Genomic DNA, 44,467 nt, shown 5'->3' with positions numbered 1-44,467 from the left:
CCGGCCCCGCCCCTGAGCACTGGCCGACCCCGCCGAGCAGGGCACCTCACCCAGACCTCATCGCGAATCGGGCATCACGGCGCGAACCGCACTCTGATCGGCTTGCTGGCGGGAGAAGGAGGCCAGCAGCCATTGATCGAATGCCCAACTAGCCATAATATGCAACTTCCTGGCGCCTGAGGCACCTGAGGCACCTGTTGTATGGGGGCACGACACAGACTCTTCGACTCTTCGTGCGCAGTGGGGCAAGCTCGGGGAGGGGACAGCCGTGGGGACTAAACCGGATGCATTGCCAGCACCTGGAACTCAGGTGCGCGTCGATGGCGAGATGGTGACTGTCATCTCGGCCGCACCCGCTGGTGGCGGATTCGACCTCGTAGTTCGGCGGAGCGACGGCACGCTGACCGACGTTGCGATGGACTTGGCTGAATTAGAGACGGCAGCTGTGCCGGTCAATGACGCCCAGGGCGACCCGGGGCGGGCCCTCGCTGCGCTGTGGGGCCGGTGGATGCAGTTTGCTGTCCCCCGGATCCGGTCCGCCGTGCTGGCGACCCGACCCCTGCGCCCCTATGCGCACCAGGATGAGGCAGTGTTCAGCCACATGCTGGCGCAGCCGCGGCTGCGGTTCTTGCTCGCCGACGAGCCGGGGACCGGGAAAACGATCATGACCGGGATGTACATTGCGGAAGGAACACGGCAGGGACTGATCCCGGGTCGGTCGGTGATCATCGTTCCGGCGCACCTGGTCGGGAAGTGGCAGCGCGACCTTCGCCGGTACTTCGCCATCGAGGCGGCGGTGGTCACGGCGGATGTCGCGCGCAGCCCCCGCGACTTGGATCCGCGGGTCAGTGTGTGGCTGGCGAGCGTGGACCTGTACACCCACAACACGGACGTCCGGCGCAAGATCTCCGGAGCCAGGGCGTCATGGTCGCTGGCGGTGTTCGACGAGGCCCACCGGCTGACGCCAACCTCCCAGTTTTTGGAGTCGGCCCGCGAAGCAGCCCAGCGCGCCCACCACCTGCTGCTGCTGACTGCCACGCCGCACCGTGGCAAAGAGCACTACTTCCGGGCCCTACTCAATCTGCTGGACCCGACACTGTATCCATGGGATCCGCAACAAAGCGAGTATGACAAGTCGGCTAAGCCCTCGACGCTGTCCTTCCTGCGAAGGATGAAGGAGGAGCTGAAGGACTTCGACGGGACGGACCTCTTCCCGCCCCGTTACGCCGAGACGGTGCCCGTAGAGCTGAATGCCCCCGAAGCCGCTGCATACGCGGCGGTCATGGACTACGTCGACGTCTACTACGGCGCAGATGCGACGCTAGCCCGCTCGATCTACGGCAAGCGGGCCGCATCGTCGCTCGCGTCGGCCGCCGCCACGGTCCGGCGGCGAGCAGAGGCGCTCAAGGGGCCGGCCTCGGGGCGGACCGGCACCATCGTCCCTGAGGAATTCGCCCGGGGCGACGGCTCCGTCAACCTCAACGTGGAGGACGATGATGCCTGGCAGCGAGCCGAGGACGCCGTCGTCCGCGCGCGTAGCCGTGACAAGAGCCGCGAGCTACCCGCCGTCGAGAGCGTCTTGGCGGCGATCGAGAAGGCCGTGACGGCGGGTCCGTCGACGAAGTGGCAGCGGCTGCAGGCCCTCCTCACAACCCACCACATCAGCCCCGGCCAGGGTCAGCTGCTGGTGTTCACCGAATTCGCCGACACGGCCCGCTGGCTAGCCGGAAAGTTCGACTCAGCCGGGTACAGCGTGGAGCTCCTGTACGGGGCGGTAGGCCACCACGAGCGAGACCGGCTTCAACAACGCTTTCTGGCGGGCGCCTTTCAGGTGCTCGTCTCGACGGATGCCGGCGGTGAGGGAATCGATCTCCAGTCCGCCCACGTAATGGTCAATTGGGACATCCCGTGGTCCCTGGTACGCCTCGAACAGCGCATGGGCCGCCTGCACCGCATCGGCCAAACCAAGCCGGTCCACATCTACCATCTGGTGGCGCCTGGCACCCGCGAGGGACGGGTCCAGGAAGTCATGCTTGACAACCTCCAAGCGGCAGGGGAGTCCCTCGACGGGCGAATCTTCGACTTGATGGACGCCGCAGCCGACCGCACCGGTTTCGACTACACCCGTGCACTCGCCGAGGCGCAAGCCGGGCAACATGTCACCGTTCCCCCTACAGCCGAACTCCTGGCAGCGGCCAGGGAACTGGTAAGAGACGAAGACCGCCTTCACACACCGCCCAACACCGAGGCTGCACTTGACCGCTTCCGCAGCGACCGCCTGGAGGCGATCAACCCGGTGATCGTGGACGGATTCGTCGACCAACTCGTCTTCGCTGAGCGCTGGCGGTCGGGCCCAGGGCCCGCCAGGGGTATCCGCCGCCTGAGCGCGACGCGGCTACTCCCGCCAGCACTCGGCGGAACGCACGAGGCACTCGTGGCCGCCGACGGCGCCTCAGTTCGGCAGGCCATCAACGACGGATCCCAGGGTTTGGACGACGTCGTCGTCCTTGGCCCCACCGAGGAGCCATTCGCCGAACTGACTGATTTGGCCCTGCGAATCGGTGAGAGCGAACTGATCCGCGGCACAGTCCTCGCCGACCCCGCCTCGCTGACCAACTACACCCTCCTCGTCTACGACGCCGAGGTCGAAGTGCACGACGGCGTCCGGCGCCAGCGACGCAAGTCCCCGGTGCTGATCCGCTACTCCGGCGCAGGCGCATTCGAGAGCGCCTGGGAGTCCCTCATGCTGCTCACTCCCACCGGAGCGGCCCGCACGGCACCGCTGCTGTCGCCAGCGCTGCGGCACGACGCTGAACGCGAAGCACGCGCTGCACTCGCCCGCGAGGCGGCCCGGGCCCGCACGGAGCGAGAAGCATGGGTCGACAAGGCGCGCTTGCAGCTCGACCAGGTCGAATACCGCTACCTGGACGAGCTCGAAGACCTGCCCACCCCGGAGCGGCGCGAACGGAAGTCCCGCTTCGAGGAGCTCAAGCGCGACCGTCTGGCCCAGCTCGATGACATCAGCAAGGTCGGCCAGAGCGCCCCGCGCTTGGTCGGTTGGGCCCACGTGGTCGGACAGGCCCGCGCCGACCAGCTCGGCTACGACCCCGACAGCGAAGCGATCGCCGTGGCAGCGGTCTTGGCCGAACTCGAACGACTCGGCTTCGACGTGGACGACCGCCAGACCGCCGGGGTCGGGTACGACCTGCTTGCCCGCCATCGCACCACCCGTGAGCAACGACTGGTGGAGGTCAAGGGCCTGCACGCAGGCCTGGCACCGGTATGGCTGGAACAGCACGAGTGGGCCCAGGCACAGCAGCGCGGCGAAGACTACTGGCTCTACGTCGTCGTCGACTGCGCCACCGCTCCATCGGTCGCCGTCCGGGCCCAGGACCCAGCTGGCCGACTCACCGCCGGCCCCCGGCGCATCGAACGGTTCCAGATCAAACTAGCCGACCTACGTCGGCTGATGGGAGAACAACGGTGACCACCGCGCACGTGCCCTCGACGAGCACGCTACCCAGCGCGCAGATCGAAGGCGCCGTTGGAAGTCGCCTGATCGACAGCTGGTTCCCATGCGCCGCGGTCGACGCTGCGGTCGGCACTCCCGCTGGGTCCGGCCTCAGCGAGAAGGCGCTGTTCACTTGGTTCGCATCCCGTCCGATCGCTCAGGCCCGCGCAGCCGTACTGACGGCGCTGCTACCGGACCAGACGGTGCACCACGCTGACGTACAGGAAGCCATCAGGAGCGGCGATGCCAGTGCGCAACAGCGCCTGCGCGCAGCTATCGCCGACCAATACCCGTCCGGTCGCCCAGTGGTCCTCGACATGTTCAGCGGGCGCGGGATCATACCGCTCGAAGCCGCGCGCCTGGGCGTGACTGCTGTTGGCACCGACTTGAGCCCCGTCGCGACACTGGCCGGGCGTCTGCTCGCAGACTATCCGCTGCGCGACTGGTCTGCCGAGCCCGATCTACCATTCACCCAGCCCCCGACCGACGAGGCTCTGTTCGGCCATGCAGAGCCCCGTCTACTCAGGGACGTCCGACTGATCTTGGCCGAAGTCGGCTCCCGGGTCGCCGCAGCCGTGTCCCCGCTGTACCCGCGCAACAGTCGCGGAGCGTTCCCGTGGGCGTACCTATGGGCGGTCACGATTCCCTGCGATCACTGCAGGCGCCGCTTCCCGTTGATAGCTTCCATGGCCCTGCGACATCCGTACTGGCGCACTGAGGACGATGGGCAGTCGCTGGAACTTGTTGTCGAGCAGGACACCTGGCGGACCGAGGTGATCGACGGCCCACCGCTGCGGGAGCCCACTTTCGCGGCAGCGGCTGGAAAGCGAGGGAAGAGTGCTCGCTGTCCTTTCCCAACCTGCGGCCATGTACACACGCTGGAGTCGGTGAAGCGCATCGGGCAAAGCGGGCAGTACCGCGACGCGCTGCTGGCCATCGGAGAGGAGTTCGAGGAGGCCCGCAAGGTCTTCAGGACGCCCACCGCCGAGGAGATCAACGCAGCAGCATCGGTCGACCTGGCGTCTCTACCCCCGTTGGCCGGTCTGACTGCCGCGCCCGATGAGGCAATCCCCCCGGGCAACAACCACACCATCAGGGCCTCTGCGTACGGCTACCGCACCTACGGCGGCCTGATGAACGCACGCCAGACAGCCAAGTTCGTCGCGACAGCTCAAGCCATTCAACAGGTGGCTGCTGACTGCCTCGCAGCGGGCATCAGCACCGAGTATTCCGCGTCACTGGCCGGGTACGCAGCCGCCAACCTGCAACGTCAGCTCCGAGTTGCTACCCGCGGTGCCAAACTGCGGACGCGAGGCAACCCGGACGGAACAGCCCAGAATCGCGCATATGTTGACCATATCTTCGCCGACCAGAGCAAGGTGTCCTTCAACTTCGACTACGTCGAAGCTGGTCCAGGAAACGGCCCAGGAACGTGGTCGAGCATGGGTACAAGCGGCCTTGGCGCTCTTAAGAAGGTGATCGCGGAGTCTCCGGCCGGGCGCCCTGGCAAGTTCCGCCGTGCGTCCGCCATCGCCCTCCCCTACCGGGATGGGTCTGTGGACGCCGTCGTCACCGACCCGCCCTACTACAACATGATCGACTACGCTGACGCCTCCGACCTTTTCTACGTCTGGCTGCGGCGAGCACTTCGCCATCTGATGCCCGATCTCTTCGATCAGCCCAGCCGGGACGGTCTGCAGGAGAAGGCCGACGAGATCATAGTCAAGAACGGCAATGCCCCGGGCGAGCATCGTACTCGCGACTTCTACGAGCGGATGCTCAGCCATGCGTTCAGAGAGGCGCGGCGCGTTCTCCGCCCTGACGGCCACCTGGTTGTGGTTTTCGGACACTCGGACCCAGACGCGTGGCGTCGCCTGCTCGGTGCCCTGCACGATGCCGGCTTTGTAGTTACAAGCTCCTGGCCTTCACGAACCGAAACGGCCGCAACCGGCGTGGCGAGTATCAAGGTCACCGTGACAATTGGATGCCGCGTTGCCGAACAGAACCGTCCAGCCGCCACCGCTGCTCAGGTAGACCGGGAGGCCACTGAGCAGGTCAAGGCCGCCGCACGGGAGTGGGACCGTGACGGCCTTGCCCTCACCGACCAACTCATGGCCGGCTACGGGCCAGCAATGAAGGTCTATGGCCGCTACTCCAAGATCCTCAAGCCCGATGGCACCGTCGCCGAGCTCGACCGCTACCTCACGCTCGCACGCACCGCCGTCCGAGACGCCACCGCCCTCAAGCTGGATGAGCTGCCACTGGAGACCTTCGACGCACCCACCCGCTTCGCAGTCTTCTGGCAGCGCCTGCACGCCCGCTCAGACGTTCCCAAGGGCGAGGCACGCTTCCTCGCGCAGGCCGACAACCTACGTCTGGAGGACCTGCGCGGCGCACTACTGACGGAGAGCAAGAGCGGCTACCGGCTGCGCCTGGACGCGCCCGCCGCTATCGGGGAGCAGTCCTCAACATTCGAAGTGGCCCGCGGCATGGCCGCCGCCTGGGACCGGGGAGCCACCGAAGCAGTTGCCGCAGTCCTAACGCATGGCGGTCGCCAGCCCACAGACGCGCACCTCTGGGCAGTCGTCGGGGAGATCGTCTCGCAGCTCCCACCGAGCGATCATGTCGCCAAGGCCCTCACTGCCGTGCAGCGCAACACAGCCACAATCACCAGCCTGGCACACCGCACCGCCAGCGATCAGGTCGCCAGCGAGCCCCCTGCACAGTTCGCCCTGTCCCTCCCCGCCGAGGAGTCCTGACCATGTCGACCGGTATTGCTTCACACTGGGCAGACTTGCTGTCTCTGCGACCAGAGGTCATCGACTCCGACGGCTCGGTCGGTGAGCTTCAGATGAGCCTGCACAAGGCTGTCTACCAGACCGTCGACGTGCCGTACCGCAAGGTCGACTACTACGGCGACATCACCCAGCCCACTCCGAACCTCGTCGGCTTCTTCAGTCGCATCGCGCGCCGCCTCGGAACCGACGCCCCCTCCGCCGCGCTGTTCCATCTCGATCAGGGCATGGGCGGCGGCAAGAGCCATGCCTTGGTCGGGCTCTACCACATGGCTCAGTCCCCGCAGGAGTTCTTCGCGACGGAACTGGGCCATAGAGTGCGTGCCGAGGCTGAACAGAACGGCACTGAGGTGGACCTGTCCCGCACCCAGACCGTCGTCCTGACTGCCGACTACTTCAGTCCTGGCAAGTCCAGTGAGACCTTCGGACCAGCAACCACCTTGTTCGAACGCTTCCTGTGGTCTCTGACCGGAGGCGACATGGACCGCTACCAACGCTTCGTCGCTGGCGGCCCCAACAAAGGCACCCTGCAGCAGGCTCTCAACGCCGTGGGACGTCCGGTGCTGATCCTTCTCGACGAGCTCATGGACTACGTCCTACAACTCGCCGAGCCCGCGAACATCGACCGCATGCCCAACGAGAAGGCGTTCCTCAACGCCCTCATGGACGTCTGCGACGACGTCCCCCGCGTTGCCTTCGTCGTCGTCATGATCCGCAGTGAGCAGGACGAGCGCGGATACCCCCCGCAGGCCGAGGACTTCCGGGGCTACGTCTCCGAGCGACTCGTGCGGAACGGCCCCGACGGAAGGGTCGCGGTGACTGAGCCCCACGACTTCGCCTCCATCATCCAGCGCCGGCTGTTCGAACCAGCGGACGTTACCGCCGCCGCGGCGGACATCGCGCAGCGCTACGCCGCCACGAGCCTGGACGGATGGCGTGACAAGGTCCTCGACAAGCTCGGACCGGGCCGCGGAGGGGCAGGTTTCGCCGAACGCGTGGCCGCAGGCTATCCCTTCCACCCCGAGCTCATGCGGCTGGTTCGCGAGGAGTGGTCCCAGGTCCAGAATTTCCAGCGCGTCCGCTCTACGGTCGCCATCTTCGCCCGGACCGTGCTGCATTGGGCCACCGCACACAAGGCCGGACGGTGGGCGCCAGCCCTCATCGGCGTCGGCGACGTCCCATTGACCACCGCCCTGGAGCAACTCCTGTCCTCCGGCCTGTTCATGGGAGACGATCGCGCCATCCAAGGCCGCCGCTCCGTCGCCACCACGGACGTCATTAGCAGCGACGGTTCTGCCGGACGCGCCGTTGCCGTCGACCGGCGCCTTCACGCCGCGGGCGTCACCGCTGGTCAGCAGTACGGTGCCGTGCGCATGGCCACCGCATTGTTTTGCTATTCGATGGTCACTCGCCCACGCGCCGGTCGCGGTGCAACCAAGGCCGAGCTTCTCGCCGCCATTTTGGAGCCCACCCCTCCCCCCGGCACGCCTTACACCGAAGCCGAAGAGGTCTTCAACGCCCTCACTGGCGAAGACGGCCTTGGCGCCCTGGAAATCACCCACCCCGCCAACGCCCCCGCGCGCTATTACCTGTCCATCAAGCAGACGCTCCGGATGTACTACACCGCCTCCCACGCCCTGATCGACCCGCAAACCTGCGAACAGCTGGTTTGGGACAAGGCGCAGAAGCTCGCTCACAAGGGTTCCTTCGACGACATTCACTTCATAGACGCACCCAATTCCACCGGCTCCATCGACATCCAACGCACATTCGAGGGTGTGGACTCGGCTGCCACCCGTCTAGTCGTACTCGACCCACGCCGCTGGACTCTGCTCAACGGCAAGGATGCCCTCAGCCGTGCCGAAGTCACGGCACTTCTTGGCCTCGGACAGGATGCGCTCCGGGTGGACAACGCCGCTAGCTGCGTCGTCGCCTGCGTCAATACCCAGCGCCGGGACGTAGCACGGAAACGAGCCAAGGAAGTTCTCGCCTGGAGAAGCGTCCTCAAGCAGATAAGCCCCGACGACATCGACGAGCACCGCGAGGCCAGCGCAAAGACAGCCGAGGCCGAGAACAAGCTCAAAAGAGACATCGAGAAGGCGTACCAGCATCACGCCTATCTCGTGCGCGGCGACCATGGCTTGCAGGTGGAATTCAAGCGCTTTGACGACGACAACAAGTCCTCTCTGCGGGGGGACCATGTATGGACCGCGCTCGTTGAGGCCAGTCGGGCGACCGTCGCCGGCGGATTGGCACCCGACTACCTCGCCACCCTACTCGACGGTTTCGAACGCACCCTCACACCTCGTGAGGTCGTCCAGTCGTTCTACAAAAACCCCTCCTTCCCCCTCGTCCCGGCCACCGACGACATACGCCGAACCATCTTCGACCTGCTTCGCAACGGGTGGGAACTCGCTGACTCCGACGGCGGCACACTCGCCATCACGACTGCGGAGCAGATCTCCATCAACTCCATCAGCCAGAGCCTGCGCCGCGCGGTCGCGGCGGCCAGGACTGTGCCAGCCCAACGCAGGGGAAACTCTCAGCCGAGGGAGACCACACCTTCCTACGAGCGAGTTGCATCAGTCAATCATCCAGACGATGCATCGTTCACCAGCGATGACGATCAGTACAGGGCATCAGCGAGTCCACCCGAGGAGCCAGGCGCCGGCTCGGCGTCGACCGCGTACAAGCGATACACCGTCAACTTGTCCAACCGCAGCATCACAGCCCCCGACGCGCGTGACCAGGCGTGGCAGCTCCTCAAGGAGCTGAGCAAGGTCCTCGACACTGCCGCTGACCACCAGCTCCTCACCCTGACAGTCTCCCTCGTCACTGCGGAGGGAGCTCAGGGAACTCTCCAGCAGAAGGCGGAGCAGGCTGGCGCAGTCTTCGAGATCGAGGACGATGACTTCTGACTCGCGATTCCCGGCATCCTGTGCGTCGAAATACCGGACACCAACGACGAGCAGCCCTCCGGCACCACCGAATTCTCCGCCGGACGGAAGAACTGCGGATGCCATCCAGTCCAGAGACACCGCGGCCCAGGCTGACGTGTCCGTGGTGTGGGGTTGGATGTCGGCATGACTGTTCTCGATCTGGCCCGGCGGCTGCCGGGTATTGCCGAGTTGCGCGAGCACTGCCAGGCCCTGGCGACGCTGGAGGCTGTCATCAGCCCGGACTGGGAGTCCCGCTACTACTCCTTCAACTCCGCCTGGGCACCAGGTCAGCAGTTGGCGTCGATGCGCGACGGCAGCGGGAACGAGTGGTCCATCGTCTTCTCGGCCATGGGCGCATATGTGCGCGGTTTCGACCATGAGTCACCCATGAGTCCCTACGGCAGCGACAACGACGAACCCTGGCCCGGTGTCCTCGACACGGTGCCCGAAGCCTTCCGAGAGTTCGCCGAGGAGCCCGCGTTCTGCGACGAGGACGGAACGCCCGTGGTTACCGCATGTCTGTGGCGCGGGGGCGGCGACGACTGCTGGCAGACCGGCGAGATCGAATTCCCCGAAGACCGGCCCGACCCGGACGGAGCCTAAGCCCTGTTCGAGCTCCTGGCGGACCGCTCACCCGACGCGTACGTACGCTTCGCCGAGGACTACTACGAGATGTCGCTGGACCCCGCCGCAGTGACGGCGGTGCTCAGCCTCCAGCCGCTCACGGCCACGCTCGTCGCAACGCTGAACCCGGACGTGACCGTGGACAGCCTCGCCGCAGATCTCGCCGAGATCGGCTACGCCGCCGATGCTCAAGGTGCGGCCAGCAGCACGGCCTGACCAGGCAAGACACAGCACTGACGCAGTTGCAGTTCCAGTTGCGTTCACCCCCGTTCAGCAACGTCCGAAACTCAGTGGGCAGTGACCGCACCGCAGGCCAGGACACCCACGAACGCAGCCGGACACCCGGACGAACAGTTGGAAAGCGTGTTGGGGGAAACCCCTCAGGGGTTCGAATCCCCTATCCTCCGCCGGCCGAAGGCCCGAACCGCATTGCGGTTCGGGCCTTCGTCGTTTGATGACTACGTCTACCGCCGTCCGCCACTACGTTCCCTCGGTCCAATACTGCTGAAGCCGAGCCACTGCGTCCCCCTTGGTCAGAGCGGCGACCGCCTCATCGGTGAGACCGACCCGATGGATCAACAGGTGCACCAAGTCCGCCGGCAACGCATCCTTCGGCACCTGAGGTGCACCCCGGTCCGGGAGCTTGCCGTGGAGCACGCAGTCCCAGAACTCGACCTCACCGACCACAAGCTGGTCCCGCAGGATGTGACTCCACATGGCCGCGCCGTAAACCGTCCGGTCCACGGGGTGCGAGATCCGAGTCCGCAGAATCCGCCCGTCGTGCAACGTCAGCTCATAGGTGACGTGATGGGTACCGGTGCGCCCACGCGCATCCCGCACCCGCTTCCACTCCTCGACGACGCAAAACCGATCATGGCGCTCACGGTCGGGCTGTGGTCGGCTCATCGCGCCGCACCCACCAACCAGTCGATCAATTGTTGATCGTCACTCAAGGCGATCAACTGCACCAGGCCCCAGTCGTCCCGATGATTAGGGGCCGTCCGCAGCCGGTCCTGCCAATCGTCGGCGTACTCACGCAACGCATCGACCATCTCGCTTATGGCCTCATCGAAAGACGCCCCGTCCGCTGCCACCGGCAATCCGGGAATGAACACCGACCAGCCGCCAGCTTCCGCCACAACTTCGGCCTTCGACGGGGAGACGAGCGCCAGGTAGTGGCGCAGCCGTTCGACATCCACCACCGCAGCCCGCCCGGCGTCGCGTCGCACGGTCGCAACCCGGCCTTCGTCCGCTGCGTCGAGAAGGTCCTTCAAATGCGTACGCGCCTCGGTGTAGCTCTCGTAATGCACCGCAGACATGAGCAGCCTCCTCTGATCCTCAGGACTCAGAGTGCCTCAATTCAGCAAGTACGTCAAGTACGTCAAGTACTTCACGTACTTCACGTACTTCACGTACATACGATGCGCTCGGTGCGGACGAGGCGCGGCAGCAGATCAAGACAGTTGCAGTTCTGGTTGCATTCAGCTGCGTTCGTCACCGCCCGAACCCCACCGAGCTAATACTTCCGGCGCAGGTCAGAACGACCGCAGCCTCATCCAAACAACCACCTGAACATTCGGAAAGCGTGTTGGGGGAAACCCCCAGGGGTTCAAATCCCCTATCCTCCGCCAGCCTGCTGAGCTGCAAAAACAGCGGCAAAACAAAGGCCCCGACCGTAGAGGCGGGCGGATTCTCGAGGCCTTCGTCGTGCGGTGGTTGCAGTTATCCGTTCCGGACGACTGCGGACCTGGGCGAACACGGGCTACCAGTCGGCGACGTCGCCGTACTTTCCGGGGTTCTTCGCCCGGTCGATGGCCTGCGTCTGGGCTTCGGCGAACACCGCTGCGACGGCGTTGACCTGGACGCGGTGGAGGGCACGCCCGTCATCGACCTGGCGCCCTTCTTCCGGGAGATGGGGCCGCGCGGCGAGGTGCGTCAGCCGGACTGGCCGAGCGAGATGCCCACCCACTACTGGGCTGATGCCGGGGAACGCGCGAAGTGATGCACGGCGCGCCAGTCTTTTAGCGCTGAGCCATTCCGACCTGTCCAGCAGGGTTCAAATCTAGGGACGGCTTCCGGGGGATCGTGATCAGTCGGGCGGGTCTCACAGACACCACAATAACTTCGGAACATATTCCGAAGTACCGTCAATGCATGTCCACCCTCACTGTGTCGTTCTCTGACTTGTCGAAGAACTCGAAGCGGGTTGCCGACACCGTCGACCGTGCCCAGCGCGTTCATGTGACACGCCGCGACGGCGATGACCTCTACCTCACCACCGCGCGACACGATCAGCAGCGGGAGGAGACAGCAGACGTCACAGCCCGCCTGTTCTCCGCACTGATCAGCAGCGACGAAGGCACCCGTACCGTCCTCCTGGCTCTGCCTACGGTCTTCCCCTGGGTCCGGCATCTTTCGGCCGATGAGGTACGCGAGTTCATCGTCGACCTCATAAACGCCACCGGCGATGTCGTAGAACTGGACGTCCACTCCAACCTGCACCGGGTCATAGTCGAATGGCGCGCCACCGCCAGGATCCTGGCGGATCCCGAACTGGCCGCGCAACTAACCACACCACTGCCCGACGAGGATCACGGTGAGGTGATCGCACCGCGAGTCCCAAGCGCGGCGACGATGTACCTGCTCCGCCGATCGGCGACGAGTGGCGGATCCGGTTCGCCACGAACGAAGCAGCAAAAGGGTGGGGTGACCTCTGCACTGAAGCGGCCGGCAACTCCCGGCACTGCTTCGAAGCATTGCGCAGCGATCCGCTCTCTATGAATGCCCCTGACTGGCAGCACCGTCTGCGCGGTCGCCTGGCTCAAGCAACAACCGACGCTCGCTAGGACATCCTTCCCTGGCGCAGGATGCAGGTGCCCGGTGCCCTTCGTTCACAACGAAGGGCAGACCAAATTCCGGTCGGGACCTTTGTCATGTCGTGGTTGCGTTTCTGGTTGCATTCACCCGCGTCAGGCACCGTCCGAACACCCACGAGCAAGACGCTCCACCCCAGGTCAGGACACCGCCAACCCCATCCGGATCCCAAAGCGAACAGTTGGAAAGCGTGTTGGGGGAAACCCCTCAGGGAAGACGGCCGCTCGGCTCGGACCGTACGGCCTGACTGTCCACCACCTCGGGCGTGAGCGGCTCATCCACGCGTTTCACATGCTCCATCAGCATTGGACTTTGATCCCGGATCCTGGACACCAAAGACACCTGGATCTTGACGCTCTGGAGTCCCGTACAGATGACTGAGAAGCACTACCCCGCCGAGTCCAAGGCGGGCGCGGTCGCGTTGTACCGGTCGCGGCCGGGAACGACGAGCAAGTCGGTCGCCGAGGCTCTCGGGGTCAACACCGAAACGCCGCGCAACTGAATCCGGGCCGCTGACGGGCGACGGCCCGGTATTTCGCCGGGGAGCCGCGCTTGTGAGGAGCCGTAAATTAACTACTGCTTGATTCAGACCCGTTGGGATGGATGACGTGATAGGGCGGATCCGTGAGAATCCCGGAAGCCGCCCTGGCGGCGTTGGATGTGAAACTGGCCGCGATGCTGCCGCACTTGGACGAGCGGCAGCGTCGTCTGTATCTGGCCTTGGAGGCCGATGCTCTCGGGCATGGCGGGATCACAACGGTGGCCAGGCTGACGAGGTGTCAGAGTCGACTATCACGCGAGGCCGCAACGAACTCGCGCAAGGCGTAACGGTTCTGGGGCGGGTTCGCCGTCCCGGCGGCGGACGCAGGTCAGCCGGCGAACGGGACCCTGACCTCGCTCCGGCGCTTGAGGCATTGATCGAACCGAAGGAGCTTGGCGATCCGGTCTCCCCGCTGCGCTGGACCACCGCCTCACTGCGGGACCTGGCCCGGGAACTGACCGCGGCGGGCCACCACGTCAGTGCCCCGACCGTCGGCAATCTGCTGCGGACGATGGGGTTCAGCCTTCAAGGTATGGCCAAGACCCGTGCCGGGAGCCAAGTCCCGGACCGTAACGCACAATTCCAGCATATCAACACCACTGTTGAGGAGTTCCTGGCGCACGGACTTCCGGTGGTGAGCGTGGACGCGAAGAACAAGGAGCCGATCGGTGCCTTCGCCCGGCCCGGACGGAGCTACCGCCCCAAGGGAACACCGATCACAGCCCCGGACCATGACTTCGTCAAACCCGGCACTCCGATCGCGATCCCGTACGGCGTCTATGACCTGGGGAAGGACAGCGGCTGGGTGAACGTGGGAACCGACCACAACACCGCGGCCTTCGCGGTCGAGTCCATCCGCCGCTGGTGGAAGCACCTGGGCCGACAAGACCATCCCGGCGTCGACCGGCTACTGATAACCGCCGATGCCGGAGGGGCCAACTCAGCCGACTCCCGTTTGTTCAAAGCCTCAAGCGCCGGAGCGAGGTCAGGGTCCCGTTCGCCGGCTGACCTGCGTCCGCCGCCGGGACGGCGAACCCGCCCCAGAACCGGTACGCCTTGCGCGAGTTCGTTGCGGCCTCGCGTGATAGTCGACTCTGACACCTCGTCAGCCTGGCCACCGTTGTGATCCCGCCATGCCCGAGAGCATCGGCCTCCAAGGCCAGATACAGACGACGCTGCCGCTCGTCCAAGTGCGGCAGCATCGCGGCCAGTTTCACATCCAACGCCGCCAGGGCGGCTTCCGGGATTCTCACGGATCCGCCCTATCACGTCATCCATCCCAACGGGTCTGAATCAAGCAGTAGTTAATTTACGGCTCCTGAACCGCTGCCGGTTCGTTGACGACCACCAGTGCCGCTGTGGCGTCAAGATGACTGTGCCCCATCCTCCAGATCGCCCGCCCCACCTTCTGCCACTGGCACAGGACCGTACCCGCGTACGCCGACGGAGTTCGGGCCTGATGTTCGTGAACGTCCTCGCCGCGGCTCGGTTCCGGCCTGAGTGGGAGGTTCTCCGGGCCGGGTCAGGCCAGGCCGGGTCAGGCCAGGCCAGGCCAGGCCAGGCCAGGCCGGGTCAGATGGCGGCGGTGCCGTGCCATTGCATGAGCAGGATGGTGGCGTCGTCGTGGAGGCGGTCGTGGTGGTATTCGCGGATCGCGCGGATCAGTCGCCGCAGGGTCTCGGGGGCAGGAAGGCCGTCGGCCAGGTGGCGGATCACAAAATCCACGAAGCGGTCGAGACCGAAGACCTCGCCTTGCGGATTGCGGGCCTCGGTGACGCCGTCGGTGTAGAGCAGGAGCCAGTCGCCGGGTTCGAGTTGCTCCTCGTACAAGATGACGGGCAGACCCAGGGCGGTGCCCATGGGGTGCGCGGGCGGGCGTTGGAGAGTGGCGACCCATCTGCCGCTGCGGATCAGGACCGGCGGGTGATGGCCGCGGTTGACCCAGGTCAGCCGGCCGGTGAGCAGGTCGAGTTCGGCGAGGATCGCGGTGGCGTAACGGCTGCGGCCGAACTGTTCCAGGATGGCGGCCTCGACGGCCTCGCTCGTCTGCACCAGACCCGCCCCCTGGCGGCGGCTGTTGCGGCAGCCGGCCAGGGCGAGGGCGACGGTGAGGCCGGCGGAGGTGTCATGGCCCATGGCGTCGAAAACGGCCAGGTGCGCGGTGGTGCCGTCGACGGCATACTCGTAAGCGTCGCCGCCCATGTCGTACGCGGGTTCCATAGCCGCGCTGACGGTGGCCTGTTCACTGGTGAAGGAGCCGGGCGGCATCAGGGTCCACTGCATCTCGGCGGCGATGCCCATCGGGCGGGTGCGTACCACGCGCTCGTAGGAGTCGCTGTACGCACGTTTGCTCACCAGGAGCAGACCCACCAGCAGGGCCAGGTCGAGCGCGCGGTCCACGGCGCCGTCGCCGGGGTCGCAGGTCTCCAGGCCCAGGACGCCCAGCCGGTCGGCCCCGTCCGTCAGCGGAAGCCACAGACGCCGCGTCCGCGGTTCCCCGGGGATGCCCGCGTCCGAGCCGGCCGGGGCCTGGACGGGCTCGGCGCATTGGAAGGCCCGGCCAGCCAGCGTGCCGTCCACCCGCAGCTCCGCCTCGGCCGCCTCATCCGCGCTGGGGTCCGGAACCAGACGCAGCAGTTCCTGCTGCACGTCCGCGAGGTAGATCAGCGGCCGCACCAGACCCAGCGGGCGGGCGTGCGCGGCGACCAGTCCGGGAAGATCCTCCAAAACGGCGTGCTGGCTTGCCCGGAGCAGGCCACTTGTCGCGGCCGCACCGTTGGGGAAAGGCTTCACAGGGGCATCCTGTCCTGCTTCGTGACCCGTGCTGCGGCGGTCGATCACAACGATGTCGGTCGGCCCGTGCCGGTCGGGTGGCCTTTGAAAGTAACAGAACCGGCCCGGCTACCGAATTGCCTGCTCCCGGGCGTCCCGCGGGTGACCCGCCCGGTCACCGCCAGCCTCGATGAGGGAACGGGATCCGCCCGTAGCAGACTCATTTCGCTGCTCGGCGCTCCGCGTCGGAGTACTCCCTGTTGATGCGCTGGGCCTCCTCGAGCTGGTCCTCAAGGATCACGATGCGGCACGCGGCCTCGACGGGGGTTCCCTGGTCGACGAGCTCGCGGGCGCGGGCGGCGATGCGCAGTTGGTAGCGGGAGTAGCGGCGGTGGCCGCCGGCGGAGCGCAGCGGGGTGATCAGGCGGGCTTCGCCGATGGCGCGGAGGAAGCCCTGGGTGGTGCCGAGCATCTCGGCGGCACGGCCCATGGTGTAGGCGGGGTAGTCGTCGTCGTCGAGACGACCGTAGGAATCGTCTGCCGTCATTTGCACCTCTGTCGTTGAACGCGTGGAGGGGCCCTGGTGCCGTACCGGCACCAGGGCCCCGAAGGAACTGCTACACCATCTGTCGGCCTTGGTACTGCACCGATGTTTTGTTTCCGCGGGCCCGGCCTGGGGGCTGCCGGGGGTACGGGGATCGCGGTTGCTTGACCGGAGACCACCTCACTATCGATGTCCTGCGGTACCCGGGCTCAAGGCTTCCGCCCGGGCGATCCTGATGGCGCTCAACTCCTCCGTTCTTCCCTCGGAACCATTTACTTGCCACTCGGGTACTGCGTACTGCCGGTACTGCCGGTACTTCCTACCTCTGTGCTGCTGGTACTGCGAACCGTGGACGGCCTTGTCCGGCACCGTCCTCCGGCAGCCAGCCCCGTCGCCCGTCCCGCTTACACCTGGGCTTAGAACCCCGCTGCCGAACCTCCCGGTACGCGCGCCCGCAGTCAGACGCCTTTACCGGGGTACTTCTGAAAACCGCACTGCTGATACCGCGAACCGCTGGTGGCATTCAACACCGCCACCTTCCGGCAGCCAGCTCCGTCGCCCGCTTCTCAAACCGCTTCGGCTCCAGAGCTTCACCGCCGCACCGTGTTGCCTGCCTATCACCTTCGTGTACTGCGTTTTCCTGTACAGCTCCCCGGCAGTTCGTCATCTGCCGGGCCCTTCTTGATCTCGGCTACGAGAGAAACCATAGCCGCACGATCTCCTCATGTCTACTCCGGCGGACATAGATTTCCGCGCGCCGGGAGAGGAGGTAGTCACCCCGGCGAAACCGGGGCAGGGATGCGGTGCCGGGGTCGAACACGAACATCGCAGCGAGCGGTCCGGGTGTTGACGATCCGGAAACGCGGGTGATCCGCTGGACACGATGCGCGTCAACACCGTGGCTGGCGCACGCCATGGTGCCCGGGTCTTCCTGGAAAACCCCTGGCGGCCAAAGATCGCCCCGACGCCGCCGACACAGTCCTCCTGGTCGTCTCCGGACTGGTCACCAACGCCCTGTGCCACGGCGGCGACACCCTCACCCTCTGATCGAGCGGACGGCGGCGGCGAGGCGGCGGGCGGCTTCGGCCAGTTCGGCGGGATCCGCGGCAGCAGCGAAACCCAGGCGCAGGTGAGCGGCTGGCGGTTCGGCCGGGAAGTAGCGGCGGCCGGCGTTGACGGCCACGCCATGTGCCCGGGCGGCGTCGGCAACGGCGGTGTCCGCAAGGGCGGTTGGCAGCCGCAGCCACAGGTGCAGGCCGCCGGCGGGGAAGCCGGTGAGCACCCAGTCGGGAGCCTCGCGGGCCAGAGCGTCGGCCAATGTGGCGCAGCGGTCGCGCAGCGCGGTGGCCAGGGCCCGCAGGTGACGGTCCCAGGCGGGGGTGCTGAGCAGTTCGACGGCGGCTTCCTGCAGCGGGCGGGCGATGAAGAAATCATCGACCAACCGCATTCCCTGCAGGCGCCGCATCACCGGGCCACGGGCGATCACCGCGCCGATCCGCAGGCTGGGCGAGGCGGGCTTGGTCAGCGAGGTGAGGTGGACCACGGTGCCGTCGCGGTCGTCGGCCACCAGCGGGCGCGGCACCGTACGGCCGTGGCCGAGGTGGCGGGCGAAGTCGTCCTCGATCAGGAACGCCCCGGCCGCTCGGGCCACGTCGACGACCTGACGGCGGCGCTCGGGTGTGAGCACGGTGCCGGTGGGGTTGTGGAAGGTCGGCTGGCAGTAGAACAGCCGGGCTCCGGTCATGACGAACGCGTCGGCGAGCAGGTCGGGGCGGACGCCGTCGTCGTCCATCGGGACGGGCACCGGGCGCAGTCCGGCGGCGCGGGCGGCGGCTAGCGCGCCCGGGTAGGTGGGTGACTCCACCAGCACCGGGCTGCCGGGGGCAGCCATGGCCCGGAACAGCATGGACAGCGCCCCCTGCCCGCCGCCCGTGACAAGCACGTCCTCGGGGCCGACCCCGTGCCCGGCCTGGCGGGCGAAGATCGCGCGCAGGGGCGCCAGGCCGGCGGCCGGGGCGCGGTGCCAGGCATCCGGGCGACGGGCCGCACGGGCGAGTGCCGCACCGAGTGCCCTGGTGGGCTGAAGGTTCTCGTGCAGGTATCCGCCGGCCAGCGCGACGGTGCCGGCCGGCGGTTGACCTGAGGGGCCGTCGACCTCCCCCGGGTTGTGGTCGCGGCCCGCCAGGGCGACCGCCTGCCAGGAGGTGTCTGGCGCCTCGTCACCCCGCTGGGGTCCGCGGGTGGCCACGTACGTGCCGCTGCCGGGGCGGGTGACCACCGCGCCCTCGGCGGCCAGTAGGGCGATCGCACGGGAAACGGTAACCGGACCGACCCCGTGACGGGCGATCAGATCCCGACTGCTGGGCAGCCGTTCGCCGGGGGCGAGCCCGGCGATCTCCGCGCGGAGGATGGTCACCAGCGAACCAGTACTGCTACTGTCGGACATGAATATAAAGAATAGCACTACTGAGAATGGCTCAGAATCGCTTCTCGACATCGCAGCCCTGAGGGCCGACACCCCCGGCTGCGACTCGGTGGTCCACTTCAACAACGCCGGCTGCGGCCTGCTGGCCCGCCCGGTGCTCCAGACGATGCTCGACCACCTGAATCTGGAAGCCGCTATCGGCGGTTATGAAGCCGCCGCCGCACGGGCCGCCGAGGTCGCCGACTTCCACGCCGCGACCGCCGAGCTCATCAACACCCGGCCTGGCAACATCGCCTTCGCCGGCAGCGCCACCCACGCCTACACCAAAGCGCTGTCCGCAATCGACTTCCGCCCGGACGACGTGGTCCTCACCACGCGCAACGACTTCATCTCCAACCAGATTGCGTTCCTCGCGCTGCGCAAGCGCCATGGTGTCGAGATCGTGCACGCCCCCGACCACCCGGACGGCAGTGGCGTCGACGTCGAGGCGATGGCCGCGCTGATGCGGGCCCACCGGCCGCGCCTGGTGGCCGCCACCCATGTGCCCACCAACTCCGGCCTGGTCCAACCGGTGGCCGAAATCGGGCGCCACTGCCGCGAGTTGGACCTGCTGTACCTGGTCGACGCCTGCCAGTCGGTCGGCCAGTACGATCTCGACGTTGAACTGATCGGGTGCGACCTGCTCACCGCGACGTGCCGCAAATTCCTGCGCGGGCCGCGCGGTTCGGGCTTCCTGTACGTCTCCGACCGGGTGCTGCGGGCCGGGTACGAGCCGCTGTTCATCGACATGTACGGCGCGCGCTGGACCGAACCCGGCGTCTACCAGGCGGTCGAAACGGCGGCCCGGTTCGAGGAGTGGGAGTTCCCGTACGCGACCGTACTCGGTAGCGCGGCGGCCGTCCGCTACGCGCTGCGGGTCGGGCTGGCACCGATTTCCCAGCGCACCCCCGCACTGGGCGGAAGGCTGCGGGAACAGTTGACTGACGTCCCCGGGGTGCGCGTGCTCGACCGGGGCCCAGCACCGGCAGCACTGGTCACCTTCGCGATCGAGGGCTGGCAGCCGCAGCCGTTCAAGGCGGCGATGGACGCGCGGGGGATCAACTCAGCCCTGAGTTTCCGGGAGTTCGCGCAGTTCGACTTCGCCGACAAGGACATCGACTGGTGCCTGCGCCTGTCGCCGCACTACTACAACACCGAGGACGAAGTCGACAAGGTCGCTGCCGCAGTCGCCGAGTTGGCCGCCTCAGGCGGCAGTGCGGCGCAGGGCATCTGATGCAACCACTGTCGACCGCTCCGGAGACCGCCGCCGACCCGCGCGCTCCGCCGCAAAGCCTGTGGCGCAACGGGGACTTCCTCAGGTTCTGGCTCGGCGAGACAGTGTCGCTGCTCGGCACCCAGGTGACCAACCTCGCACTGCCGCTGCTCGCCATCCGCGCCTTCGACGCCACGGACGAACAGGTGGGGCTTCTGCGCTTCCTGCAACTCGTCCCCCATCTCGGTCTCGCCCTGCTGATCGGGGTCTGGACCGACCGGGTGCGGCGCCGGCCCGTCATGCTGGGCGCCAACCTCGTCCGGCTGGTCCTGCTCGCCCTCGTCCCGCTGCTGTACTGGTGGCACGCCCTCGACCTGGCCACCCTGCTGGTCATCGCCTGTGCCGTCGGCATCGCGTCGGTCGTGTTCGACGTGAGCTGGATGTCGTACGTGCCGGTGCTGGTGAAGAGTCCCGAGCACTACGTGGAGGCCAGTGCCAAGATGGGTGTCAGCTCCTCCACCGCCGACGTGGTCGGCCCCGGGCTCGCCGGTGTCCTGGTATCGGCCCTCGGTGCGCCGGTGGCCGTGGTCACGATCGGCTCCGCGGCCGTCATCATCGGACTGATCGTCTCCCCGGTCAGCCGCCTGCGGGCACTACCGTCAGGACCGAAGGAACCCTCCTGAGAAAGACGTTCCACCCCAGGTCAGGACGCCGCCGACCCCAGCTGGCTCGGCCCCGCCGCAGCGGGCCGCAGGGAGGCCCTTACGGGCGGCGAGGCGGTCCAGGAGGGCTGCGGGGACTGCGTGTTCCTTCTCGGTCAGGTCCGCGGCGAACTCGACGTCCAGGGATCGGGCGATCGCGGCGCAGGTGTCGAGCAGCCTGCGGCGCGGCGCCGGGTTGCGCACTGCGCCGATGGCTCCCCCCGCCGCCCGAAGGCCCCGGCCGCCTGCTGGAGTGTCCTCCCGCTACGCCCCGATTTGCCCCGGACGCCGAATGAGCAGTCCGCTCAGCAACTCCGCACCAAGCGGCCAGAGCCCATAGCCGTCGTTGACGGTGAGGTGCCCCACCTCGCCGGCGTCGGCGAACCCCGCGCCCCACAGGTTCGCGAAGGACCTGGCCCGGTCCGGCGTCATCCAGCGGTCGTTGGCGCTCGCGACCACCAGCGCCGGAAACGGGAAGAGCAGCCGCGGGATCGGCGCGAACCCCCGGATCGCGGTCTCGCGGTTCTGCTCCACATCAGCTGGTGTGACGAGCATTGCGGCACGGACCGGTCGGCCCGCTCCGGTGGCCACCCAGTGCGCGACGGCCATACAGCCCAGGCTGTGCGCGATCAACACCGGCGGCCGGGAGCATCCGGCGATCGCCTCGTCGAGGCGGGCGACCCAGTCGTGCCGTTCGGGCCGCTCCCAGTCGCTTTGCGCGGGACGTACGGCATCAGACAGCCGGGCGGCCCACAGTTCCTGCCAGTCACCGGGGTCGGGCCCGAACCAGCCGTCCACGAACACCACGGGCACGGGTGCCTCGTCGCCGGCAGGCGGGTCGGCGGACGGCACCGCTTGATGAACAAAATCGGGCATGCGGCCAGCCAATCAGTCAGGCGGTCCCTCAAAACTGACACAGTTTATGGCTGACATGATCGGCTCCAGACCTGGTTGACGGCCTGGCGGCCGTCGGTCCCCGCCCGGACTGGACGGCGGCGACGTTGCCGGGAAGTCGAACGACGTGGGCACGCTGACCAGCGGGTCCGAGGCGGCCGGGGACAACCCGGGCCAACCTCACGAGCCTGGACTCAGGTGTCCCCGATCACCCTCCTGTGCAGTTCGGTGGTGAGCGTGTGAATCTCCCGCGTCAGCTGGGTGTTGGTCTTGAGTTCGAGTTCCTGTTCGGCGAAGTCGTGGTCCGCCTTGGCCTGCTGGAAGGCTGCCGCCCTGTTCTGCCCGATCATCACGAACGTCGACAGAAAGATCGCCTCCAGGGACACCACCAGGGTGAGCGTGGGCCAGGGACTCCCTTCGACAAGCAGCATCCATACCGCGAAGCCGACGACGTGGATGTAGACGAACACCATCGAACCCGCGAACTGCGTGATCCAGTCAGCCACCTTGAGCTGCAGATCGGAGCCTCGGTGCTCACGTATCCGGGCCACGACGGGATGCTCGAAGCGAGTGACCGGCGGAATCGTGCTCATCAAATCTCCTCGGGACAGGCGGAACTGATCACGTTCCTCTGCCCGCGTGCGCGTCGGCAACCCCGCCCGCGCCTCGGCAACCCCGCCCGTGCGTCGCGTCAGCGAATCAGTCAGTTCGCACCGCCGTACGGCCACACCCCAGAAAACGGAACAGCCACCGTCCACCGGCCGGTCAGGCCGGTCAGGCCGGTCAGGCCGGTCAGGCCGGTGAAAAGCGGCTGCCTTGTCGTCCATACGGGCATATGACGTGTCGTCAGACACGTGACGGCTCGCACCTCATGACGCCCTGTCAGACTTGCGGCGCCGTCCAGATCGCACGCTCGGCAGCAAGCGGGTCAGCAACGATCTGCGACTCGGTGTCCCACACCATCGTTTCGCGCTTCTCCTGCGTGTAGGCCGGCCACTGCGCCCCCGGGTCGAGGTCGCGGATGAACGCCACCCACGCGCTGTGCATCGCGTCGGCGAGCTGCTGCGGCGCGTCGGCACCGGTCGAGTTCTCCGCGCCTTCGGCGCCGAGCAGGTCGAACGCGAACGGCACGTCGAGGCAGTGGTAGGCCGAGCCCGCGAACATCGGGGCGGTCGAGAGCCACTCGAAGGCGTACAGCCAGGTCGGCCGCCCCTGGGCCGCGCGGGCCTCGGAGATCGCCAGCGCCGGGCCGCGGAACAGCCAGTCGGTGAGCGACTGGCCCATGATCTGCGCGGGGGTCCGGCCCTCGTGCAGCGCGAGGAACGCGGCAGCGCCATCAGCGGACAGGCCGAGCGAGGCGAGCATGCCCTGGGCGGCCTCGAAAGGCGCGTCGGCCGCGCTCATTTCGAGGGCGAAGTTGAACTCGTGGTGCGTCGCGCCGAGCATCAGCGGCACGCTGCTCGCGGAGCCGTCCGCGAACGCGGGGTAAACCTCGGCGGGGATCAGCTCACCGTCGGCGAACGGTGCGAGCACCAACGCCGGCATCGCCGCGCCGCCCTCTTCGGGGGCGGTCAGCTTGTCCTGCAGGTCCTGGAGTTCGTCGTGCGACAGGTCCTGCAGCGCGGCGACTGTCGCCTCGACACCCGTGCGGGCGGTGAACAGGCTCGCCACCGCGACACCGGCCGCGCGGCTCTGCGGCTGCATGACCGCACCTGAGACCGAGATGACGCCGTGGAACAGGCCGGTCGCGGACGGTGTGGCCATCAGGGTCTGGACAGCGCCGCCCCCCGCGGACTGGCCGGCGATGGTGACCCTGGCGGGGTCGCCGCCGAAGGCCGCGATGTTGTCGCGGACCCAGGCGAGCGCGGCGATCCAGTCCAGGACACCGCGGTTGTCCGGCGCGCCTTCGAGGTGCAGGAACCCCTCGATGCCGAGGCGGTAGCCGAGCGAGACGAGGACGACGCCGTCGCGGTTGAACGCGGTGCCGTCGTACCAGGGGCTGGCCGCGGACCCGGCGACGAAGCCGCCACCGTGGATCCAGACGAGGACCGGCAGCCCGGCGTCGCCGGCGCCCGGGGCGGGGTTCGGGGTGAACACGTTGACGTTCAGCACGGCGTCGCCGGGGATGGACGGCTCGGGGATGATCGTCGGTCCGTCGCCGAAGCCGCGGCGCTGCGCGGTGGGACCGTACGCGGTCGCGTCCAGCGGCTCGGTCCACGCCTCGGGGGCGACGGGGGCGGCGAAGCGCAGCTCGCCGACGGGGGCCTTCGCGTACGGGATGCCCAGGAAGCGGGCGGATTCGCCCTGCCAGGTGCCGAGGACCGGACCGAGGGCGGTGGTGACGAGCGGCTGCTGCTGGGACACGGGGTCGTCCTTTGCGCGGAGTGCGGGGGTGGCGTTGCCCGACTGCGCGGAGGTGCCGCGCCCGTCGAGGTTGCCTTGACTGGCAGTATCACCCCGGCTCGGCAAATATTGCAAGACATGAAATAATAGGTCGTGCGGAATTGAGCCGGATGGACGACCAGGCACAATCAATCCCGTGAACAGCCCCGCCGACACCGCCGCCGTCCGCCGCCACAACCTCTCGCTCACCCTCCGGCACATCGCCGTGCACGGGCCCTGCGCACGCACTGAGGTCGCGGCGGCCACCGGCCTGGTCCACGCCTCCGTCACCGGGCTGACCGCCGACCTGATCGAACGCGGGCTCGTACGCGATGTCGGCCAGGTGGCCACGCAGGGCCGCGGGCGCCCGCGCCGTCTGCTCTGCCTGATCCCCGGGCGGGTCATCGCGATCGCGGTGCAGGTGACACTGGAACGGCTTGAGGTCATCGCCGCCGACCTGGCGGGCACCGTCACCCACCGGGTGTCCGTGCCGCACCACGCGCCGTTCGGGGATCCCGCGCCCCTCGCCGCCGCCATCGCCCACGAGATTCGCCGCGCCGAGGAAGTCGTACGCGCCGTTGAGGGCGCCCACCTGGCCCGCGTCGTGATCGCGATGGCGGGCCCGGTGACCGGGTCCGACCACACCGTTGCGGGCGCGATCGACTTCGGGTGGCACCGTACCGACCTGCACGCGCTTGTGACGGCACATCTCCCCGCAGGTGTCTGCCCCGTGGACGTGGTCAACGACGCGAACGTCGCAGCGCTGGCCGAGTACCACGCGAAAACCAAAAATGAGAGCGGACCACCGGGCACCGTCGCGTACATCAAAGCCGACACCGGCGTCGGCGGCGGGCTGCTGATCGGCGGCCGGGTCCACCCCGGGACGCACGGCCTGGCGGGAGAAGTGGGGCACATCCCCATCGCCTTCGACGGGCCTGACTGCCCGTGCGGGGCCCGGGGCTGCCTCGCGATGTACGTCGGACCCGAGCCGTTGACCGCCGCCGCGGGACTCACCGGCCTCGCGGTGTCCGACGGCTTCGACGCCGCACTCGCCGAACTCGACCGACTGCTGCGCGCCCACGACCCGCGGGCGACCGCCGTCCTCGCCACCGCCGGGCGTGCGGTCGGGTCGGCGATCCTCGCGATCAGCGGGCTGACGGACGCGGACGAGGTGATCCTGGGCGGCTACCTCGCGACCTGGGGAAGCTGGCTGACCCCCGGCATCGATGCGGCGCTGGCCGGCCGCCGCGCGCTCATGCCGCGCCTCGAACCCACCGTCGTTCTCGGCACGTTGGGCCAGGAGGCCACCTTGCGCGGGGCACTCCGTACGATCCGCGAAGCGACGCTCGACGACCCGACGACGGTGCCGATGGTCGTCAACGTCAGCTGACGTTGTCGGCTGACGTCTTCGGCTGACGTTGTCGATTGACGTCTTCGACTGACGCTGTCGATTGACGTCTTCGACTGACGCTGTCGACTGACGTCCTCGGCCGACGCTGTCCGCTGACACGCAGAAAAGCAAAGGCCCCGACCGAAGTTCGGCCGGGGCCCACACTGTCACCAGCCTCAGTGGCTGATGATCGCCGGGTCGCTCACACCCGCCGAGCCGTCCTCGACGTGTCCGGCGAACCGGCGGAAGAACGTACGGTCCGAGTCGGAGACCACCGAAACGTCGTACCAGCGCCTGCTGTCGCACAGGTCCACAGTCCTGCGCACGGTCGCGCCCGCGCGGAGCGTGACCGTCTCGGGCCGCCCACCGTACGAATTGCTGATCTTCAGCTGGCACCGGGTGCCGCCCGGGTTGGTGAAGGTCAACTCCAAGTCGCCGGACCGCGCGTTGTGACGGGCAGTCACCTCAGGACCCGCAGTCTTGGTCAGGCCCCGGAAAGTCCGAAGGAACCCGTTCGGTCCGTAGGCCGTGAGGTCGTAAACGCCTTGCGAATAAACCGAGTTCCAGGTGTCCGAGAGCTTCTTGCCCGCGCTTGTGGTGTAGGTCCACGGTCCGTCCGTACGGTTCGCCGCCGTGACGTAGAACTGTGCCCCGGCCGCGTCGCCGCCACTGAACGTGAGCGCGTAGCGGCCGGTCTCCGCGTTGACAGCACCGTCCACGAAGGGCGCGTACCGCAGCGGCCGGGCCGGACGACCGCCGCGTTCCTGCTTCGGCATACTGCCGACAGCGGGTGCGACCGGCGAGAAGTCCGGGTGCCGGTCGTGGTCCGGCGGCAGGTAGGCCGCGGTGTTCGGCAGCTCGGCCGGCCTGGTCACCTTGCCCTTGAAGTCGAAGGCCGATGTGAGGTCGCCGCAGACGGCGCGCCGCCACGGGGAGATGTTCGGCTCACTGACCCCGAAGCGGCTCTCCATGAACCGGATGATCGACGTGTGGTCGAAGACCTCGGAGCACACGAACCCGCCGGTGCTCCACGGGGATACGACGAGCATCGGGACGCGCGGGCCGAGCCCGTACGATCCGGCGACGTGCCCGGCGTCCCCGCGGTAGAGGTCGGTGGAGACGTCCACGGTGGACAGGCCCTGCGCGGCGGACGCCGGCGGGTACGGCGGCACGACGTGGTCGAAGAACCCGTCGTTCTCGTCGTAGGTGATGAAGAGTGCGGTCTTGCTCCACACCTCGGGGTTGGACGTGAGCGCGTCGAGCACCTGCGCGATGTACCAAGCGCCGTAGTTGACCGGCCAGTTCGCGTGCTCGCTGAACGCTTCCGGGGCCGCGATCCAGGAAATCTGCGGGAGCTTCCCGGCCTTCACGTCGGCCTTGAGGACGTCGAAGAGGCCGTCCCCGGCCTTGGCGTTCGTCCCCGTACGGGCCTTGTCGTAGAGCGGGTCGCCGGGCTTGGCGTTGCGGTACTTGTTGAAGTACAGCAACGAGTTGTCGCCGTAGTTGCCCCGGTACGGGTCCTTGATCCAGCCCCAAGAGCCGGCGGCGTCGAGGCCGTCACCGATGTCCTGGTAGATCTTCCAGGAGATCTTCGCCTCTTCGAGGCGCTCGGGGTAAGTCGTCCAGTCGTACCCCTTCTCGTCGTTGCCGAGGACCGGGCCGCCGCCCTTGCCGTCGTTGCCGGTGTAGCCCGACCACATGTAGTAGCGGTTCGGGTCGGTGGAGCCGATGAACGAGCAGTGGTAGGCGTCGCAGACGGTGAACTTGTCGGCGAGCGCGTAGTGGAACGGCATGTCCTCACGCGTGAGGTACGCCATCGTCGTCGCCGTCTTCGCGGGGATCCACTTGTCGTACTTGCCCCCGTTGAAGGCCTTCTGCCCGCCCGCCCAGTCGTGGTTGAGGCCCTGGAGGAACTCCATCCCCAGGTGCTCGGACTTCGGGTGGAACGGCAGCACGTCCTTCACGCCGTCCGACTGGTGCCAGACCGACTTGCCACTGGGCAGGGTCACCGGGCGCGGGTCGCCAAAACCCCGGACGCCCTTCAGCGCGCCGAAGTAGTGGTCGAAGGAGCGGTTCTCCTGCATCAGCACGACGATGTGCTCGACGTCCTTGATGGTTCCCGTACGACGGTGGGCCGGGATTGCGGCGGCGGTGTCGATGCTGTTCGACAGGGCGGCGAGCGCCGCGGTCCCACCGGTGAGCTGCAGGAAGCGGCGACGGTTCAGTTCTGGCATGAGGGGGACGACCTCTTGGGATGTCAGGGGGCGGGCACGGGCGGGGAGTCCCCAGATCAGCATGCCCGGGGGAACAGTCAGTGGCGTCAACATGACGACTGTCTGTCGGTTGCCTGGCGACCCGGTCCACTCCGCCACGGGGTTCAACCCCGTGGCGGAGTGGACCCGGGGTCACTTCCCCATCGCCTCGATGACCAGCCGCGCGGCGGTGCTGCCCGAATACTGCTGCTGCCCGGTGACCAGCAGCTCGCCGCTCTGCAGTCGGGTCTTGAGCAGGATCGCGGTGGCATGGCAGACCACGGCGGTGATCTTCCCGGCCTCGTAGAAGCTCGCCGCGAGCTCGTGCACCCGCTTGTCCTCGACGAAGGTGACCATCGGGCTCTGGCCTCCGACGAAGAAGACCGCGTCATGGTCCGCAACGTGGATGTCGGACAACGGGATCGTGTTCTCCACCAGGGCCCGGTGCCGGTCGGAGGCGATGAACCCGAGGCTGATCAGATCGTCTTCGCTGTACTTACTGTCGTCACGCGGGTCGCTCCAGGAGTCGCCTTCCAAGGCTCCACCGTCGGGGCTCGCTATCACCACCTCGTAGCCGTGCTGGGTGAACTACCAGTACGGATGGGCCAGTTCCTCCCACCAGAAGCCGACGGGCCAACCGGTGACCGGGCTCACGGCCGCGTTCGGCGCGACGATGAGAACCTTCTTCGGACGTTCGGGGTCGAGGATGTCAAGGGACACGCCCATGTACGCCTCCTGGCTGAAGGACTGGGCACGGGTTCTGCGAATGCTGCCGCCCGCACCCCGCCTGCCTCCAGCCCCCCGACCGGGGTTGCAGCGGCGTTGCATCATTCGCGCGGCAACAACCCCAGCTACGGCCGCGGCGTCACCGGGCGGTGGAGGCGACCCGTCCATCGGTCGCCGGATCCCGGTCCGCGCGCACGACCCGCCCCGCCGCGGTGACGATCGCGCTGCGGCTGCCGAGCCGGTGCGTGAGGCGGGCGATGTACTTGTCCCGCAACCTGGCCTAGTGGCGCAGCGCGTCATTGCGCAACTGCGCCTCCGCGAGGCGGGTCGTGGTGGTCAGCAGTGACAGGGCCATGGGGCGCGTCCTCCCCGTGGCGCGGGTGAAGTCCACAGCGCCGAGGAGTTCCCCGGTGGCCGGGTCGTGGATCGGCGCCGCGGAGCAGGTGTATCCGACAAACGCGGACAGGAAGTGCTGCGCACCGGAGACCTGGAAGGGGCGCCCGAGGGCGAGTGCCGTCCCCAGGCCGCTGGTGCCCGCGGCGTCCTCGCTCCACAGGGAACCGGCGGTCACTCAGCGCCTTGTCCACCACGTTCCGCGGCCCGTGGACCGCCAGGCCGACGAGATCCAGCTGATCCTTCGTCACCGCTCGCAACACGGCCCGGTTGTCGCGGTCGTTGCCGGTCACGAACAGCTCGGACGTGAACACCGACATCGGCAGGTAGGCGGTCCCGTCAGCGTCGCCGTACGGTTCGCCGACCACTTCAGGGAATGCCGTACCAAAAGCACTGACCACAAACGCGCATGGCGTCAGGACCGGCGAGTACACCGTCCAGCGGGCGCACCCTGGAATCAAAGGTCGACCGCGGACCGGTCGGCGTCAAGCAGCCTGAGCGCGCCATTCGGCATCGGGCAGCGCCACCGGGGCTGCGGCCCGGTGCCGGAGTACCGACAGCCGCCAGGTGCCCAGGACTCGGGCGACGATCGTGAGGACGAACAGCAAAGGCAGTGCGGACATGACCGATCAGACCTTTTTCCCTGTGGCGGGGATGGGGAGCCACGGGGCTGAAGTTACGCCCGCCGCCACCCCCCGACTTGTCACTTTGACGCCTTCCTGACGCTGGCCGGACAGCGCCTGACGAGCTCCTTACGCGGTGCGGGAGCCGAGCCGGAAAACCTGCTGTCCGCGTACGGTCGTCTCCCGCAGACTGGGGCCGCATTCGCACCGCCTGGTCAGGGAGGCCCACCCAGATGACAGATACGACTGCCCAGGACCTTCAGGCGTCACTTTTCTCCCACGCGTCACCTGAGGCGTTCCACCGCGTCCTGCCCCGCCTTGGCACCGCCACCCGCCGCAGGCTGTTGCGCACGGCGGCTCCCCTGACCGACGCCCTCGCCGAAACGGTCCTCAACCACGGCGGTACGGACGACCTGACAGCCCTGGCCGCCAACCCGGAGGCCACCCCGGCGCTGCTGGTCCGGTTGGTCGACCGGGCCGAACCAGCGGTCAGCCGGCACCCTCCCGGAACTCCTCGCCACCGCCGCAGCGATCGGCGGGTGAACCGCCATGGCTGACGTCGTCACCGATCTCCTGTGGCCGGCCGGCCGGCGACTCGGCGCGGAACTCATCGACCGCCTGGGCTACGTCCCGGTGACGGGGCGCTCCGACACCGAACCGCTGCCACCGGCCGTTGCCGAATCCGCCGTACGGAACGGATCCACTGACGGCATTGTCGGCACGTACCGCCTAGGGCGGTGGCAGATCGACCAGCCAGGCGATCCGCTGCTGCTGCTCCGGCTCCTGCAACGGGATGACCCGAAGATCAACGCGGTGCTCTTCAAGGCGTCCGGCTGGCCGGGCATGCGTCGTGCCGTCCTCTCGCAACAGCACCACGCCGACGGCTACTTCGCGAATCCTCCGATACTGCCGGAGACCCTGGACCTCCGTAAGCGGCCGTACGTACCGCTCGACCCGGAACTACGCGAGCAATTCATGCGGACGGGCCACCGCGCCGAACTCCGGGCCGCCCTGTGGGCCCACGATCCGGATCTGGTGTTCTGGGCGCTGGTGAGTGATGTGCGCGCCGAACGCGCGGAAGTGTTGCGGGCTTTCCTGATGCTGCACCGCACCGCACCGCACCGCACCGCACCGCACCGGACCGGACCGGACGCTGGGCGCAGTTGCGCTTCCTCAATAAGCTGGAGCCCTCGCCAATTCCGGCCGACGTTTCAACCCACCAACTGTGGGCGTGGCTCGAACGGTCCTACGAGCAGGCCGAACTGCACACCCTGCTCCAAGCCGAGTTCGCGCCACAGGCGTTGACCGAAAGGCTGCGCGACTGCCTGGAGCGCGGCGACGACAAAGTGACAAAGAGGGTCCTTCTGCAAGGTTTGGCAGCCGGCACGCTGTCCGCCGCCGACCTGCTCGGCGAGGTTCACCCCGCCCGCCTGGCGCTGACCGCACTGCGCAGCGGCGAAATCGCCGCGGTGGCCGAGCAGGCCATCGCCGTCGTACGGGTGAAAGCGATGCTGTCGCGGGCGTTGGAGACCTTCGGCCCAGCGCTGTGGCCTCGGCTGTACGCCGCGCTCCCCACCTACGACGGATCGCTCACCGCCCTGCTCACCGACCCGCCGGAAGCCAGGGAAATCCCCGAACGCCCAGGCCGTCAGGCAGCCTGGGCGTACACCGTCCTCGTAGACCTCGCCGACGCCGAACACCTTTCTGCCGCGCTGGAGTTCCTGGACGACCTCCGGCTCGCCCCGCTCGCCGGTGTTCCCTCGGCACCGCTCCCCCTGTTCGCGTACGCGGCGGAGCACGGCGGACTGACCACCCGCCGGGTGCTCACCGAATCACGCGCCCCGACTTCACCGCCGCCCGGCCGTGAGGAACTCGCGACCACCCGCGCTGTGGAGGCCCTGCGGCTCGCCGCACAGCATGTGCACCTCGCCCGCCCGGTCGCCGAGTTGCTGCACGAAAAACTCGGCCAGGACCCCGAAGCATGGGTGATTCTGACCCGGCTGCTGGCCTCCGACCCCGATGCGACGTTGCCCGAACTCACGTCCACTGTACGGTCGGTGATCGCCTGATCGTCATGTCAGGAAACCGGGAGAGCGACCCTGGTGTCGTAATCCGCCCGTGCCCCGGCGATCTCCTTCTGATGCGCCTCGGTCCAGGTCACCAGCGCCCGGATGGTCTCGTGCAGAGTCGCGCCGAGCGGCGTCAGCGCGTAGTCCACCCTTGGCGGGACGACGGGGTAGACGGTGCGCTGAACAAGCCCGTCCCGCTCCAGCTGCCGCAGGGTGACGGTCAGCATGCGCTGGCTGATGCCGTCGATCTCCCGGCGCAGTTCGGTGAAACGGAACGTCTTCCGTTCCAGGAGCGCGATGACAAGCAGGGACCACTTGTCCGCGACCCGGTCGAGGATCTGCCGGACCTCGCAGTCCTCGCGGGTGTCCCACTGGTAGGCGTCGTAACCGTCACCGTTCACTTGGCAGTTAGTCGGTTCCTTTGAAGTGCCTTCTTCCATGCCAGGTGATCCTGCCGCAGGATGCCAATGGTTACAAGAAGGAACTGAGGGGCTGGAAGAGAACCGGCCACGCATCTGACTGTTCCTCAACCAGCTTATTTCTGGGGGATGTTCACATGTCTGCTGCACAGACTCAACCAACCGACGGTAAGAGCGACCGGATGAGCGGTCGCGCCTGGGGCATCCTGCTCGTCCTGGCCGGCGCGATCTTCCTGGAAGGGATCGACGTCGCGATGCTCAACGTTTCGCTCCCGGCGATCCGGGCTGATTTGGGCATGTCCACCGGTGAACTGCAATGGGTCATGAGCGCCTATGTCCTGGGCTACGGCGGTTTCATGATTTTGGGTGGCCGGGTCGCGGACCTCATGGGCAGACGGCGGATGTTCCTCCTGTGGCTCAGCGTCTTCATCCTCTTCTCCGGTCTGGGCGGATTCGCCACCGAGAGCTGGATGCTCATCACCGCCCGCTTCATCACCGGCGTCGCCGCCGCGTTCATGACTCCGGCCGGCCTCTCCATCATCACCACGAACTTCTCCGAAGGACCACAGCGGAACAAGGCCCTGCTGGTCTACGCGGGCACCGCCGCCGGCGGTTTCTCCCTCGGACTCGTCGCCGGTGGAGTGCTCTCCGCGATCGACTGGCGCTGGGTGTTCTTCGCTCCGGTGATCCTGGCCACCGCGATCCTGCTGGCCGCGCTGCCGCTCATCCCGCACGACGGGCGTCCTGACCGTTCCGGCAAGGGCTTCGACGTGCTCGGCGCGGTCAGCGTGACCGGCGCGAGCGGATCAGCCCAGGCGGGCCTCGACGGCTTCCGCGCCGCCTTGATCGTCCCGGTGGTCGCAACCGCCCTCGGCGCGCTGGTCACCCTGACCGGCCTCCGCAAGCGGACCACCACAACTGTGGTGACCGCGCACGAAATCCCGGAGCCGGTGGGAACCACCCGATAACTGCCGCCGAACACCCGGCAATCCCTTGATCAGGTTCCCTCCACTCGCCTGCGTCGGCAGCAGCGGGAACCTGATCAAGGGACTCCGTCGTGCACCAGAACCAGCGAGTCGGGACTCTCACACCTCGACCAGCACCTTCTCCCCCTCCGGCACCACCTTCGCGACCGGCTTCCGCCGGGAGATCAGCACCGCCGGGACCGCCGCGGCAGCGAGGAAGAGCACAGCCCACCAGTAGGTGTGCTGGAAGGCCTCCGCCAGCCGCGGTGCGGCAGCGACACGATCCGCCGCGGACAGACCGTGGACCGCGTTCAGCCCCCGTGACCCGTCGGCCGCGACCGGCAGCCGGTCGTCCATGTTCCCGGCCAGGACCAGCGAGATCAACGCGGTCCCGATCGACGCGAAGATCTGCGAGTTGATGTTCAGCGTCGCACTGGCCGTGGCGATCTGCTCCGGACGCAGGGCCCGCGTCGCCGACGTCATGGTCGGCATCAACGTCATGCCGACGCCGACACCCAGCACGAACAGCGCGGTGCCGAGTGACACGTACGACGTGTCCGACTCCATCTGTAGAGCCACCGCGCCCATTCCGATGACCGACAGGACGATCCCGCTCACGACGACCCAGCCCGCGCCGACCCGGTCCAGGAGCCGGCCCGCGATCTGCATCGTGCTCGCGGCGGCCAGGCCCAGCGGTGCGCCGAGGAAGCCCGACATGCTCGCGCTCTCATCCCGGACCAGCTGGAAGTACATCGGGAGCAGCATCATCGACCCGAAGTAGCCGGTGACGAACACCGCGTTCGTGGCCGCCGCGACGGCAAATGGGCGCTCCTTGAAGAGCCGGAGGTCGATCAGCGGATTTGCGGCGGTCAGCGCCCGGTAGCCGAACGAGACGACAAGGACCGCGCCCAGGACCGCCGGGACCAGTGCGCCCACCGCTCTGAAGTCGCCGCGCTCAGCGCCCGTGGCCAGGCCGTAGATCAGCAGCGCCAGCCCGGGGGACAGCATCAGCAGGCCGGGCACGTCAAGCCGGCGGGCCGGCTGAAGCGCTTCCGTACGCAGGACCTTCGCGGCCAGTACCAGCACCACCACGCCGATCGGCAGGTTGATGTAGAAGATCCAGCGCCAGGACACCTCATCGACGAGCCAGCCGCCGAGGATCGGCCCGGCCAGCGGCCCGACCAGGATCGGGATGCCGAGCAGCCCCATCGTCCGCCCCATCCGCGCGGGGTCGGCCGCCCGCATGACCATTGCCATCCCCACCGGCATGATCATGCCGCCGCCGAGGCCCTGCAGGACCCGGAACGCGATGAGCGACTCAGCGCTCCAGGCGAGCCCGGCCAGAACGGACCCGGCGGAGAACAGTGCGATCGACGTCATGTAGACCCGCTTGGTGCCGAAGCGCCCCATGGCCCACGCCGACACCGGGATCACCGCCGCCAGGGCAAGCGTGTAGCCGGTGGCGACCCACTGGATGCGCGACAGCGGCGAGTCGAAGTCCTCCGCGAGCCGGGTGAGCGCGACGTTGACCACCGTCACGTCGAGGACCGACATGATCGAGCCGAGGATGACAACTACGATGACCGCCGCTGAGCTTCTGCCGGTTCCGGTTTCTGGTGCTTCGGTTGTCGCCATGTCAGGACTCCCCGCCGGTGCTTCGGATGCGTTCTGCGTACACCTGGACACTAGAAATCAGCGGGGTGCGCACGCATCTGTCGATCGACTGGCCGGCCCACCTGGTCATGATCGTCGTATACGGAAACCCCGTGGAAACCCGCCAACCCGCACCCGACAATCATTGATCAACCACTACGCCCGGGAGATCCCCTTGTTCCGTGCCACAGCCTTCGGGGACCTGCTCCCCGACTTCCCCGGCGCCCTCCCCGAACTCCTCAGCACATCCTCCGCAGCCACCGGTTAACCCTTCGACCAGTGTCGGACCCTGCTGGGATCATCGGTGACAACGGGGAAAGGGGCCTGCCGGATGACGTACGGAGAACGCAAACCGACCCTGGTCGGCCTGACCGACCGTCAGACGCTGCAGCGGTTCGAGCCGGCCGACGAGTCGGTGATCGCCGCGGCACGTCGGCTGAAGGAGGCCGCGCTCCTCGACTTCGGCATGTCGCACAGCGTCATCGCCTCGTGGCTTTACACAAAATGCCACCACCAGATCCCGACCACCGCGATCGACACGGCCGCGGTGCTGGCCGGTGGCGACGGCACCTGTCTGTTGCTCTACAACCCGGAGTTCTTCGTCGCGCTCGGCCTGGACGGCGTGAAGTTCGTGCTGTTCCACGAGGCCAGGCACCTGATCCAGCGGCACCTGTTCGCCGACTCCGAGCTGCGCGACGACCCGGTGTTCACGCTCGCCAACGAGGTGACGATTAATCACGTCACACTGACCCGCTTGAAGCGCACGGCACTTCCGCACATCACAAAGGCCGACGGCACGGTCGAGCCGACCGGCATCGACCCACACAAGATCCACGCGCTGTACGTGACAGACCTGAACGAGCAGAGCCTGACGCCCTTGCCCTACGAGGACTTCATCGACACCGACGCCACGGTCTACGCCGAACTGAAACGCATGAAGTACCCGCCGGTTCCGCCGACGCTGTGCATCCACATCCTGCTTGAGGGTGAGGGGTTCGACGGTGAGACCGTCGAGCGGATCGGCAACGAGGTCCTGCGCAGCGTGCTGCTCGCCGCCCGGCGCGGCAACAAGCTCGCCCGGCAGGAGTTGCTCGACCTGCTCAAGCGCACAGACGGCGCGACGGACCGGACAAGCAAACTCTGGGGCGACCTGGGTGCCGGTTTCCTGCGCGGGGAGACCCAGAAGACCCGGCGGGTCGAGTGGTGGCAGCAGTGGCTGGTCGACGTGCTGGCGTCGAAACTGCGCGAGGGCGAACGGCTGGTCTACCCCAAGAAACGCGGGGCACTGCTCGCGGCGCTCGGCCAGGATCCGATGCTCGCCCGGCGCGGCAGTGAGCGTACGAAGGTCGTTGTCGTCGCGTACGACACCTCGGGGTCCATGCCGGGCCATGTGGTCGAGTGGCTGACCGAGTTGGTCGGGCAGGCGGAGGGCGTCGAGGCGCACTGGCTGAGCTTCGACGGGGTGGTGATGCCGTTCGTGCCCGGGGAACGGGTGCACGGCGGCGGCGGAACGAACTTCCAGAACGTGGCCGACTACGTCGAGGGTCGGCTCGCGGTCAATGGATCGCGTTTTGCTGAACACGTCGATGCCGTAGTCATGCTGACGGATGGTTACGCACCGAAGATCACTCCGGCCGACCCGGACAAATGGATCTGGCTGATCACCGAGGGCGGCGATGAGTGGCCGGAGAGCCACCACCCGCCGATGGACTGTCACCGCGTAATCACGGGGGATTTCTAACACGATGACCACGATGGCGCTGACTGACGAGGCCCTGTTGTCCGAGAAGACTCCGTTGACTGCTGCGACCCAGATGACCGCCGGGGCTCTGTCGCCCGCTGAGGATCTGTCGCCCGCTGAGGCCCGGTGGAAGGCCACAGCCACCTACCCGGCACGACCGAAGGGCCTCAAGGATACGTCCAAGCTGGCCGACTTCATCGACGCGATGATCGATCTGGGGCAGACCGGTCAGATCTTCGGCGAGCACGGGATCGGCAAGACGGCGACGTTCTTCTCGCACATTCCCGAAGCGCACGAGGACACCGCGCTCGTGTTCGTGCCGGCGGCCAACCTCACCCCGGACGACCTGCTGATCAACGCCCCGGTCCGGGACGAGCGGACCGGCGAGCTGGTCCTCCAGCAATTGATCATGCGTCAGCTCCGCCCCGGCCGTAAGTTCGTCCTCCTCATCGACGACGCCCTCCAGGCCGGCGAGACCATCCAGTCGCAGCTGATGCAGGTGGCCTGCAACTGGACGCTCGGCGAGTTCGACCTGCGCGAACTCGGCTGCGTCGGGGTGTTCCTCACCGACAACGAGTCGCTGGCCGAGACCGCGACCCGGCGCAGCGACCTGGCGATCCTGGACCGCATGGTCACGGTGAAGATCACCGCCACCGACACGTCCTGGCGGGTCAAGCTGGCCGAGCGGTTCGCCCGTACGGACCTGAGTGGGGTGTTCCAGCTGTGGTCGGCGCTGACGCCGGTGCTGCGGCAATTGCTGTCGCCGCGCACGCTGGAGCACATGCTCGACTGCGCGCTGGCCGGGTTCCCCCTTGAGTGGGGCCTGCCGCTGGTGAACGGCGACCGCCTCGCGCTGGTCGAGGTGAAGAAGGACGGAACCCCGGGAGCCGACCGTACGGACGAGATCCTGGACCGGTTCGCCGCCGCGCTGGGCATCCGGAACCCGGAGCCCACGCCGGACGCCGTGCGCCGGGTCGTGCGTGCGGCGGTGGCGCGGCGCTGGGCCGTGCTGATCCAGGGCCCTCCCGGCTGTGGGAAGACCGAGGTGGTCCGCGAGGTCGTCCGCGAGGAGCTCGGGCACGACCCGTTGTATTTCTCACTCCCGGTGACCAACGTCGAGGACTTCTGCGCGCCGGTCCCGACGCCGGACGGTTCGCTGGACAACCTGCTGGCCGCGAAGTTCACCGGCCCTGGTTCGAAGGTCATCGTGTGGGACGAGTACAACCGGCCGAAGGACAAGTCGGCGTTCGCGAAGCTCATGGAGATCACCCAGGAGTGGTCGATCGCGGGTCGGCCGATCCCGGGTCTGAAGGCACAGATCGCGCTGCAGAATCCGCCGTACCACCTGGGCCGCAAGCTTTTGGTGTCGCGGAACAACATCGCGCAGGCGTCGCGGTTCACGGTGTCGCTGGCGATCCGCCCGGAGGACATCCCCGCCAACGAGTGGCTGATCGCCACGTACGGCCCGGTGGCCGAAACGGTCCTGGAGTGGTGAAAGAACGACATCGACGACGAAGGCCGCGAGTGGATCACCAAACGCACCCTGGAGCGGCTGATCAAACTCCATCGCCGCGATCTCCCGTTGGAGATGGCGAAGATCTACCTGGGCGACGGCGAGTACGCCCCGGTGCCACTGGGTGCTCTGGAGGCCCGGCTCGCCGACCGTCCGCGTACGGGCCTGGGTGACATCGAGGCGGAGCTGGAAGTGTGGGAGAAGCGGCTGCGGTCCGCGAACGAGGAGTCGGGCGAGGGCACTGACGACACGGACACCGTGCACCAGGTGCTGGCCAACGCCGAACTGTCGCAGTTGCGCGAGCACATCGGCACGGTGGCACGGCTCCTGGCCTGCCTGCCGTCGAAGCTGCGGGCGAGCTACTTGGTGGGGCAGTCGGCCGACAAGCAGCGCTTCTGGATCGACGCCTTCGCGCAGATGCCGCGTGGCTGAATTCCGTACGGAAAATGGATTCTGCCGGACTTTCGGGGTCCTGGGGTTCCGGTCCGGAACCCCAGGACAGGTTCAGCGCTTGCGCTTGGCGGTTCCGAACAGGTTGCGGGTGATCTCCCGGCCGAGCACCGTGCCCATCGAGCGGAACATCGACTTCACCGCACTGTTGCCCATGACCTGTTCGACCATGCCGGGTTCCGGTTTCGGCTCCCGGCGCGGAGCCGGGGCGGGGGCGGGGGCGGGGGCCTTAGGTTCCGGCCAGCCCTGCGCCGGATCGGCGGGCAGTTCCACCGGTGCGACCTTGGCAGCGGTGAGTTTTTCGTACGCCGATTCCCGGTCCACAGCCGTCCCGTACTTCGCCTGCAATGGAGAGGCGTCCACCGCGGCCTGCATCGCCGCAGGCTCGATCGGGCCCATCAGCGTCTCCGGCGCCCGCAGGCGCGTCCAGGCGACCGGCGTCGGTGCGCCCTTCTCGCTCAGCACGGTGACGACCGCCTCGCCCGTGCCGAGCTGGGTGAGCACCTCTTCGAGGTCGTAGGCCGACTTCGGGAACGTCGACACCGTCGCTTTCAGTGCTTTGGCGTCCTCGGGGGTGTAGGCGCGCAGCGCGTGCTGCACCCGGTTGCCGAGCTGGGCGAGGACATCGCCGGGCACGTCCTTGGGGGTCTGGGTCACGAAGAAGACCCCGACGCCCTTAGACCTGATCAGCCGTACGGTCTGGGTGATCGCGGTCTGGAACGCCTTGGACGCACCGGTGAACAGCAGATGCGCTTCGTCGAAGAAGAACACCAGCTTGGGCTTGTCGATGTCCCCGACCTCGGGCAGGTCCTGGAACAGGTCGGCGAGCAGCCACATCAGGAAGGTCGAGAAAAGCTGCGGCTTGTCCTGCACCGCGGCGAGTCCGAGGATCGAGACCAGACCTTTTCCGTCAGGTGTCGTACGGAGCAGATCCGCGGTGTCGAATTCCGGTTCACCGAAAAAGACATCGCCGCCGCTGGTCTCCAGCGTGATGAGGGACCGCAGGATGACCCCCGCCGTCGCCGACGAGACGCCGCCGAGGTCCTTGAGGGCGGCCTTGCCCTCGTCGGTGTTGGTCAGGTGCTGGATGACCGCGCGCAGGTCCTTGAGGTCGACGATCTCCAGGCCGTTCTTGTCGGCGAAGTGGAAGATCAGGCCGAGCGAGGACTCCTGGGTCTCGTTCAGGTCGAGAATCTTCGCCAGGAGCGTCGGGCCGAACGCGGTGACCGAGGCGCGAATCGGGATGCCGGGGCCCAGACCGCCCAGTGAGTAGAACTCACTCGTCCGGGCGTGCGGGGCCCAGGTCTGGCCGATGTCGGCCGCCCGTTCCTCGATCTTCGGATTCGGGGTGCCGGCCGCGGAGATGCCCGAGACGTCGCCCTTGATGTCCGCGAGGAACACCGGAACGCCCTGGTCGGCGAGTTGTTCGGCGATCAGCTGGAGGGTCTTGGTCTTTCCGGTTCCGGTCGCACCGGCCACCAGACCGTGCCGGCTGAGCATGCCCAGGGGGATGCGCACCTGCGCGTCGGGGCGACCCTTGCCGTCCGCGCCGACGACCGCGCCCAGTTCCAGCGCGGGTCCCGTGAACGCGTACCCGTTCGCGATCGTGGTGACCTGGTCGTCGGCCATACAGGGGCTCCTTTAAAGTCACTAAAAAGTCACTCAAAAAAGAAATATCCCATTTGCCCCAGGAGGGTGCGCGGCGAATACACCCGAATGCGCCCTGTTGGTCTGGTTCTGTACGGACTTTCCGGGGCTCTCCCAACCGCCGCGCTCCCGGTAGGCTTGCCCTGTGATCTTCAAGCGGATCGGTGACAGCAAGCCGTACCCGGATCACGGGAGGTCGGGTGCCCGCCAGTGGGCCGACATCGCCCCGCGGCCGGTACGGCTGGACCAACTCATCACAACCAAACGCCAACTCGACCTCGAGACCCTCCTCGCTGAGGACTCGACCTTCTACGGTGACCTCTTCGCGCACGTCGTGAAGTGGCAGAGCGGGCTGTACCTCGAGGACGGCCTGCACCGTGCGGTCAGAGCCGCCCTGCAGCAGCGCCAGGTGCTGCACGCGCGGGTCCTGGAGCTCGACTACTAGAAGGCCACTGAAAAATATAGGCCGGGCCCGTTCAGGTGGACGTGGCCCGATGTGACGTGCCCGGGTGCCGTATCCGCAGGGCCGACGCTAAAGTCTGATCAACAGGTCCACCCGGGGCCGTGATCGAGGAGTCTGGGTCCGATGCTGTGCTTTGGATCCAAGTAACCAGGGGGACGCGTCGATGAGCATGCTCACGCCCCGGGGCATGGGGGGCCAGTACAAGATCACGGGGAAGACCTATCCCCGGATGACCCAGCGCCGCCGGATCGTTCCCATCGTGCTGGCCTGCGTTGTGGCGCTGTTCGTCACCGCGGGCGGAGCCTGGGCCGTCTACCACTTCACCGGTGACGACAACACCGGCACGGCAGCCGCCTGTGCCTCGCCGTCGGCCTCGCCCACGCCCACCGCCCCGCCGGTGGTCCTGCCCGAGCCGAAGACCATCACGGTCAACATCTACAACGCCACGAAGAAGTCGGGTCTGGCCAAGACCGTCGCCGACAACCTCAAGGCCCGCGGCTTCGTCGTCGGCAAGGTCACCAACGACCCGCTGCAGGACAAGGACCCGACCCGCAAGGTCCCCGGTCCGGCCGAGATCAGGCACGGCTTCCCGGGCAAGGAGCAGGCCAAGGTCGTCGGCGCACAGGTCCCCGCTCCGCCGGGTGCCGCAGACGTCGAGGATCCCCGTACGGACGCCACTGTCGACCTGGTCATCGGTGACGCCTTCACGGCCCTGGGAACCCCGGAGCAGGCCGCCCAGGCCCTGATCCCGCCGCCTCCCCCGCCCGCACCGGTGCCTACCGGCAAGGACGGCAAGCCGAAGAAGTGCTGACGCTTCCGGCCGTTTCCGGACAGGTCCGCAACCGGGCCCGCTGACCGGCCTCCACTCCGGGGCAGGCCACCCACGACGACTCCGCCGAAGAGCGCCAGGATCTCGCCGAACGCGAGCCTGGCGCTCTTCGGCGTCCGGCGTGTCCGATACGCCGGGAACCGTTTCCGTACCAGTATTGTCTACAACTCTGTAGACCATCTGCACCAACACGGACGGAGGCCCCCGATGACGGGGACACCCCTCGCCTTCGACGGCTCACAGATCGACGGCGGCCTGTACACAGACATCACCGACACCGCCCGGGACGCCCCGGCGTTCCTCAACGACACAGTGTCCGCGTGGTCTTCCTACGGCCTGGCCGCGTTCGCCCTGCTGATGCTCGCGGCCTGGTGGCGGGCCAGGGCCGGGCACCCGGCCGTCATGGCCCGGGTCCTGGCCGTCCCCGTTGTGGTAGTGGCCGTCTACGGGGTGGACATGCTGCTGAAGTCGCTGGTCCGGGAACCCCGGCCGTGCCAGGCGCTGCCGGACAGCTTCGCCCTGGAGAGTTGCCCCGCCACCGAGGACTGGTCCTTCCCCAGCAACCACGCGGTGATCGCCTTCACGGCGGCGACGGCGCTGTGGCTGGCGGACCGCCGCCTCGGGTCGCTGGCCGCCCTCGCAGCGGTGGCGATGGCCGTCTCCCGGGTCTGGGTCGGCGCGCACTATCCGCATGACGTCGCTGCGGGCGCACTGGTGGGCATCGCGCTGGCCATCCCACTGACCCTGCTCGCCGGCGGGGCGGCCCCGTGGGTGGAGCGGGGGCGGTCGGGCCGACTGCGCCCGCTGCTGACCGTCGGGTAGAGCCGTTAACCCGGTTAACGACGAAGAGCCGGTCCCGTACGGGACCGGCTCTTCGTTCGTAACAACTTCAAGAGCGGTAGCGGTGGGATTTGAACCCATCCTCGTGACCACTCTCACCTGCGGCTTTGCACAAAAACCGGACAAACCCTCCATCTCCGCCCCTTTGAACCTCGGTTGAGTCCTGCTCTAACGGAACCTGTGCTGACACGTCAGCACGCGCGTGTGCTCGCGTCGAGTCGGCGGCCTCAGACAAATGGACTCTTCGCGATGCCTCATCGTCGTGAACTGCGGCGACTGCTGCTGAAGCCAGGCACTCACCACTCCGTCCGGTCCTGAAGTCCGATACCTCTCCAGGTCAACGAAGGCGTACGGGCCGACGCCTTGCAGATCACACAGAGCGACCCCTGCCTCTGCAACTCACCTTCGTGGCGTATCCAAAACCCCAAGAGAACAGTGAGGCTTCGCCATCTTCGAACGTGCTGGTGAGAGGGGGTGGCGTGGCGGGCTGCAGGGGTGCTCATGCTGGTGGTGGGCGGGAGTGGGACTCCCCTGGCTTCGAGCGCCGCCGTGAGGCGGTCGACTGCGACCGTCAGAGTGTTGGGGGACGCAGCGACAGGCCCGCGAGCTTACCGTTCAGCTCGAGCAGGACGAGGCCGATGGCCTTGGCGGCACCGGTCGACGTGGGCACGATGTTGATCGCGGCCGAGCGCGCGCGCCTGGGGTCCTTGTGCGGACCATCCTGCAGGTTCTGATCCTGCGTATACGCGTGCACGGTGGTCATGAGCCCGTGCTTCACACCGAGCCCGTCGTGCAGCACCTTGGCGAGGGGCGCCAGACAGTTCGTCGTACACGACGCGTTCGAGACGACGTGGTGGGTCGCCGGATCGTAGCCGGTGTGGTTGATGCCGTAGGCGACCGTGATGTCCTCGTTCGACGCTGGCGCCGAGATGAGGACCTTCCGCGCCCCCGCCTCGAGGTGCGCGGCGGCCTTCTTGCCGTCGGTGAAGATACCAGTGGACTCCACCACCACGTCGACATCGAGCTCACCCCACGGCAGCTTGCTCGGCTCACGCTCCGCGTACACCGCGATCTTCCGGCCCTCGATAACCAGGGAGTCACCGTCGACCTCGACCTTGGCGTTCAGGCGGCCCATGGTGCTGTCGTACGACAGCAAGTGCGCGAGGGTCGCCGCGTCCGTGAGGTCGTTCACCGCCACCACTTCAAGATCGGTTCCATGGGTGAGCGCGGCGCGCACGAAACCGCGCCCGATGCGGCCGAATCCGTTGATGGCGATCTTGATGCTCATATCACTTTCTCTTCTCTATATGTTCGATGGCGTCGCGGGGCGGAATATCGGAGGACGGCCCTCACTCCTTGCGTGCCGCGAGCAGGACACCGACGCTTCCGAGGAACAGGCCGATGATCGCCGAAGGACTGAGCGTCTGGTCGATGACCAGCCAGGCGAGCAGGGCGGTGACACCGCCAGGCAGGCCCGCGCCGATGGCCGTATAGAAGGCGCCGAACCGCACCGCCCGCATCAACAGACCGACGACGATCACATGCAGGAGCAGGCGCCCCCGGGGCCAGGGCGAGCAAGGAACCGGCGACCGCGAAGCGGGAGAACGCCAGCGGCAGAGGCGGTGCCGCGTCCGTACCGAGCACCGCAGCGATGAACGCGCTGCTCCACAGCACCACGAAGACGGAAGGGACCGCCGCATCGGCCCAAGCCGGCGGGGCGGCGGCTTGCGGCTCCTCGGCCGATGCCTCGACCGTGGCGAGTTTCGGGTCGGCGCCGCCCTGTCAACAGTGGCCCGCGATGCCCTCCAACTGATGACCCAGACACCCGAGTTGGTGAAGGAGTGTGCGGCACGGCACTGCACGCGGCTCTACGTCGACCGGTCCCACCGCGGCTCGCGCCGTTGGTGCGACATGACCCGCTGCGGCAACCGCGCCAAGGCGGCCCTCTACCGCTCCCGCCACACCTGACTCACGTCGACACCGATGCCGGGCCTCTCCCGTTCTGGGAGACCTCCTGCTGCACGACCGCGGGGAGGTCGGGAACGTGAAGAGTGGTTCTCCACTCAGAGCGGTGACCGGCGGCGCGGCGCAGATCATGGGGCCGCTTATGCGGCATGCGCGTCTTTTTTCGCAGGCCAGGATCATTGAAGCTTCGCCATCTTCGAACATGCTGGTGAGAGGGGGTGGCGTGGCGGGCAGTAGGGGTGCTCATGCTGGTGGTGGGCGGGAGTCTGGCGCCT

General features: G+C 67.5%; 37 protein-coding genes and 6 pseudogenes. 20 read left to right on the top strand and 23 right to left on the bottom strand.

The genetic code is table 11. From position 1 onward, the window contains the following. The first annotated feature begins 310 nt into the window (after positions 1 to 310). The 5 genes from AC0Z36_RS23055 (at position 311) to AC0Z36_RS23035 (ending at position 10,085) form a co-directional block, all read left to right on the top strand. On the top strand, positions 311 to 3,487 hold the full coding sequence (locus AC0Z36_RS23055) for a helicase-related protein (RefSeq protein ID WP_485464921.1): 3,177 nt from the start codon (positions 311 to 313) through the stop codon (positions 3,485 to 3,487). Continuing rightward, entirely contained in the window at positions 3,484 to 6,270 is a 2,787-nt protein-coding gene (locus AC0Z36_RS23050) for a DUF1156 domain-containing protein (RefSeq protein WP_485464920.1), read from the top strand. Before AC0Z36_RS23055 ends, AC0Z36_RS23050 begins: the two co-directional genes overlap by 4 nt. Before the next feature lie 2 nt (positions 6,271 to 6,272). After that, the gene (locus AC0Z36_RS23045; RefSeq protein WP_485464919.1) at positions 6,273 to 9,224 is read left to right on the top strand and encodes a DUF499 domain-containing protein; all 2,952 of its coding nucleotides are present in this window, start codon (positions 6,273 to 6,275) and stop codon (positions 9,222 to 9,224) included. Between the two features lie 165 nt (positions 9,225 to 9,389). Further along, the gene (locus AC0Z36_RS23040) at positions 9,390 to 9,848 is read left to right on the top strand and encodes a hypothetical protein (protein ID WP_485464918.1); all 459 of its coding nucleotides are present in this window, start codon (positions 9,390 to 9,392) and stop codon (positions 9,846 to 9,848) included. Between the two features lie 69 nt (positions 9,849 to 9,917). Next, entirely contained in the window at positions 9,918 to 10,085 is a 168-nt protein-coding gene (locus AC0Z36_RS23035; protein WP_485464917.1) for a hypothetical protein, read from the top strand. A 264-nt stretch (positions 10,086 to 10,349) separates the two neighbouring features. On the opposite strand, the gene AC0Z36_RS23030 is transcribed toward AC0Z36_RS23035, so the two are convergent. The 3 genes from AC0Z36_RS23030 to AC0Z36_RS23020 all read right to left on the bottom strand — a co-directional run bounded on the left by AC0Z36_RS23030 (position 10,350) and on the right by AC0Z36_RS23020 (position 11,838). Beyond that, positions 10,350 to 10,775: a cytotoxic translational repressor of toxin-antitoxin stability system gene (locus AC0Z36_RS23030; RefSeq protein ID WP_485464916.1), complete on the bottom strand. Its 426-nt coding sequence runs from the start codon at positions 10,773 to 10,775 to the stop codon at positions 10,350 to 10,352. Then, positions 10,772 to 11,188, bottom strand: a complete 417-nt coding sequence (locus AC0Z36_RS23025) for a prevent-host-death protein (protein ID WP_485464915.1) — start codon at positions 11,186 to 11,188, stop codon at positions 10,772 to 10,774. The genes AC0Z36_RS23030 and AC0Z36_RS23025 overlap by 4 nt, the downstream gene beginning before the upstream one ends. Before the next feature lie 443 nt (positions 11,189 to 11,631). Then, positions 11,632 to 11,838: a hypothetical protein gene (locus AC0Z36_RS23020; protein WP_485464914.1), complete on the bottom strand. Its 207-nt coding sequence runs from the start codon at positions 11,836 to 11,838 to the stop codon at positions 11,632 to 11,634. 185 nt (positions 11,839 to 12,023) lie between these two features. Here AC0Z36_RS23020 and AC0Z36_RS23015 point away from each other — a divergent pair, with 185 nt between their 5' ends. The 3 genes and pseudogenes from AC0Z36_RS23015 to AC0Z36_RS23005 all read left to right on the top strand — a co-directional run. After that, positions 12,024 to 12,650 carry a prevent-host-death family protein gene (locus tag AC0Z36_RS23015; RefSeq protein WP_485464913.1) on the top strand — a complete coding sequence of 209 codons (627 nt, stop codon included), beginning with the start codon at positions 12,024 to 12,026 and terminating at the stop codon, positions 12,648 to 12,650. Positions 12,651 to 13,116: 466 nt separating this feature from the next. Next, positions 13,117 to 13,245 carry a transposase gene (locus tag AC0Z36_RS23010; RefSeq protein ID WP_485464912.1) on the top strand — a complete coding sequence of 43 codons (129 nt, stop codon included), beginning with the start codon at positions 13,117 to 13,119 and terminating at the stop codon, positions 13,243 to 13,245. A gap of 173 nt (positions 13,246 to 13,418) precedes the next feature. Continuing rightward, positions 13,419 to 14,260, top strand: a pseudogene (locus tag AC0Z36_RS23005) (ISAzo13 family transposase); the annotation flags it as partial. On the opposite strand, the pseudogene AC0Z36_RS23000 reads toward AC0Z36_RS23005, so the two are convergent. From AC0Z36_RS23000 to AC0Z36_RS22985, 4 genes and pseudogenes are all read right to left on the bottom strand, one after another. Continuing rightward, a pseudogene (locus AC0Z36_RS23000) lies at positions 14,245 to 14,486 on the bottom strand (ISAzo13 family transposase); the annotation flags it as partial. The pseudogenes AC0Z36_RS23005 and AC0Z36_RS23000 overlap by 16 nt on opposite strands. 370 nt (positions 14,487 to 14,856) lie before the next feature. Continuing rightward, a complete protein-coding gene (locus AC0Z36_RS22995; protein ID WP_485464911.1) occupies positions 14,857 to 16,077 on the bottom strand; it encodes a PP2C family protein-serine/threonine phosphatase in 1,221 nt (406 codons plus the stop codon). 199 nt (positions 16,078 to 16,276) lie between these two features. Beyond that, entirely contained in the window at positions 16,277 to 16,603 is a 327-nt protein-coding gene (locus AC0Z36_RS22990; RefSeq protein WP_485464910.1) for a MerR family transcriptional regulator, read from the bottom strand. A 1,033-nt stretch (positions 16,604 to 17,636) separates the two neighbouring features. Beyond that, positions 17,637 to 19,046: an aminotransferase-like domain-containing protein gene (locus AC0Z36_RS22985; protein ID WP_485464909.1), complete on the bottom strand. Its 1,410-nt coding sequence runs from the start codon at positions 19,044 to 19,046 to the stop codon at positions 17,637 to 17,639. Here AC0Z36_RS22985 and AC0Z36_RS22980 point away from each other — a divergent pair. Together AC0Z36_RS22980 and AC0Z36_RS22975 are read left to right on the top strand one after the other, a co-directional pair. After that, positions 19,045 to 20,298 (top strand): aminotransferase class V-fold PLP-dependent enzyme, encoded by a 1,254-nt coding sequence (locus AC0Z36_RS22980; protein WP_485464908.1) that lies wholly within the window; start codon positions 19,045 to 19,047, stop codon positions 20,296 to 20,298. The two genes, AC0Z36_RS22985 and AC0Z36_RS22980, sit on opposite strands and share 2 nt — an antisense overlap. Then, complete coding sequence (locus tag AC0Z36_RS22975) at positions 20,298 to 20,960, top strand: MFS transporter (RefSeq protein WP_485464907.1); 663 nt, start codon at positions 20,298 to 20,300, stop codon at positions 20,958 to 20,960. Before AC0Z36_RS22980 ends, AC0Z36_RS22975 begins: the two co-directional genes overlap by 1 nt. Here AC0Z36_RS22975 and AC0Z36_RS22970 read toward each other — a convergent pair. The 4 genes from AC0Z36_RS22970 to AC0Z36_RS22955 form a co-directional block, all read right to left on the bottom strand. After that, complete coding sequence (locus tag AC0Z36_RS22970) at positions 20,937 to 21,182, bottom strand: hypothetical protein (RefSeq protein ID WP_485464906.1); 246 nt, start codon at positions 21,180 to 21,182, stop codon at positions 20,937 to 20,939. The genes AC0Z36_RS22975 and AC0Z36_RS22970 overlap by 24 nt on opposite strands. A 60-nt stretch (positions 21,183 to 21,242) precedes the next feature. Further along, the gene (locus tag AC0Z36_RS22965) at positions 21,243 to 21,854 is read right to left on the bottom strand and encodes an RBBP9/YdeN family alpha/beta hydrolase (protein ID WP_485464905.1); all 612 of its coding nucleotides are present in this window, start codon (positions 21,852 to 21,854) and stop codon (positions 21,243 to 21,245) included. Between the two features lie 212 nt (positions 21,855 to 22,066). Next, positions 22,067 to 22,465, bottom strand: a complete 399-nt coding sequence (locus AC0Z36_RS22960) for a DUF1003 domain-containing protein (RefSeq protein ID WP_485464904.1) — start codon at positions 22,463 to 22,465, stop codon at positions 22,067 to 22,069. Positions 22,466 to 22,754: 289 nt separating this feature from the next. After that, the gene (locus AC0Z36_RS22955) at positions 22,755 to 24,236 is read right to left on the bottom strand and encodes a carboxylesterase/lipase family protein (protein WP_485464903.1); all 1,482 of its coding nucleotides are present in this window, start codon (positions 24,234 to 24,236) and stop codon (positions 22,755 to 22,757) included. A 175-nt stretch (positions 24,237 to 24,411) separates the two neighbouring features. Between AC0Z36_RS22955 and AC0Z36_RS22950 the strand changes: the two genes are divergently transcribed. Further along, positions 24,412 to 25,644: an ROK family protein gene (locus AC0Z36_RS22950; protein WP_485464902.1), complete on the top strand. Its 1,233-nt coding sequence runs from the start codon at positions 24,412 to 24,414 to the stop codon at positions 25,642 to 25,644. Positions 25,645 to 25,820: 176 nt separating this feature from the next. On the opposite strand, the gene AC0Z36_RS22945 is transcribed toward AC0Z36_RS22950, so the two are convergent. From AC0Z36_RS22945 to AC0Z36_RS22915, 7 genes and pseudogenes are all read right to left on the bottom strand, one after another. Beyond that, the gene (locus AC0Z36_RS22945) at positions 25,821 to 27,878 is read right to left on the bottom strand and encodes a phosphocholine-specific phospholipase C (protein ID WP_485464901.1); all 2,058 of its coding nucleotides are present in this window, start codon (positions 27,876 to 27,878) and stop codon (positions 25,821 to 25,823) included. A gap of 171 nt (positions 27,879 to 28,049) precedes the next feature. Further along, the gene (locus AC0Z36_RS22940) at positions 28,050 to 28,433 is read right to left on the bottom strand and encodes a DJ-1/PfpI family protein (RefSeq protein WP_485464900.1); all 384 of its coding nucleotides are present in this window, start codon (positions 28,431 to 28,433) and stop codon (positions 28,050 to 28,052) included. 51 nt (positions 28,434 to 28,484) lie between these two features. Continuing rightward, positions 28,485 to 28,622: a hypothetical protein gene (locus AC0Z36_RS22935; RefSeq protein ID WP_485464899.1), complete on the bottom strand. Its 138-nt coding sequence runs from the start codon at positions 28,620 to 28,622 to the stop codon at positions 28,485 to 28,487. A gap of 139 nt (positions 28,623 to 28,761) precedes the next feature. Then, complete coding sequence (locus AC0Z36_RS22930) at positions 28,762 to 28,896, bottom strand: hypothetical protein (protein WP_485464898.1); 135 nt, start codon at positions 28,894 to 28,896, stop codon at positions 28,762 to 28,764. 6 nt (positions 28,897 to 28,902) lie between these two features. Then, positions 28,903 to 29,193: a GAF domain-containing protein gene (locus AC0Z36_RS22925; RefSeq protein ID WP_485464897.1), complete on the bottom strand. Its 291-nt coding sequence runs from the start codon at positions 29,191 to 29,193 to the stop codon at positions 28,903 to 28,905. Further along, positions 29,183 to 29,434 (bottom strand): annotated as a pseudogene (locus tag AC0Z36_RS22920) (DUF2000 family protein); the annotation flags it as partial. The gene AC0Z36_RS22925 and the pseudogene AC0Z36_RS22920, both read right to left, overlap by 11 nt. Before the next feature lie 66 nt (positions 29,435 to 29,500). Beyond that, the gene (locus AC0Z36_RS22915) at positions 29,501 to 29,638 is read right to left on the bottom strand and encodes a hypothetical protein (protein ID WP_485464896.1); all 138 of its coding nucleotides are present in this window, start codon (positions 29,636 to 29,638) and stop codon (positions 29,501 to 29,503) included. A gap of 233 nt (positions 29,639 to 29,871) precedes the next feature. Here AC0Z36_RS22915 and AC0Z36_RS22910 point away from each other — a divergent pair, with 233 nt between their 5' ends. Together AC0Z36_RS22910 and AC0Z36_RS22905 are read left to right on the top strand one after the other, a co-directional pair. Continuing rightward, a complete protein-coding gene (locus tag AC0Z36_RS22910; RefSeq protein ID WP_485464895.1) occupies positions 29,872 to 30,195 on the top strand; it encodes a hypothetical protein in 324 nt (107 codons plus the stop codon). Between the two features lie 606 nt (positions 30,196 to 30,801). Beyond that, positions 30,802 to 31,707, top strand: a complete 906-nt coding sequence (locus AC0Z36_RS22905) for a hypothetical protein (protein WP_485464894.1) — start codon at positions 30,802 to 30,804, stop codon at positions 31,705 to 31,707. A gap of 8 nt (positions 31,708 to 31,715) precedes the next feature. Here the strand turns inward: AC0Z36_RS22905 and AC0Z36_RS22900 are convergent, their stop codons facing one another. Next, a complete protein-coding gene (locus AC0Z36_RS22900) occupies positions 31,716 to 32,147 on the bottom strand; it encodes a winged helix-turn-helix transcriptional regulator (protein WP_485464893.1) in 432 nt (143 codons plus the stop codon). A 161-nt stretch (positions 32,148 to 32,308) separates the two neighbouring features. Here AC0Z36_RS22900 and AC0Z36_RS22895 point away from each other — a divergent pair. Continuing rightward, a pseudogene (locus tag AC0Z36_RS22895) lies at positions 32,309 to 33,016 on the top strand (MFS transporter); the annotation flags it as partial. A gap of 195 nt (positions 33,017 to 33,211) precedes the next feature. Here the strand turns inward: AC0Z36_RS22895 and AC0Z36_RS22890 are convergent. Next, positions 33,212 to 34,726: a DHA2 family efflux MFS transporter permease subunit gene (locus tag AC0Z36_RS22890; protein ID WP_485464892.1), complete on the bottom strand. Its 1,515-nt coding sequence runs from the start codon at positions 34,724 to 34,726 to the stop codon at positions 33,212 to 33,214. A 349-nt stretch (positions 34,727 to 35,075) separates the two neighbouring features. Between AC0Z36_RS22890 and AC0Z36_RS22885 the strand changes: the two genes are divergently transcribed. After that, positions 35,076 to 36,485 (top strand): vWA domain-containing protein, encoded by a 1,410-nt coding sequence (locus AC0Z36_RS22885; protein WP_485464891.1) that lies wholly within the window; start codon positions 35,076 to 35,078, stop codon positions 36,483 to 36,485. A 73-nt stretch (positions 36,486 to 36,558) separates the two neighbouring features. Further along, positions 36,559 to 38,430 (top strand): annotated as a pseudogene (locus AC0Z36_RS22880) (AAA family ATPase). A gap of 72 nt (positions 38,431 to 38,502) precedes the next feature. On the opposite strand, the gene AC0Z36_RS22875 reads toward AC0Z36_RS22880, so the two are convergent. Continuing rightward, complete coding sequence (locus tag AC0Z36_RS22875; RefSeq protein WP_485464890.1) at positions 38,503 to 40,077, bottom strand: helicase HerA-like domain-containing protein; 1,575 nt, start codon at positions 40,075 to 40,077, stop codon at positions 38,503 to 38,505. A 163-nt stretch (positions 40,078 to 40,240) separates the two neighbouring features. Here AC0Z36_RS22875 and AC0Z36_RS22870 point away from each other — a divergent pair, with 163 nt between their 5' ends. The 3 genes from AC0Z36_RS22870 (at position 40,241) to AC0Z36_RS22860 (ending at position 42,209) form a co-directional block, all read left to right on the top strand. Then, positions 40,241 to 40,540 carry a type II toxin-antitoxin system VapB family antitoxin gene (locus AC0Z36_RS22870; protein WP_485464889.1) on the top strand — a complete coding sequence of 100 codons (300 nt, stop codon included), beginning with the start codon at positions 40,241 to 40,243 and terminating at the stop codon, positions 40,538 to 40,540. A gap of 181 nt (positions 40,541 to 40,721) precedes the next feature. Next, positions 40,722 to 41,369 (top strand): LytR C-terminal domain-containing protein, encoded by a 648-nt coding sequence (locus AC0Z36_RS22865; RefSeq protein WP_485464888.1) that lies wholly within the window; start codon positions 40,722 to 40,724, stop codon positions 41,367 to 41,369. Positions 41,370 to 41,594: 225 nt separating this feature from the next. After that, positions 41,595 to 42,209 (top strand): phosphatase PAP2 family protein, encoded by a 615-nt coding sequence (locus AC0Z36_RS22860; protein ID WP_485464887.1) that lies wholly within the window; start codon positions 41,595 to 41,597, stop codon positions 42,207 to 42,209. A 598-nt stretch (positions 42,210 to 42,807) separates the two neighbouring features. Here AC0Z36_RS22860 and AC0Z36_RS22855 read toward each other — a convergent pair. Together AC0Z36_RS22855 and AC0Z36_RS22850 are read right to left on the bottom strand one after the other, a co-directional pair. Continuing rightward, positions 42,808 to 43,515, bottom strand: a pseudogene (locus tag AC0Z36_RS22855) (type I glyceraldehyde-3-phosphate dehydrogenase); the annotation flags it as partial. A gap of 61 nt (positions 43,516 to 43,576) precedes the next feature. Then, positions 43,577 to 43,768, bottom strand: coding sequence for a hypothetical protein (locus AC0Z36_RS22850; protein ID WP_485464886.1), 192 nt, complete (start codon positions 43,766 to 43,768; stop codon positions 43,577 to 43,579). A 271-nt stretch (positions 43,769 to 44,039) separates the two neighbouring features. Here AC0Z36_RS22850 and AC0Z36_RS22845 point away from each other — a divergent pair, with 271 nt between their 5' ends. Then, the gene (locus tag AC0Z36_RS22845; protein WP_485464885.1) at positions 44,040 to 44,195 is read left to right on the top strand and encodes a CGNR zinc finger domain-containing protein; all 156 of its coding nucleotides are present in this window, start codon (positions 44,040 to 44,042) and stop codon (positions 44,193 to 44,195) included. Positions 44,196 to 44,467: the final 272 nt, after the last annotated feature.

Source organism: Kitasatospora sp. UYEF31, from assembly GCF_057291755.1.
The sequence above is the reverse complement of the archived record's forward strand: the minus strand, read 5'-3'. Positions and strand labels throughout refer to the sequence as shown.

What these genes read in the sequence shown, in the direction of transcription:
- AC0Z36_RS23045 (WP_485464919.1), top strand. Translation starts at nt 6,273, where the DNA reads ATGTCGACCGGTATTGCTTCACACTGGGCAGACTTGCTGTCTCTGCGA.
- AC0Z36_RS23040 (WP_485464918.1), top strand. Translation starts at nt 9,390, where the DNA reads ATGACTGTTCTCGATCTGGCCCGGCGGCTGCCGGGTATTGCCGAGTTG.
- AC0Z36_RS23035 (WP_485464917.1), top strand. Translation starts at nt 9,918, where the DNA reads ATGTCGCTGGACCCCGCCGCAGTGACGGCGGTGCTCAGCCTCCAGCCG.
- AC0Z36_RS23030 (WP_485464916.1), bottom strand. Translation starts at nt 10,775, where the DNA reads ATGAGCCGACCACAGCCCGACCGTGAGCGCCATGATCGGTTTTGCGTC.
- AC0Z36_RS23025 (WP_485464915.1), bottom strand. Translation starts at nt 11,188, where the DNA reads ATGTCTGCGGTGCATTACGAGAGCTACACCGAGGCGCGTACGCATTTG.
- AC0Z36_RS23015 (WP_485464913.1), top strand. Translation starts at nt 12,024, where the DNA reads ATGTCCACCCTCACTGTGTCGTTCTCTGACTTGTCGAAGAACTCGAAG.
- AC0Z36_RS23010 (WP_485464912.1), top strand. Translation starts at nt 13,117, where the DNA reads ATGACTGAGAAGCACTACCCCGCCGAGTCCAAGGCGGGCGCGGTCGCG.
- AC0Z36_RS22990 (WP_485464910.1), bottom strand. Translation starts at nt 16,603, where the DNA reads ATGACGGCAGACGATTCCTACGGTCGTCTCGACGACGACGACTACCCC.
- AC0Z36_RS22980 (WP_485464908.1), top strand. Translation starts at nt 19,045, where the DNA reads ATGAATATAAAGAATAGCACTACTGAGAATGGCTCAGAATCGCTTCTC.
- AC0Z36_RS22985 (WP_485464909.1), bottom strand. Translation starts at nt 19,046, where the DNA reads ATGTCCGACAGTAGCAGTACTGGTTCGCTGGTGACCATCCTCCGCGCG.
- AC0Z36_RS22975 (WP_485464907.1), top strand. Translation starts at nt 20,298, where the DNA reads ATGCAACCACTGTCGACCGCTCCGGAGACCGCCGCCGACCCGCGCGCT.
- AC0Z36_RS22965 (WP_485464905.1), bottom strand. Translation starts at nt 21,854, where the DNA reads ATGCCCGATTTTGTTCATCAAGCGGTGCCGTCCGCCGACCCGCCTGCC.
- AC0Z36_RS22960 (WP_485464904.1), bottom strand. Translation starts at nt 22,465, where the DNA reads ATGAGCACGATTCCGCCGGTCACTCGCTTCGAGCATCCCGTCGTGGCC.
- AC0Z36_RS22945 (WP_485464901.1), bottom strand. Translation starts at nt 27,878, where the DNA reads ATGCCAGAACTGAACCGTCGCCGCTTCCTGCAGCTCACCGGTGGGACC.
- AC0Z36_RS22935 (WP_485464899.1), bottom strand. Translation starts at nt 28,622, where the DNA reads ATGGGCGTGTCCCTTGACATCCTCGACCCCGAACGTCCGAAGAAGGTT.
- AC0Z36_RS22915 (WP_485464896.1), bottom strand. Translation starts at nt 29,638, where the DNA reads ATGTCCGCACTGCCTTTGCTGTTCGTCCTCACGATCGTCGCCCGAGTC.
- AC0Z36_RS22910 (WP_485464895.1), top strand. Translation starts at nt 29,872, where the DNA reads ATGACAGATACGACTGCCCAGGACCTTCAGGCGTCACTTTTCTCCCAC.
- AC0Z36_RS22900 (WP_485464893.1), bottom strand. Translation starts at nt 32,147, where the DNA reads ATGGAAGAAGGCACTTCAAAGGAACCGACTAACTGCCAAGTGAACGGT.
- AC0Z36_RS22890 (WP_485464892.1), bottom strand. Translation starts at nt 34,726, where the DNA reads ATGGCGACAACCGAAGCACCAGAAACCGGAACCGGCAGAAGCTCAGCG.
- AC0Z36_RS22885 (WP_485464891.1), top strand. Translation starts at nt 35,076, where the DNA reads ATGACGTACGGAGAACGCAAACCGACCCTGGTCGGCCTGACCGACCGT.
- AC0Z36_RS22875 (WP_485464890.1), bottom strand. Translation starts at nt 40,077, where the DNA reads ATGGCCGACGACCAGGTCACCACGATCGCGAACGGGTACGCGTTCACG.
- AC0Z36_RS22865 (WP_485464888.1), top strand. Translation starts at nt 40,722, where the DNA reads ATGAGCATGCTCACGCCCCGGGGCATGGGGGGCCAGTACAAGATCACG.
- AC0Z36_RS22860 (WP_485464887.1), top strand. Translation starts at nt 41,595, where the DNA reads ATGACGGGGACACCCCTCGCCTTCGACGGCTCACAGATCGACGGCGGC.
- AC0Z36_RS22845 (WP_485464885.1), top strand. Translation starts at nt 44,040, where the DNA reads ATGACCCAGACACCCGAGTTGGTGAAGGAGTGTGCGGCACGGCACTGC.